55 protein-coding genes and 1 pseudogene (2 of these 56 cut by a window edge) are annotated in these 56275 nt (G+C 65.5%); 30 read left to right on the plus strand and 26 right to left on the minus strand.

Features of this window, described 5'->3' with window-relative positions; all coding sequences use genetic code 11:
- The 4 genes in view from ABIA30_RS10975 to ABIA30_RS10990 are tightly spaced (at most 51 nt apart) and all read right to left on the minus strand, a layout consistent with a single transcriptional unit that may run on beyond the window.
- Positions 1–329, minus strand: partial view of a bifunctional MaoC family dehydratase N-terminal/OB-fold nucleic acid binding domain-containing protein gene (locus tag ABIA30_RS10975; protein WP_370064991.1) — the 5' portion only. It extends 643 nt beyond the left edge of the window; the window shows 329 of its 972 coding nt (coding positions 1–329); its start codon is at positions 327–329; its stop codon lies beyond the left edge, outside the window.
- 11 nt (positions 330–340) lie between these two features.
- On the minus strand, positions 341–1504 hold the full coding sequence (gene fadE29, locus ABIA30_RS10980) for an acyl-CoA dehydrogenase FadE29 (protein WP_370064993.1): 1164 nt from the start codon (positions 1502–1504) through the stop codon (positions 341–343).
- A gap of 2 nt (positions 1505–1506) precedes the next feature.
- Positions 1507–2538, minus strand: a complete 1032-nt coding sequence (locus ABIA30_RS10985; protein WP_370064995.1) for an acyl-CoA dehydrogenase family protein — start codon at positions 2536–2538, stop codon at positions 1507–1509.
- Positions 2539–2589: 51 nt separating this feature from the next.
- Complete coding sequence (locus ABIA30_RS10990) at positions 2590–3858, minus strand: cytochrome P450 (protein ID WP_370064997.1); 1269 nt, start codon at positions 3856–3858, stop codon at positions 2590–2592.
- A gap of 157 nt (positions 3859–4015) precedes the next feature.
- Here ABIA30_RS10990 and ABIA30_RS10995 point away from each other — a divergent pair, with 157 nt between their 5' ends.
- From ABIA30_RS10995 to ABIA30_RS11010, 4 genes are all read left to right on the plus strand, one after another.
- Complete coding sequence (locus ABIA30_RS10995; RefSeq protein ID WP_370064999.1) at positions 4016–5167, plus strand: steroid 3-ketoacyl-CoA thiolase; 1152 nt, start codon at positions 4016–4018, stop codon at positions 5165–5167.
- Between the two features lie 11 nt (positions 5168–5178).
- Positions 5179–5565: a hypothetical protein gene (locus ABIA30_RS11000; RefSeq protein WP_370065001.1), complete on the plus strand. Its 387-nt coding sequence runs from the start codon at positions 5179–5181 to the stop codon at positions 5563–5565.
- Positions 5566–5575: 10 nt separating this feature from the next.
- On the plus strand, positions 5576–6055 hold the full coding sequence (locus ABIA30_RS11005) for a nitroreductase family deazaflavin-dependent oxidoreductase (RefSeq protein ID WP_370065003.1): 480 nt from the start codon (positions 5576–5578) through the stop codon (positions 6053–6055).
- 194 nt (positions 6056–6249) lie between these two features.
- A complete protein-coding gene (locus ABIA30_RS11010; RefSeq protein ID WP_370065005.1) occupies positions 6250–7590 on the plus strand; it encodes a histidine phosphatase family protein in 1341 nt (446 codons plus the stop codon).
- A gap of 76 nt (positions 7591–7666) precedes the next feature.
- Here the strand turns inward: ABIA30_RS11010 and ABIA30_RS11015 are convergent, their stop codons facing one another.
- Positions 7667–8572 (minus strand): SDR family oxidoreductase, encoded by a 906-nt coding sequence (locus ABIA30_RS11015; protein ID WP_370065007.1) that lies wholly within the window; start codon positions 8570–8572, stop codon positions 7667–7669.
- A 19-nt stretch (positions 8573–8591) separates the two neighbouring features.
- Positions 8592–9356 carry an SDR family oxidoreductase gene (locus ABIA30_RS11020; protein WP_370065009.1) on the minus strand — a complete coding sequence of 255 codons (765 nt, stop codon included), beginning with the start codon at positions 9354–9356 and terminating at the stop codon, positions 8592–8594.
- Positions 9357–9413: 57 nt separating this feature from the next.
- Between ABIA30_RS11020 and echA20 the strand changes: the two genes are divergently transcribed.
- The 6 genes from echA20 to ABIA30_RS11050 all read left to right on the plus strand — a co-directional run bounded on the left by echA20 (position 9414) and on the right by ABIA30_RS11050 (position 16387).
- The gene (gene echA20, locus ABIA30_RS11025; protein WP_370065011.1) at positions 9414–10169 is read left to right on the plus strand and encodes a (7aS)-7a-methyl-1,5-dioxo-2,3,5,6,7,7a-hexahydro-1H-indene-carboxyl-CoA hydrolase; all 756 of its coding nucleotides are present in this window, start codon (positions 9414–9416) and stop codon (positions 10167–10169) included.
- Positions 10170–10209: 40 nt separating this feature from the next.
- The gene (gene ipdA, locus ABIA30_RS11030) at positions 10210–11100 is read left to right on the plus strand and encodes a cholesterol ring-cleaving hydrolase subunit IpdA (protein ID WP_370065013.1); all 891 of its coding nucleotides are present in this window, start codon (positions 10210–10212) and stop codon (positions 11098–11100) included.
- The gene (gene ipdB / locus ABIA30_RS11035; RefSeq protein ID WP_370065015.1) at positions 11097–11876 is read left to right on the plus strand and encodes a cholesterol ring-cleaving hydrolase subunit IpdB; all 780 of its coding nucleotides are present in this window, start codon (positions 11097–11099) and stop codon (positions 11874–11876) included. Before ipdA ends, ipdB begins: the two co-directional genes overlap by 4 nt.
- Entirely contained in the window at positions 11876–12946 is a 1071-nt protein-coding gene (locus ABIA30_RS11040; RefSeq protein WP_370065017.1) for an NAD(P)H-dependent flavin oxidoreductase, read from the plus strand. Before ipdB ends, ABIA30_RS11040 begins: the two co-directional genes overlap by 1 nt.
- Positions 12947–13830: 884 nt before the next feature.
- Positions 13831–14658, plus strand: a complete 828-nt coding sequence (locus ABIA30_RS11045; protein ID WP_370065019.1) for a lysophospholipid acyltransferase family protein — start codon at positions 13831–13833, stop codon at positions 14656–14658.
- Between the two features lie 4 nt (positions 14659–14662).
- A complete protein-coding gene (locus ABIA30_RS11050) occupies positions 14663–16387 on the plus strand; it encodes a GMC oxidoreductase (protein ID WP_370065021.1) in 1725 nt (574 codons plus the stop codon).
- Here the strand turns inward: ABIA30_RS11050 and ABIA30_RS11055 are convergent.
- Positions 16384–17565, minus strand: a complete 1182-nt coding sequence (locus ABIA30_RS11055; RefSeq protein ID WP_370065023.1) for an NAD-dependent formate dehydrogenase — start codon at positions 17563–17565, stop codon at positions 16384–16386. The genes ABIA30_RS11050 and ABIA30_RS11055 overlap by 4 nt on opposite strands.
- A 285-nt stretch (positions 17566–17850) precedes the next feature.
- Here ABIA30_RS11055 and ABIA30_RS11060 point away from each other — a divergent pair, with 285 nt between their 5' ends.
- Positions 17851–18852, plus strand: a complete 1002-nt coding sequence (locus ABIA30_RS11060) for an FUSC family protein (protein WP_370065025.1) — start codon at positions 17851–17853, stop codon at positions 18850–18852.
- On the opposite strand, the gene ABIA30_RS11065 is transcribed toward ABIA30_RS11060, so the two are convergent.
- Entirely contained in the window at positions 18841–19263 is a 423-nt protein-coding gene (locus ABIA30_RS11065) for a VOC family protein (RefSeq protein ID WP_370065027.1), read from the minus strand. The genes ABIA30_RS11060 and ABIA30_RS11065 overlap by 12 nt on opposite strands.
- A complete protein-coding gene (locus ABIA30_RS11070; protein ID WP_370065029.1) occupies positions 19263–21572 on the minus strand; it encodes an FdhF/YdeP family oxidoreductase in 2310 nt (769 codons plus the stop codon). The genes ABIA30_RS11065 and ABIA30_RS11070 overlap by 1 nt, the downstream gene beginning before the upstream one ends.
- A 92-nt stretch (positions 21573–21664) precedes the next feature.
- Here ABIA30_RS11070 and ABIA30_RS11075 point away from each other — a divergent pair, with 92 nt between their 5' ends.
- The gene (locus tag ABIA30_RS11075; protein ID WP_370065031.1) at positions 21665–22567 is read left to right on the plus strand and encodes a LysR family transcriptional regulator; all 903 of its coding nucleotides are present in this window, start codon (positions 21665–21667) and stop codon (positions 22565–22567) included.
- Here the strand turns inward: ABIA30_RS11075 and ABIA30_RS11080 are convergent.
- Positions 22564–23526, minus strand: a complete 963-nt coding sequence (locus ABIA30_RS11080) for a cation diffusion facilitator family transporter (RefSeq protein ID WP_370065033.1) — start codon at positions 23524–23526, stop codon at positions 22564–22566. The genes ABIA30_RS11075 and ABIA30_RS11080 overlap by 4 nt on opposite strands.
- Positions 23527–23690: 164 nt before the next feature.
- Here ABIA30_RS11080 and ABIA30_RS11085 point away from each other — a divergent pair, with 164 nt between their 5' ends.
- Positions 23691–23990 (plus strand): hypothetical protein, encoded by a 300-nt coding sequence (locus ABIA30_RS11085; RefSeq protein WP_370065035.1) that lies wholly within the window; start codon positions 23691–23693, stop codon positions 23988–23990.
- A gap of 42 nt (positions 23991–24032) precedes the next feature.
- Here the strand turns inward: ABIA30_RS11085 and ABIA30_RS11090 are convergent, their stop codons facing one another.
- Positions 24033–25187, minus strand: a complete 1155-nt coding sequence (locus tag ABIA30_RS11090) for an acetyl-CoA C-acetyltransferase (protein ID WP_370065037.1) — start codon at positions 25185–25187, stop codon at positions 24033–24035.
- Positions 25188–25212: 25 nt separating this feature from the next.
- Complete coding sequence (locus tag ABIA30_RS11095) at positions 25213–25833, minus strand: TetR/AcrR family transcriptional regulator (protein WP_370065523.1); 621 nt, start codon at positions 25831–25833, stop codon at positions 25213–25215.
- Between the two features lie 231 nt (positions 25834–26064).
- Here ABIA30_RS11095 and ABIA30_RS11100 point away from each other — a divergent pair, with 231 nt between their 5' ends.
- Positions 26065–27327: a CaiB/BaiF CoA-transferase family protein gene (locus ABIA30_RS11100; protein ID WP_238396415.1), complete on the plus strand. Its 1263-nt coding sequence runs from the start codon at positions 26065–26067 to the stop codon at positions 27325–27327.
- A gap of 136 nt (positions 27328–27463) precedes the next feature.
- Here the strand turns inward: ABIA30_RS11100 and ipdF are convergent, their stop codons facing one another.
- Positions 27464–28252, minus strand: coding sequence for a (5R,7aS)-5-hydroxy-7a-methyl-1-oxo-2,3,5,6,7,7a-hexahydro-1H-indene-carboxyl-CoA reductase (gene ipdF, locus ABIA30_RS11105; protein WP_370065039.1), 789 nt, complete (start codon positions 28250–28252; stop codon positions 27464–27466).
- Complete coding sequence (ipdE1, locus tag ABIA30_RS11110) at positions 28252–29400, minus strand: acyl-CoA dehydrogenase IpdE1 (protein WP_370065041.1); 1149 nt, start codon at positions 29398–29400, stop codon at positions 28252–28254. Before ipdE1 ends, ipdF begins: the two co-directional genes overlap by 1 nt.
- A gap of 102 nt (positions 29401–29502) precedes the next feature.
- Here ipdE1 and ABIA30_RS11115 point away from each other — a divergent pair.
- The 6 genes and pseudogenes from ABIA30_RS11115 to ABIA30_RS11140 form a co-directional block, all read left to right on the plus strand.
- Positions 29503–29619 (plus strand): annotated as a pseudogene (locus tag ABIA30_RS11115) (hypothetical protein); the annotation flags it as partial.
- A gap of 8 nt (positions 29620–29627) precedes the next feature.
- Positions 29628–30752, plus strand: a complete 1125-nt coding sequence (locus tag ABIA30_RS11120; RefSeq protein ID WP_370065043.1) for an acyl-CoA dehydrogenase family protein — start codon at positions 29628–29630, stop codon at positions 30750–30752.
- Between the two features lie 14 nt (positions 30753–30766).
- Positions 30767–31732, plus strand: a complete 966-nt coding sequence (locus ABIA30_RS11125) for an acyl-CoA dehydrogenase family protein (RefSeq protein ID WP_370065044.1) — start codon at positions 30767–30769, stop codon at positions 31730–31732.
- Positions 31733–31734: 2 nt separating this feature from the next.
- Positions 31735–32670: an acyl-CoA dehydrogenase family protein gene (locus tag ABIA30_RS11130; RefSeq protein WP_370065045.1), complete on the plus strand. Its 936-nt coding sequence runs from the start codon at positions 31735–31737 to the stop codon at positions 32668–32670.
- Between the two features lie 2 nt (positions 32671–32672).
- Entirely contained in the window at positions 32673–33836 is a 1164-nt protein-coding gene (locus ABIA30_RS11135; protein ID WP_370065046.1) for a pyridoxal phosphate-dependent aminotransferase, read from the plus strand.
- Positions 33837–33973: 137 nt separating this feature from the next.
- The gene (locus ABIA30_RS11140) at positions 33974–34783 is read left to right on the plus strand and encodes an Abi-alpha family protein (RefSeq protein ID WP_370065047.1); all 810 of its coding nucleotides are present in this window, start codon (positions 33974–33976) and stop codon (positions 34781–34783) included.
- 24 nt (positions 34784–34807) lie between these two features.
- On the opposite strand, the gene ABIA30_RS11145 is transcribed toward ABIA30_RS11140, so the two are convergent.
- Together ABIA30_RS11145 and ABIA30_RS11150 are read right to left on the minus strand one after the other, a co-directional pair.
- Positions 34808–36433: a DHA2 family efflux MFS transporter permease subunit gene (locus ABIA30_RS11145; RefSeq protein WP_370065048.1), complete on the minus strand. Its 1626-nt coding sequence runs from the start codon at positions 36431–36433 to the stop codon at positions 34808–34810.
- An 84-nt stretch (positions 36434–36517) separates the two neighbouring features.
- Positions 36518–36958 (minus strand): nitroreductase/quinone reductase family protein, encoded by a 441-nt coding sequence (locus ABIA30_RS11150; protein ID WP_370065050.1) that lies wholly within the window; start codon positions 36956–36958, stop codon positions 36518–36520.
- 140 nt (positions 36959–37098) lie between these two features.
- Between ABIA30_RS11150 and ABIA30_RS11155 the strand changes: the two genes are divergently transcribed.
- On the plus strand, positions 37099–37599 hold the full coding sequence (locus ABIA30_RS11155; protein ID WP_370065052.1) for a MarR family winged helix-turn-helix transcriptional regulator: 501 nt from the start codon (positions 37099–37101) through the stop codon (positions 37597–37599).
- A 3-nt stretch (positions 37600–37602) separates the two neighbouring features.
- Here the strand turns inward: ABIA30_RS11155 and hsaB are convergent, their stop codons facing one another.
- The 4 genes from hsaB to hsaA are packed head-to-tail and all read right to left on the minus strand — an operon-like array spanning position 37603 to position 41288.
- Positions 37603–38172 carry a 3-hydroxy-9,10-secoandrosta-1,3,5(10)-triene-9,17-dione monooxygenase reductase subunit gene (gene hsaB, locus ABIA30_RS11160; RefSeq protein WP_370065054.1) on the minus strand — a complete coding sequence of 190 codons (570 nt, stop codon included), beginning with the start codon at positions 38170–38172 and terminating at the stop codon, positions 37603–37605.
- A 24-nt stretch (positions 38173–38196) separates the two neighbouring features.
- Positions 38197–39099 (minus strand): iron-dependent extradiol dioxygenase HsaC, encoded by a 903-nt coding sequence (hsaC, locus tag ABIA30_RS11165; RefSeq protein ID WP_370065056.1) that lies wholly within the window; start codon positions 39097–39099, stop codon positions 38197–38199.
- Positions 39100–39123: 24 nt separating this feature from the next.
- Complete coding sequence (gene hsaD, locus ABIA30_RS11170; RefSeq protein WP_370065059.1) at positions 39124–40098, minus strand: 4,5:9,10-diseco-3-hydroxy-5,9,17-trioxoandrosta-1(10),2-diene-4-oate hydrolase; 975 nt, start codon at positions 40096–40098, stop codon at positions 39124–39126.
- Positions 40098–41288: a 3-hydroxy-9,10-secoandrosta-1,3,5(10)-triene-9,17-dione monooxygenase oxygenase subunit gene (gene hsaA, locus ABIA30_RS11175; RefSeq protein ID WP_370065061.1), complete on the minus strand. Its 1191-nt coding sequence runs from the start codon at positions 41286–41288 to the stop codon at positions 40098–40100. The genes hsaD and hsaA overlap by 1 nt, the downstream gene beginning before the upstream one ends.
- A gap of 157 nt (positions 41289–41445) precedes the next feature.
- Between hsaA and ABIA30_RS11180 the strand changes: the two genes are divergently transcribed.
- Positions 41446–42528, plus strand: coding sequence for a 2Fe-2S iron-sulfur cluster-binding protein (locus tag ABIA30_RS11180; protein WP_370065063.1), 1083 nt, complete (start codon positions 41446–41448; stop codon positions 42526–42528).
- A gap of 20 nt (positions 42529–42548) precedes the next feature.
- The gene (locus tag ABIA30_RS11185) at positions 42549–43118 is read left to right on the plus strand and encodes a hypothetical protein (protein WP_370065065.1); all 570 of its coding nucleotides are present in this window, start codon (positions 42549–42551) and stop codon (positions 43116–43118) included.
- 4 nt (positions 43119–43122) lie between these two features.
- Here ABIA30_RS11185 and ABIA30_RS11190 read toward each other — a convergent pair whose 3' ends face one another.
- Positions 43123–43578, minus strand: coding sequence for a hypothetical protein (locus ABIA30_RS11190; RefSeq protein WP_370065067.1), 456 nt, complete (start codon positions 43576–43578; stop codon positions 43123–43125).
- An 84-nt stretch (positions 43579–43662) separates the two neighbouring features.
- Here ABIA30_RS11190 and ABIA30_RS11195 point away from each other — a divergent pair, with 84 nt between their 5' ends.
- Positions 43663–44280, plus strand: coding sequence for a TetR/AcrR family transcriptional regulator (locus ABIA30_RS11195; RefSeq protein ID WP_370065069.1), 618 nt, complete (start codon positions 43663–43665; stop codon positions 44278–44280).
- Between the two features lie 3 nt (positions 44281–44283).
- Here ABIA30_RS11195 and ABIA30_RS11200 read toward each other — a convergent pair whose 3' ends face one another.
- Positions 44284–45288 carry a bile acid:sodium symporter family protein gene (locus ABIA30_RS11200; RefSeq protein ID WP_370065071.1) on the minus strand — a complete coding sequence of 335 codons (1005 nt, stop codon included), beginning with the start codon at positions 45286–45288 and terminating at the stop codon, positions 44284–44286.
- A gap of 71 nt (positions 45289–45359) precedes the next feature.
- Between ABIA30_RS11200 and ABIA30_RS11205 the strand changes: the two genes are divergently transcribed.
- Positions 45360–46214 (plus strand): LysR family transcriptional regulator, encoded by an 855-nt coding sequence (locus ABIA30_RS11205; RefSeq protein WP_370065073.1) that lies wholly within the window; start codon positions 45360–45362, stop codon positions 46212–46214.
- 32 nt (positions 46215–46246) lie between these two features.
- Here ABIA30_RS11205 and ABIA30_RS11210 read toward each other — a convergent pair whose 3' ends face one another.
- Positions 46247–46939 (minus strand): response regulator, encoded by a 693-nt coding sequence (locus ABIA30_RS11210; RefSeq protein ID WP_370065075.1) that lies wholly within the window; start codon positions 46937–46939, stop codon positions 46247–46249.
- A complete protein-coding gene (locus ABIA30_RS11215; protein ID WP_370065077.1) occupies positions 46936–48495 on the minus strand; it encodes an ATP-binding protein in 1560 nt (519 codons plus the stop codon). The genes ABIA30_RS11210 and ABIA30_RS11215 overlap by 4 nt, the downstream gene beginning before the upstream one ends.
- A 215-nt stretch (positions 48496–48710) precedes the next feature.
- Between ABIA30_RS11215 and ABIA30_RS11220 the strand changes: the two genes are divergently transcribed.
- On the plus strand, positions 48711–50027 hold the full coding sequence (locus ABIA30_RS11220) for a cation:dicarboxylate symporter family transporter (RefSeq protein WP_370065525.1): 1317 nt from the start codon (positions 48711–48713) through the stop codon (positions 50025–50027).
- A gap of 11 nt (positions 50028–50038) precedes the next feature.
- On the opposite strand, the gene ABIA30_RS11225 is transcribed toward ABIA30_RS11220, so the two are convergent.
- The gene (locus ABIA30_RS11225; protein WP_370065079.1) at positions 50039–52180 is read right to left on the minus strand and encodes an acyl-CoA dehydrogenase family protein; all 2142 of its coding nucleotides are present in this window, start codon (positions 52178–52180) and stop codon (positions 50039–50041) included.
- A gap of 258 nt (positions 52181–52438) precedes the next feature.
- Between ABIA30_RS11225 and kstR the strand changes: the two genes are divergently transcribed.
- Together kstR and otsB are read left to right on the plus strand one after the other, a co-directional pair.
- A complete protein-coding gene (kstR, locus tag ABIA30_RS11230) occupies positions 52439–53044 on the plus strand; it encodes a cholesterol catabolism transcriptional regulator KstR (RefSeq protein ID WP_370065528.1) in 606 nt (201 codons plus the stop codon).
- Between the two features lie 3 nt (positions 53045–53047).
- Positions 53048–53791, plus strand: coding sequence for a trehalose-phosphatase (otsB, locus tag ABIA30_RS11235; protein WP_370065081.1), 744 nt, complete (start codon positions 53048–53050; stop codon positions 53789–53791).
- 56 nt (positions 53792–53847) lie between these two features.
- Here otsB and ABIA30_RS11240 read toward each other — a convergent pair whose 3' ends face one another.
- Positions 53848–54942: a LacI family DNA-binding transcriptional regulator gene (locus ABIA30_RS11240; RefSeq protein ID WP_370065083.1), complete on the minus strand. Its 1095-nt coding sequence runs from the start codon at positions 54940–54942 to the stop codon at positions 53848–53850.
- Positions 54943–55040: 98 nt separating this feature from the next.
- Between ABIA30_RS11240 and ABIA30_RS11245 the strand changes: the two genes are divergently transcribed.
- A complete protein-coding gene (locus tag ABIA30_RS11245; protein ID WP_370065085.1) occupies positions 55041–55952 on the plus strand; it encodes a metal ABC transporter solute-binding protein, Zn/Mn family in 912 nt (303 codons plus the stop codon).
- Between the two features lie 9 nt (positions 55953–55961).
- Positions 55962–56275: the 5' portion of a metal ABC transporter ATP-binding protein gene (locus ABIA30_RS11250; protein ID WP_370065087.1), read on the plus strand. The gene runs 484 nt beyond the window's last position; 314 of the gene's 798 nt are visible here — the first part of the coding sequence; it begins with the start codon at positions 55962–55964; its stop codon lies off the right edge, out of view.

The following is a 56275-nucleotide window of genomic DNA, read 5'->3' on the forward strand; positions in this document are numbered from 1 at the left end:
CGGTGGTAGGTCTGGTCGCAGTTGGTGGCGACCACGCCGACATAACCGGCATCGTCGAACAACTTCATGGCACGGGCCAGCGGATCGTCCTCTGAGCGCGAACGCCCCAGGCCCATCATGGTCCAGACCTGGATCATCGCGGGCGGCGCGACGATGCCGTCATGGCCGGCCGCCTTGGCGGCTTCCTCGTCGACGTAGATCGGGTTCTTGTCCCCGATCGCGTCCGTCCAGTGATGAATCATGGTCTGGTTCACCGGATCCCGGCTCACCGCCGGCTTGCTGCGTCCGGCGGCGATGATCTCGTCGATGCCCGCCTGAAGATTGCTCATCTCGACCTTTCTTACCGCGGAACCCGCGGCACCTTGAGGCCGGACGCCGCGATCATCTCGCGCATGACCTCGTTTACCCCGCCGCCGAAGGTGATGACCAGGTTGCGCTTGGCCATCGTGTCCAGCCACTGCAACAGCTGCGCGGTGTGCTTGTCGGCCGGGTTGCCGAAGCGGCCCACGACTTCCTCCGCCAGTCGGCTGACTTCCTGAATGCGTTCGGTGGAAAAGACTTTGGTTGCTGCAGCGTCGGCGACGGCGATGTTCTCGCCGGATGATGCGACCTGCCAGTTGAGCAGTTCGTTGAGCCGCCAGATCGACTTGATCTGACTGAGCAGCCGCTTGGCCTCCGGATCATCGAGCGGCACAACACCATTCGAGCCCGGCTCGGACGCCCAGGTGCGTACCTGTTCGTAGATGCCGGCCACTCGACCCGCGGGACCCAGGCCGACTCGCTCGTGGTTGAGCTGGGTGGTGATCAGCTTCCAGCCACCGTTCTCCTCGCCGACGAGCATGTCGGCGGGCACCCGCACGTCGTTGTAGTACGTCGCGTTGGTGTGGTGGGCGCCGTCGGACAGGATGATCGGGGTCCACGAGTAGCCCGGGTCCTTGGTGTCGACGATCAGGATCGAGATGCCCTTGTGCTTCACCGCAGTGGGGTCGGTACGGCAGGCCAACCAGACGTAGTCGGCGTCGTGCGCACCGGTGGTCCACATCTTCTGGCCGTTCACGATGTACTCGTCACCGTGGCGCACCGCGGTGGTGCGCAGTGAGGCCAAGTCGGTGCCGGCATCGGGCTCGGAGTAGCCGATCGCGAAATGCACGTCACCGGAAAGGATTCCGGGCAGGAACTTCTTCTTCTGCTCCTCGGTACCCAGCAGCTGCAGGGTGGGGCCCACGGTCTGCAGCGTCACCATCGGCAACGGGATGTCGGCACGGTTGGCCTCGTTGATGAAGATCTGCTGCTCGATCGGGCCGAAGCCCAGGCCGCCGTACTCCTTGGGCCAGCCCACACCGAGCTTGCCGTCGCTGCCCATCCGCTTGATCACGGTGCGGTAGGCGTCGTTGTGCCGGTCGGACTCCATCGCCGCCGCCTCTTCGGGCGTGATCAGCGTCGAAAAATACTCGCGCAGTTCGAATTGCAGCTTGCGCTGTTCCGGGGTCAGTTCGATGTACATGCTTATTTCCCGTCGCTTTGCTCGCCCAGTCCGGCACCCACCAAGTCCAGACGATGCGACGGACCACCGAGCAACCGGTTCAGGTCCTTGATCGAGGAGTAGTAGCGGTCCATCGGGTAGGTGATATCCATACCCATGCCGCCGTGCAGGTGATGGCACAGCCGCATGGCCGGCGGAGCCTGCGAGGTCAGCCAGTAGCCCAGAATGGCCAGATCCTCGGCGGCGTCGAGTCCCTCGGACAGTCGCCACACCACTGAAGTGGACACCAGATCGATTGTCCGCGAGGCGATGTAGACCTCGGAGAGCTGCGCGGCCACGGTCTGGAAGGTGGACAGCGGCTTGCCGAACTGCTCACGGGTCGCGGTGTAATCGGCGGTCAGTCGCAGCGCCCCGGCCACCAGACCGGCACCGAACGCACCGATCATGGCCAATGCCAACTCGTTGACCCGGGCCACGGTGGCACCGGCGAGTACATCGTCGTCGGCCACCGCGACGTCGAAGAAGGTCACCACGTACTCGTCCGAGCCGTTGGCCGTCGGGGTCTTGGTGATGCTCACTCCGGCAGCCTTGGGCGACACGACGACCACCCCGTTGTCGGTGGTGACCAGCAGCCACTGCGCCGTTTCGGCATACGGCACACCGATTTTGGTGCCGTTGAGCTTGCCGCCGGCGAGGCTGGTCGAGGGGTTCTCCGTCAGCTGGTCGCCGGCCTCGTTCAGGGCAGCCGAGAGCACCGCGCCCTTGGCCACCCCGGCCAGGTAACGGTCCTGCTGCGCCTCGGAGGCCAGGTCCAGCAGCGGCACCAGGCCCAGACCGATGGTGGCCAGCGCAGCACCGATGGTGCCGCGTCGTCCGATCTCGGTCAGCGCGGTGGCCGCCTCCAGCAGCCCGAGCCCGTCGCCGCCGAGGCGGTCCGGTACAGCCAACGCCACGACGCCACCGGAAACCAGTGCGTCCCAGGTATTTTCCCGTTCCAGCACGGAGTTCACCACGTCGGCGACAGCCTGCTGTTCCGGGTTCGGTGTGAAATCCACCCGAATCCTCCTTGATTCGAACGAAGGGATTGAGCGCGGTCCGCGGTCAGCTCAGGCCTGAGTGGCCGGCTCGCCGGCCTGGACGGGGCACTTGCCGGTGTAGTCAACCTGCCAGTGCTTGATCCCGTTGAGCCAGCCCGACTTCAACCGCTCCGGCTCACCGATCGACTTCAGATCGGGCATGTGGTCGGCGACAGCGTTGAAGATCAAGTTGATGGTCATGCGCGCGAGGTTGGCGCCGATGCAGTAATGCGCACCGGTGCCGCCGAAGCCGACGTGCTGGTTCGGGCTGCGCAGGATGTCGAAGGTGTGCGGGTTCGGGAACGCATCCTCGTCGAAGTTGGCCGAACGGTAGGACATGACCACCCGCTGACCCTTCTTGATCTGCGCGTCACCGAGCTCGGTGTCCTCAAGCGCGGTGCGCTGGAACGCAGAAACCGGTGTGGCCCAACGGACGATCTCGTCGGCGGCGCTCTCCGGACGCTCCTTCTTGTACAGCTCCCACTGTTCGGGGTTCTGCGAGAAGGCGATCATGCCGTGGGTGATCGAGTTACGGGTGGTCTCGTTGCCGGCCACCGCGAGCATCACCACGAAGAAGCCGAACTCGTCGTCGGAGAGCTTCTCGCCGTCAAAGTCAGCCTCGATCAGCTGGGTGACGATGTCGTCGGTGGGGTTGGCCTTGCGCTCCTCTGCCATCTTCATGGCGTAAGTGATCAGCTCGAACGAGGACATCGCCGGATCGACATCGGCGTATTCAGGGTCCTCGCCGGCAGTCATCTCGTTGGACCAGCGGAAGATTTTGTCGCGATCCTCCTGCGGGACACCGAGCAGACCGGCAATAGCCTGTAGTGGGAGCTCGCAGGAGACCTGCTCGACGAAGTCACCGGAGCCAGACGCCGCGGCGGTCTCGGCAATCTTCTGGGCGCGCTCGGCCAGCTCGGCCTGCAGGCGACCGACGGCGCGCGGGGTGAAACCGCGCGAGATGATCTTGCGCAGTCGGGTGTGCTGCGGGGCGTCCATGTTGAGCAGCACGGCCTTCTGCAGGTCGACGGCGTCGCGGGTCATCTCCTGCGGCCATATCGGGATGGCGCCGTCGGGCGAACTGCCGAAGATGTCGTTGCGCTTGGAGACCTCTTTGACATCGTCGTACTTCGTGACGATCCAATAGCCCTTGTCACCGAAGCCACCGGTGCCTCCCGGCACGTCCACCCAGTGCACCGGTTCGGACTTGCGCAGCTCGGCAAGTTCCTCGACGGGCAGCCGCTCGAGGTTGAGGTTGGCGTCCAGCAAGTCGAATTCGGACGAGATCGGGCAAGGCATAAGTTCTCCTCGGGGAATGCAGCGCCGCAGAACGAGGGTCCTGAGACAAATCCTTCTAGTTCCTATTGCGACCATTGAAACATGCCTTCACCGCAGATAAAAGGCACCTCAAGATCCTTGCTTGTCAGACTAATGAAACGTGTTCTAGCCTGACCTCATGGGTAATCCTGTCATCGTCGAAGCCACCCGCAGCCCGATCGGAAAGCGCAATGGCTGGTTGTCCGGCTTGCACGCCACCGAACTGCTGGGTGCCACCCAGAAGGCCCTCGTCGAGAAGGCCGGCATCGACGCCGGTGACGTCGAGCAGCTCATCGGCGGCTGCGTCACCCAGTACGGCGAGCAGGGCAATAACATCACCCGCCAGTCCTGGCTGGTGGCCGGGCTGCCCGAGCATGTCGGCGCCACCACCATCGACTGCCAGTGCGGCAGCGCCCAGCAGGCCAATCACCTGATCGCCGGGCTGATCGCCACCGGCGCCATCGACATCGGCATCGCCTGCGGTATCGAGGCCATGAGCCGAGTCCCCCTGGGCGCCAACGGCGGTGGCGCACGTGCCGCGTCGTGGGACATCGACCTGCCCAACCAGTTCGAGGCCGCCGAGCGCATCGCCAAGCGCCGTGGCATCACCCGCGCCGACGTCGACGCACTGGGCTTCGCCTCGCAGGCCAAGGCCAAGCAGGCCTGGGCCGAGGGCCGGTTCGACCGAGAGATCTCGCCGATCCAGGCTCCGGTCATCGACGAGAACAAGCAGCCGACGGCCGAGCTGAACCTGGTCAGCCGCGACCAGGGTCTGCGCGACACCACGCTGGAAGGTCTCGCCACGCTCAAGCCAGTGATGGAAGGCGGCATTCACACGGCCGGCACCTCGTCGCAGATCTCCGACGGCGCCGCCGCGGTGCTGTGGATGGACGAGGACAAGGCCAAGGCGCTCGGCTTCAAGCCCCGCGCCCGGATCATTGCGCAGGCCAACGTCGGCGCCGAGACCTACTACCACCTCGACGGCCCGGTGCAGTCCACCGCCAAGGTGCTGGAGAAGGCTCGCATGTCCATGGCCGACATCGACCTGGTCGAGATCAACGAGGCCTTCGCCTCCGTGGTCCTGTCCTGGGCCCAGGTGCACAAGGCCGACATGGACCGGGTCAACGTCAACGGCGGCGCCATCGCCCTGGGTCACCCCGTCGGTTCCACCGGTTCGCGCCTGATCACCACTGCCCTGCACGAGCTCGAGCGCACCGGCAAGTCGACCGCGCTGATCACCATGTGTGCCGGCGGGGCGCTGTCGACCGGCACCATCATCGAACGCATCTAAGGACTTTCGCTGTGTCTTTTTCAGATGCCGAACGTATCGCCGCCGCCCAGTCCTACATCGATTCACTGTCCACTCACCGGGCCGCCGACATCCCGTTCACGCCGGACTGTCAGCGCATCGAAGTCGGTATCAAGACCGGGCGCAATGCCGATCACCTGCGCCGGAGCCTGGAACGCGGGCCACAGTTCAAGATCATCGAAGGCACCACGGCGCCGGAATTCACCGTCGAGGGCGACAACGTCCGGGCCAAGTTCGACGTGTTGACCAAGCCGCGACTCTTCGGCCGAAGGGTGTGCTCACACGTGGACGAGATCTTCGTGATCCCGGCGGAAGATTCCAGCGGGTCCCCCAAGATCCACCACATCAATGCCAAGATCGTGCCGTTCATCCGCCGATAAGGATTTCCCAGTGGCCAATCAGCCTCGCGCACTCAGTCCCAAGCAGATCGAGTCGCTCAATTCCGACGGCGTCGGCACCGCGATCAAGTGGATGTCGCGCGCGCAGACCTGGATCTTCAAGAAGTCCGGCGGCCGCCTCGGCGACAAGTTCCTGCGGGGCGCCGAAGTCGGCATCCTGACCACGACCGGCCGCAAGACCGGCGAAAAGCGGGACAGCCCACTGTTGTTCCTGCAGGAGGGTTCGCGCATCGTGCTGGTCGCTTCGCAGGGCGGCCGGGCCACCAACCCGATGTGGTACCTGAACCTGCAGGCCGACCCCGCAGTGTCATTCCAGACCAAGCGCGACGTCCTGCAACTCGTCGCGCGAGACGCCACGGCTGCCGAACGTGACGAGTACTGGCCGAAGCTCGACGCCATGTACCCCGATTTCGTCAACTACCGGTCCTACACCGACCGGGAAATCCCGATCGTCATCTGCGATCCAGCCTGACCTTTGCGGTTCGGCCAGTATATTGACGCCGTTCACTAGACAGATCTTTCAATCTGTACATAGTGTGACTCCACGCACACGAACCGTAGCGGGTACACCCACCTTGCCGCGGGTTACAGATGGAGTCGCCTATGCCACGCAATTCCGCCAGTTCGCAAGCACCAAGTGCACGTCTGAGACGGCCACTCAAGGCCATGGCAATCATGTTGACCGCCATGGCAATGTTCGTCGCGTCGGCGTTCACCGCCTGGGCCGCCACCGACATCACCATTACTTTCGTCCGGCACGGTGAGTCGTACGGCAACACGTCATGCTGCATCAACACCCAGATCCCCGGCCCGGATCTGACCCCCAACGGCCAGTCGCAGGCCACCGCCATCGGAACAGCACTGGCCAATGACGGCATCCACTACACCAGCATCTACGACTCGAACATGGTCCGGACCCAGCAGACCGCGGCACCGTTCGCGGGCGACACCGGTCTGACCCCGACCACACTGAACGGCCTGCATGAGGTGCAGGCCGGCTTCCTGGAAGGCGCACCGCAGAACTCCGGCATCGAACGCATCTTCTACGCGCTGATCCCGGTGGCGTGGAGTCTGGGCCTGTATTCGGTGCCGATGCTCGGTTCTGCCGACGCCACCGGATCCAACTTCGAGTCCCGGTTCAGCGGCGCCGTCGACACCATCTACAAAAATGGCGGCGCCGATCCGGTGGCCTTCTCCCACGGCCTGGCGATCATGGCGTGGACCCTGATGAACGTGAAGAACCCGGACCTGAGCCTGATGCTGAAGCATCCGCTGAGCAACACCGATACCGTCACCGTCACCGGAAACCCCACCGACGGCTGGACGCTGGTCAGCTGGGGCGGCCAGGCGGTCACTCAGAACCCGGCACTGCTGACCAAGTTGATGGTCAACGTCCGCGATCTGATCGCCACCCCGCAGATGGCACTGTTCAATTTCACCCAGGCCCTGCGCACGTTGAACATCTCGACCATCGCCAAGGCCATCGGCAGCGGCGTGTTCAACACGGTCAAGGCAGTGGTCAACTTCCCGATCAACGTGGTCAAGAGCGTGGTCAACTCCATCACGACCGGCACGCTGATCAAGGCGGCCGCACCGCCGGCCGGCGTTTCCGTCCCGCCGTCGGGCTCGACCCTGGGCATCGCCGGCAGTCCGATCGCCGCGTCGTCCGGGACCGTCGCGGCCGCGGCGACCAAGACAGCAGTCAAATCCACCGCCGGCTCAAATCCGGTGTCGGCGGCCGCCACCAAGCCGACCCACGCCAGTGACTCGAACCCGACTGCGGCATCGCAGAAGTCGGGTGCCGATGAGTCTCCGACGGCAGTCAGCGCGAAGACCGACAAGTCCGACGACGCCACCGGTTCCGACACCAAAACGGACACGCCGAAGAAGAAGTCGGGCAGCAAGAAGAGCGGCAGCAACGGCGCGGCCAGCGCCAGTGCCGCATCGGGTACCTCCAGCTCGGGTAAATCCGGCAGCCCGAGCGGGCACCACGGGGGCAGCAAGTAGGCCCACCGGGTGAAAGCAAGGTTCCCCCAGAACGAATCTCGTTCTGGGGGAACCTTTTTTGTAGTGCGCCGACGGCTTACGCGCCGTAGACCGGAACCGGGGGGCGCTCCTGCTTGAGCAGATCGGCCACCACCGGACCCAGCTCGGCCGGATCCCACTTGGCAGCCTTGTCGATCTGCGGTCCGTGCGCCCAGCCCTCGGCGAGGCGGATCTTGCCGCCTTCGATCTCGAACATCTTGCCGGTGACATCACGCGACTCGACGCTGCCCAGCCAGACCACCAACGGCGAGATGTTCTCGGCTGCCATGGTGTCGAAGGCGGCGTCCTGAGTGGCCATCATGTCGGCGAAGACGGTCTCGGTCATGCGGGTGCGGGCCGACGGCGCGATGGCGTTGACGGTGACGCCGTAGCGACCCATCTCGGCGGCGGCCACCAGCGTGAGCGCAGCGATGCCGGCCTTGGAGGCGCTGTAGGTGGCCTGGCCGACGCTGCCCTGCAAGCCGGCACCCGAGCTGGTGTTGATGATGCGGGCGTCCACTGTGTCACCGGCCTTGGCCTTGGCCCGCCAGTACGCGGCGGCGTGCTTCATGGTGGCGAAGTGCCCCTTGAGGTGCACCGCGGTGACCGCGTCGAATTCCTCTTCGGTGGCGTTGGCGAACATGCGGTCACGCACGATGCCGGCGTTGTTCACCAACACGTCGAGCGTGCCGAAGGCGTCGACGGCCTGTTGGATCAAGGCCTCTGCCTGCGCCCAGTCAGCGACATTCGAACCATTGGCAACGGCCTCGCCACCGGCGGCGACGATCTCGTCGACCACATTCTGCGCGGCGCTGCCGCCACCGGCCGGTGAGCCGTCGAGGCCGACCCCGATGTCGTTGACCACGACCCGGGCCCCCTCGGCGGCGAACGCAAGCGCGTGCTCACGTCCGATTCCGCCGCCGGCACCCGTCACGATGACCACCCGGCCGTCGAGCAAACCCATTGTTGTGTCTCCTTTTTCGTTATTTGTTCGCGCTGGAGGCGTCGAGGTAATGCGGCGGCTCGCCGCCGCCATGCACTTCGAGGGCCGCACCACTGATGTACGACGCGGCCTCAGAGGCCAAAAACGCTGCTGCCCAACCGATATCGGCGGGCTTGGCCAGACGCCCGAGTGGCACCGTGGCGGCTACGGCTGCGACGGATTCGGCGTCACCGTAGAACAGTTCGGATTGTTCGGTCTCGACCATGCCGACCACGACCGAGTTCACCCGGACCTTGGGCGACCATTCCACCGCCAGGGTGGTGGTCAGGCTGTCGATGCCGGCCTTCGCCGCACCGTAGGCACCGGTACCCGGGGTGGGTCGGTGGGCGCTGACGCTGGAGATGTTGACGATCACGCCGCCGGAATCCTGCTGCTGCATCACCGCGTTGGCATGCGTCGAAACCAGCAGCGGCGCAATCAGGTTGAGCTCGATGATCTTGGTGCTGAACTTGGCCGAGGCATCAGCGGCCAGCGCGAACGGCGAGCCGCCGGCGTTGTTGACCACGACATCCAGCCGGCCGTGCTTGGCGACGATGGCGTCGATCATCGCCTTGACCGCGGCGTCGTCGCGGACGTCGCAGGCGTGGAACTCGTAGGGCAGCCCCTCGACCTCGCGCCGCGCGCAGGTGATGACGGTCGCGCCCTGCTCGGCGAACACCGCGCTGATGCCCGCTCCGACGCCACGTACGCCGCCGGTGACCAGCACCACCCGACCGGCCAATTGCAGATTGATTCCAGCAGTCACTGTGCTAGCGTACCAAGCAAGTGCTTGCTTAGGTACCCGTCCCCCAGGAAGTGACTGATGACCATCACCACCAAGACAGTCGAACCGGGCATCGTCTCGGTCACCGTGAACTACCCGCCGGTCAACGCCATCCCGTCGGCAGGTTGGTTCGAGCTGGCCGACCAGATCACTGCGGCCGGGCGCGACAAGAGCACCCACGTGGTGATCCTGCGCGCCGAGGGACGTGGCTTCAATGCCGGTGTCGACATCAAGGAAATGCAGAACACCGAGGGCTTCGGCGCGCTGATCGACGCCAACCGCGGCTGCTACGAGGCGTTCCGCGCGGTGTACGAATGCCAGGTCCCGGTCATCGCGGCGGTCAACGGCTTCTGCGTCGGTGGCGGCATCGGCCTGGTCGGCAACTCGGACGTCATCGTGGCTTCCGACGATGCCAAGTTCGGTCTGCCCGAGGTCGAACGTGGCGCCCTGGGCGCGGCGACGCACCTGTCCCGCCTGGTCCCGCAGCACATGATGCGCCGGCTGTTCTTCACCGCCGCCACCGTGCCCGCAACGACGCTGCAGCACTTCGGTTCCGTACACGAGGTCGTGCCGCGCGAAGAGCTCGACGAGGCCGCACTGCGCGTCGCGCGCGACATCGCCAGCAAGGACACCCGCGTTATCCGCGCCGCCAAGGAGGCGCTGAACTTCATCGACGTGCAGCCCGTCAACGCGCGCTACCGCATGGAGCAGGGCTTCACCTTCGAACTGAACCTGTCCGGCGTGTCCGACGAGCACCGCGACGAATTCGCGGGGACCAATAAGGGAGCCAAATAAAAATGATTCGGCGGGCACGAGCGCAGCGAGCGGGGAAGAAATGACCGACAAGACAACAACTCTCGAAGCGGCGGTCGCCGAGATCGAAAGCGGCATGACCATCGGCATCGGCGGCTGGGGTTCCCGCCGCAAGCCGATGGCGTTCATCCGCGCACTGCTGCGCACTGACGTCACCGACCTGACGGTCGTGACCTACGGCGGCCCGGACCTCGGATTGCTGTGTGCCGCAGGCAAGGTCAAGCGCGTCTACTACGGCTTCGTGTCGCTGGACTCGCCGCCGTTCTACGACCCGTGGTTCGCCAAGGCCCGCACCTCCGGCGCGATCGAGGCCCGCGAGATGGATGAGGGCATGCTGCGCTGCGGACTTCAGGCTGCCGCGCAACGCCTTCCGTTCCTGCCGATCCGCGCCGGCCTGGGCAGCGACGTCCGCGCGTTCTGGGGCGACGAGCTCAAGACCGTCAAGTCCCCCTACCCGACCGGTGATGGCTACGAGGAGCTCGTCGCCATGCCGGCGCTGAACCTCGACGCCGCGTTCGTGCACATGAACCTCGGTGATGTGAAGGGCAATGCCGCCTACACCGGCATCGACCCCTACTTCGACGACCTGTTCCTGATGTCGGCCAAGCGCCGGCACCTGTCGGTCGAGAAGATCGTCTCCACCGAAGAACTCGTGAAATCGGTTGTGCCGCAGCAGCAGGTCATCAACCGCATGATGGTCGACACCGTCGTCGAGGCACCTAACGGCGCCCATTTCACCACCAACGAGCCCGACTACCGGCGCGACGAGAAGTTCCAGCGCCACTACGCGGAAGCTGCCGGCTCGGAGGAGACCTGGGCCGAGTTCGTCAAGACCTATCTGTCCGGAACCGAAGCCGATTACCAGGCCGCGGTCCGCAAGTTCGCCGAGGCCCAGAAGGAGGCAGCCAAGTGAGTAACGAGGCGAACGGAGCGACGGGAAATGGTTCAGCAACCCGCGGTGACATCTGCGCCGTCGCCTGTGCCGAATTATTCCGTGACGCAGGCGAAATCATGGCCAGCCCCATGACCACCATCGTCCAGGTGGGTGCCCGGCTGGCCCGGCTGACCTTCTCTCCCGACATCGTGCTGACCGACGGCGAGGCCCGAATTCTGGCCGACACCCCGGCGATCGGCGCGCCCTTCGCCGTCGAGGGCTGGATGCCGTTCAACCGAGTCTTCGAGACGCTGGCGTGGGGCCGTCGCCATGTGGTCATGGGCGCGAATCAGGTTGACCGCTATGGCAACCAGAACCTGTCGGCCTTCGGCCCGCTGCAGCACCCGACCCGGCAGATGTTCGGCGTCCGCGGCGCCCCCGGCAACAGCATCAACCACGCCACCAGCTACTTCGTGGGCAACCACTCCACGCGCGTGTTCACCGAATCGGTCGACATCGTCTCCGGAATCGGTTGGGACAAGGTTGATCCCGAGAACCCCGCGTTCCGGTTCGCCAACGTCTATCGCGTGGTGTCCAACCTGGGTGTGTTCGACTTCAACGGCCCCGAGCACCAGATGCGCGCAGTGTCGCTGCACACGGGCGTCACTGCCGAGCAGGTCGCCGAGAACACCTCCTTCGAGGTGCACGGCCTGGACAGCGCGCAGGAGACTCGCCTGCCCACCGCCGAGGAACTGCAGCTGCTGCGCGAGGTCATCGACCCGAAGTCGTTCCGCGACAAGGAAGTCAAGCTCTGATGAGCAAGCTGAAGACCCCGCTGACCGAACTGGTCGGCATCGAGTACCCGGTCGTGCAGACCGGCATGGGCTGGGTCGCCGGCGCCCGACTGGTCGCGGCCACCTCCAATGCCGGCGGCCTCGGCATCCTGGCGTCAGCCACCATGACGCTCGACGAGCTGCAGACCGCCGTCACCAAGGTCAAGGCGGCCACCGATAAGCCGTTCGGCATCAACATGCGTGCCGACGCCGGCGACGCGGACGCCCGCTGCGACCTCCTGATCCGCGAAGGAGTCAAAGTCGCCTCCTTCGCCCTTGCTCCCAAGCCCGAACTGATCGCCAAGCTGAAAGACGCTGGAGTCGTGGTGATTCCGTCAGTCGGACTGGCCAAGCACGCCAAGAAGGTGGCTAGCTGGGGTGCCGACGCGGTGATCGTGCAGGGCGGTGAAGGCGGTGGCCACACCGGTCCGATCGCCACCACACTGCTGCTGCCGTCGGTGCTGGACGCGGTGAAAGACACCGGTATGCCGGTGATCGCCGCGGGCGGCTTCTTCGACGGCCGTGGCCTGGCCGCGGCGCTGTCCTACGGCGCCGCCGGTGTCGCGATGGGCACGCGCTTTCTGCTGACATCGGACTCGACGGTGCCCGATGCGGTCAAGCAGCGGTACCTGGACGCCGCGCTGGACGGCACCGTGGTGTCGACCCGGGTCGACGGCATGCCGCACCGGGTACTGCGCACAGGTCTGGTGGAAAAGCTCGAAAGCGGTTCCCCAGTAAGGGGTTTCGCTGCCGCCGTCGGCAACGCACAGAAGTTCAAGAAGATGTCCGGGATGAGCTGGGCATCGATGGTCAAGGACGGCCTGGCCATGCGACACGGCAAGGACCTCACCTGGTCACAGGTGGTCATGGCGGCCAACACGCCGATGCTGCTGAAGGCCGGTCTGGTCGAAGGCAACACCGACGCCGGTGTGCTGGCTTCGGGCCAGGTGGCAGGCATCATCGACAGCCTGCCGTCCTGCGCGGAACTGGTGCCGCAGATCGTCGCCGAGGCGATCGAGCACCTGCAGGCCGCCACCAGCTACATCCAGTAGCCACCAGTCTCCCCGCGGGCGGCGATATGCCCTCGGCCGCCCGCGGGTGATACCTCTTCGACAAGTAACCGTAAAACTGCCCCTTTTCGATCGAAAAGGGGCAGTTTTGCGTCTGCTCACGTGTGCTACCGGCCAGTTGTTTCCCTGATACAGCCGACCTCAGATTCTTGGTCGCCTGGGTACATCGTGATCCCGTTCCGGTCTCCGTAGCGTTCTGCCCACGCCAGGGACCTGGTACTTCACAAATCACCCAAAGGGGACATCATGCTCTACCTCCAGATGCTGCTGCTGTTCGTCATCGGCACCTTCCCGGTCCTGATCGCCGCCTGCGGCGGAGTGGTGCGGACGGTCGCGAACCGCCGCCCCGCAGTCGCCTGACCTCTCTGGCACCCGGATACCCGCGAGTTTGTCCGCTCGCTACAGCGAAGCGCCAATTCTTCGTCGCCTGAGCACGTCGTGATGCGTTTTCGGTCTCCGTAACGTACTGACCAGGCCAAAGACCACCGAACTTCACAAATCACCCGAAGGGGACATCATGCTCTACCTCCAGATGCTGCTGCTGTTCGTCATCGGCACCTTCCCGGTCCTGATCGCCGCCTGCGGCGCAGTGGTGCGGACGGTCGCGAGCCGCCGGCCGGCCATCGCCTGATTCCCCTGCCACAAGTCCCCGCGCACTAGCGTCCTTGTCCTTCTGGACAGGGACGCTTCTGCGTGTGGCGGCAATTCGGTCCGATCGTCCTTTGGCCTCTGAACACAGTTGATCCGTCAAATTTCGGCCGCTGGAGATGTCGGCACCGGCGGTCGACCTCCGTAGCGTCATTCGCGAACGCAGCGGCAAGGCCCTTACCAGCTGCGACATCTCCCGACTCAGCCAACGAGGACCTATGACATCGACAACGACGACGCCCATCTCCGCGCCGCCAGCCCCGAACCCGACCTTCATGCGGTACGTGCAGAATCCGGTCTGGAATTTCCTGTGCGACCACTACTTCCGTCTGGAAATCGACGGTTGGCACCGAGTTCCCGACGAGCCGTCGCTGCTGATCGGTATCCACTCCGGCGGCTCGCTGACCATGGATGCCTGGACCCTGGTGCACTCCTGGTACCGGCATTTCGACGGGCAACGGACATTGCACGGCACCGCGCACGACGTGCTGATGGGTGCGCCCGGGCTCGGCGACTACTTCCGGGCCGTCGGGGTGATCCCGGCATCGCGCGACGGTGTCACCAACGCGCTGGCCGCCGGTCACGACGTGGTGGTGTGGCCCGGCGGTGAGCAGGATGCCATGCGCAGCTGGCGCGACCGTGATCAGGCGGTGCTGGCCGGCCGCAAAGGCTTTGTGAAGCAAGCGATCCGGTCCGGTGTGCCGATCGTCCCGGTGGCGACCGTAGGCGGTCACGACACTGTCTTCGTGCTGTCAGAGGGGAAGTTCATCGCCAAGTGGACCGGGCTGGGTAAGCGGCTGCGCGGCGCCAACGCGCCCATCATCGCCGGCTTCCCGTTCCCGCTCGCAGTCGAAATCCTCCCGATGCATCTGCCGCTGCCGGCGAAGATCCGCACCGAATTGCTCGACCCGATCCACGTGGACACCGACCCAGAGCGCGCCGGTGACGCGGCCTATGTCGACAAGATCTACGACGAGGTCCAGTTCGCCATCCAGTCCGGCATGGACCGCCTGGCCAAGCGCCGCAGCTTCCCGGTGCTGGGGTAATCCGATGAGCGACATCCACTATGACGTCGTTGTCATCGGATCGGGCTTCGGCGGGTCCGTCTCGGCACTGCGCCTGACCGAAAAAGGCTATCGGGTGGGCGTTCTGGAAGCCGGCCGACGATTCGAGGACGACGAGTTCGCGAAGACAAACTGGGAAGTGCGCAAGGCGTTCTGGGCACCGAAGCTGGGCTGCACCGGGATTCAGCGGATCCACGTGCTGCCCGATGTGGTGATCCTGGCCGGCGCCGGTGTCGGCGGTGGGTCACTGGTGTATGCGAACACCCTGTACGAGCCGAAATCCGATGCGTTCTATCGTGATCCGCACTGGGCCCACATCACCGACTGGAAGTCCGAGCTGTCCCCGTTCTATCAGCAGGCCAAGCGGATGCTCGGCGTGGTGACCAACCCGACCATGACGCCGTCGGACCGGGTGCTGCTCAAGGTGGCCGATCAGATGGGCGTGAGCAACAGTTTCGGTATGACGCCGGTCGGAGTGTTCTTCGGCGAGCCGGGTGTGCAAGCCGAGGACCCGTTCTTCGGCGGGGCGGGCCCGTGCCGCCGCGGTTGCCTGCAATGCGGCGAGTGCATGACCGGCTGCCGACACAACGCCAAGAACACGTTGATGAAAAACTACCTGTACCTCGCCGAACAGGCCGGGGCACAAGTACATCCACTGACCACCGTCACTACCGTCCGCCCACTGCGTGCCGGCGGGTACGCGGTAGACACCGTGCGCACCGGCGCGTGGCGGGCCAAACGCAGCGCCCGGACGTTCACCGCCGACGAGGTGATCTTCGCCGCGGGCACCTGGGGCACCCAACAGCTGCTGCACCGCATGAAAGCCCAAGCGTCGCTGCCTGGATTGTCCGACCGGCTGGGCGAGCTCACCCGTACCAACTCCGAAGCGCTCTGCACCGCCAGCGTCAAACTCAGCAAGCGAGACGGCGCCGAATTCCAGCGGGGCGTGGCAATCACGTCATCGATCCACCCCGATGACAAGACCCATATCGAACCCGTCCGGTACGGCAAGGGATCCAATGCGATGGCCCTGCTGACCACGGTGATGACCGACGGCGGCGGCCGCGTGCCGCGCTGGCTCAAATGGCTTGGCCAACTGCTGCGCCATCCCGGCCAGGCCGCGTCTTTGTATGTGGGACTGAAGGATTGGTCGCAACGGACGGTGATCGCACTGGTCATGCAGACCGAGGACAACTCACTGACCCTCTTCCCGAAGCGCGGTCGGTTCGGGAAGCTGCGATTGTCGTCGAAGCAGGGCCACGGCACGCCGAACCCGACCTGGATCCCCGCGGCCAACGAAACGGTGCGCCGCGTGGCCGACGAGATCGACGGTGCGCCCTACAGCAGCATCGGCGAGATTCTGGACATCCCGATGACAGCGCACTTCCTCGGCGGCTGTGTCATCGGTGATTCCGCGGCCAGTGGCGTGATCGACCCGTATCACCGGGTATTCGGCTACTCCGGGTTGCACATCCTCGACGGCTCGACGATTTCGGCGAACCTTGGGGTGAACCCGTCACTGACCATCACCGCGCAGGCCGAGCGGGCTACGTCGTTGTGGCCCAACAAAGGTGAGGCCGATGCCCGTCCCCCACTGGGCACCGAATACCGACGACTCGAGCCGATTGCGCCGCGCCACCCGGCAGTGCCGGCCACCGCGCCGGCCGCGCTGCGGCTGACGCCGGTGACCGGCACTCGGAACATCACCTAGGCACTGCCCGGGCTGGCCGAGCCGTCGGCGGTGTAGGATTTCGCCCCGGTGCCGGCCAGCGCGCCACCCTCGACAATCAGGTACTCGTCCCGGATCGGTGTCCTGGCGAAGAAGCTCTCCAGGATCTCGCGGGTTCCGGCGGCGTAGCGGGCCTGTGCCGACAGCGAAGTCCCGGAGATGTGTGGCGTCATCGCCTCGTGTGGCATGGTGCGCCACGGGTGATCGGGGGCCGGGGGCTGCGGGTACCAGACGTCACCGGCATATCCGGCGAGCTGGCCGGACTCCAGCGCTGTCACGATGTCTTCCTGCACGGTGATCTCGGCGCGGGCGGTGTTGACGATGTAGGAGCCGCGGCGCATCGAGTTGATCAGGTTGGCGTCGAACAGGTGGTAGGTCTGCGGGTGCAGCGGGGCGTGGATGTCGACCACGTCCACCGAGCTGACCAGCGACTGGACGTTCGGGTGGTAGGTGAGGCCCAGTTCTTTCTCCAGATCCGCCGGGAGCCGACGGGTGTCGAAGTAGTGCAGGTTCACCTCGAACGGTGCGAGGCGGCGCAGCACGGCCTGGCCGATCCGGCCGGCGGCGATAACACCCACATCGAAGCCTTCGAGGTCGTACGAGCGTTCGGCGCAGTCGGCGATGTTCCAGCCGCCGTCGGTGACCCACTGGTGTGACGGTAGGTAGTTGCGTACCAGCGCCAGAATCTGCATGACGGCGTGCTCGGCGACGCTGATGCTGTTGCAGTAGGTCACCTCGGCGACGGTGATGCCGGCCTTGATGGCGGCATCGAGGTCGACGTGGTCCGAGCCGATACCCGCGGTGAGCGCCAGCTTCAGCCTGGGCGCCTTCGCAATTCGCTCGGCATTCAAATAGGCCGGCCAAAATGGCTGCGAGATAACCACATCCGCGTCATGGAGCTCTCGCTCGAACACCGAATCCGGGCCGTCCTTGTCGGAGGTGACGATCAGCTCGTGGCCCTGGGACTCCAGGTAGCGGCGCAGCCCGAGTTCGCCGGAGACGCAGCCGAGCAGCTGTCCCGGGGTGAAGTCGATGGCCGACGGGGTGGGCAACGTCTGCCCGTCGGGGTATCCCTGCAAGGTCGGGATGGAGTCACGGGCGTAGACCGGCGGATAGCCGGTTACCGGGTCGGGGTACAGCACGCACAAGATCTTGGCCATCGTTACTCCTCATCAATGAACGAGTGGAATTTCGTACAGTTCCAGCCTGTTCCTGGCATCCCCACGACGTCCAAGACGCAATTCCGACCAGCCGATAGGACACGCCGATCACGCTGTGCACCCTGCGCTGATAGACGCGGCCGATCGGCCGCTCGGAAACTCCGCTTTGACCGCAGACCCGGTTGCGCGGCAGCATCGAGCGGTAACCGGCCGACGGGCGGGCCGGTCCGCGTGTCGCATGACTGATGTTGTCGGCCAGATAGTTTGATCGATCGGAGTGACCACATGCGCGCCGCCGACCTGTACGTGCGGGTGCGCACCGCGATGACGCCTCCGCCGGGCGAGCATCGGCCGGCACTGCGCGTGGCCCTGGGGCTGGCTGTCCCCGGCGTGGCGCTGCTGGTGGCCGGGCGTCCCGATCTGATCATCTACGCGGTATTCGGCGCCATCACCGGGATGTACGGCCGGGCCGAGCCCCGGAACCGGCGGCTCGTGCACCAGAGTCAGGCGGCAGCAATCTTGACCCTCGGCGTGACGATCGGTGTCGCACTGGCGAATTCACAACTCATGCCCGCGACGCTGGTCCTCGCTGCGGCGCTCTTCGCGACACTCGGCTCAGTGGCGACGGACTACCTCGCGCTCAAACCCGAGGGGCCCTTCTACGGCGTGTTCGCCCTGGGAGCCGTCGGCACGGTGCCGGCCGGCCAGGTATCGCCATGGTCGGCGATATCGATCTGTGCGGCAACGGCTTTGCTGTCCATCGTGCTCGGCGCCCTGGACGCGCCGCGGGCATCGCAGCCCATAGCCGCGGCAATGCCCAGACACGATGTGCTGATCCACGCGACCCGCTACGCACTTGCCATCGCTGTCGCGGGCACGGCCGGACTGTTCCTCGGGGTCGACCACGCCAACTGGGCAATGGCCGCCGCTGCCGGTCCGTTGGCTGCCGTCGACACCAGCGGTCGCATCCGGCGCGGCATTCATCGCCTAGGTGGCACCTTCATCGGTCTCGGAGTTGCTGCGGCACTGCTCATTCCGCAGCCGAACGCGTATCTGTTGGCCATCGCTGTGATGGCGTTGCTGTTCCCGACAGAGCTGTTCATGGCCCACCATCATGCGGTGGCGTTGGGCTTCTTCACGCCGCTGATCATGCTGATGACCGATCTGACCCGGCCCACCGCACCGCTCGCGCTGTTGACCGATCGCGGCATCGACACGATCATCGGCGTCGGGGCCGCCATTGCCGTCGCGCTACTGATGCCGGGCCGCGCCGAATCAACCGCGTAGCCGGTCCGCGATGGCTTCACGGGGCAGCTCACCCGGACTCGGATGGGTGATGATGATCCGCTCAAAATCCGGTCCACAGGCGTCCACCAAGGTAAGGCCGGTCGTCGAGTCCGTGTGCAGGTAGGTCGCCGGGTCGTATGCCCGCAGGCGCTCGGTCACCTGCTGCAGGTCGAATTCACTGTCGGTCGACCACACCAGATGCTGAACCCCCAACACCCCGAAACCCCGCGACACGAACGGTTCCCTGACCTGCAGATAGATCTGGAAACCTTTGGTGGTCAACAGCAATGCCATATCTTCGGTCTGAACCGTCACCCGGCAGGAGAAGATGTCGCGGTAGAACTCGACGGACCGATTCAGGTCGGTGACGCGCACGACACACGACGCGACGGTCACATTGATCTCGCCCATCAGACGGCCCGCGAAGCAGACAGGGCCACAGTGACTTTGACATTCTTCATGATCGGTTGATCGCTCTGCGTGCTGAAGTCTCCGATGGCACACAAGACGTTCATCTCGGGCATGTACCCGGCCGCGTTGCCGCGGGGGATGCCGTAGGGAACGGCTTTGTACCGGTGCAAGGAACGGACGCTACCGTCGCGCGCGGTGGCGACGATGTCGACGTCATCGAACTCTTTGATGTCGCGGTCCGCCATGTCGTGGGCATTCATGAAGATCAGCGTGCGCAGATTCTTGATGCCACGGTAGCGGTCGTTATCGGAGTAGACGGTGGTGTTCCACTGATCGTGGGAGCGCAGCGTCGCCAGGATCAGGGTGCCGGCGGCGACATTGTCATCGGGCAGCTGGGCCGCTGAGAACTCGGCACGGCCGGACGGGGTCAGGAAGATCAGCTCCCGTGCCGGTTGCTTGATCCGGAAACCCAGAGGCAACCGAACCCGCCGGTTGAAGTCCTCAAAGCCGTTGAGCACCTTGGCCATGGTGTCGCGGATCCGGTCGTAGTCCTCGACGTACCAGCTCCACGGCGTACCGCTGGCGGGCAGCGCGGCCGCCGCGATCCCCGCGATGATCGCCGGCTCGGACAGCAGGTGCGGTGAGGCCGGCTTCTTCATCCCGACCGACAGATGCACCATGCTCATCGAATCTTCGACCGACGTCGACTGAATGCCGGCCTTCTGCTGGTCCTTCTCGGTACGGCCCAGGCAGGGCAGGATCACGGCGCGACGCCCGTGGATCACGTGACTGCGGTTCAGCTTGGTGCTGACCTGCACAGTGAGGTCGCACTTCTGCAGGCCCGCGAACGTGTACGCGGTGTCCGGTGCTGCGCTGGCGAAGTTCCCACCCATTCCGATGAAGACCTTGACCTCACCGCGGTGCATGCCCTCGATGGTGTTGACGGTGTCGAGACCGTGTTCTCGCGGCGGGTCGATGCCGCATACGTCCGCGAGACGGTCGAGGAACGCGGGGGCAGGCCGATGATCGATACCGCAGGTGCGGTTACCCTGCACATTGCTGTGACCGCGCACCGGTGACGGGCCTGCGCCCTCACGACCCAGGTTGCCGCGCAGCAGAAGCAGATTGACGATCTCGCGCACGCTGTCCACGCCGTGTTCGTGCTGGGTGACACCGAGACACCAGCTGATGATGCTGCGGTCGGAATCGCGGTAGATCTTGGCGGCCTTGCGGATATCGCTCTGCCGCACACCGGATTTGTATTCGATCTCGTCCCATGACGTGGCCTCGACGACGGCCCGGTAGGCGTCGAACCCCGCGGTGTAGCGCTCGATGAACTCCGCATCGAGCGCTTTGGGATCTGTCTCGGCCTGTTCCAGAACAATTTTGGCGATCCCGCGAATCAGTGCCATGTCCCCGCCGATGCGGGGCTGCAGGTTCAGCGTGCTCGTCTTGGTGGACTTGAAGGTCGCCATCCGCAGGAAGTCGTGCGGGATGATGGTTTTGGTGGCACCGGCTTCCACCAGCGGGTTGATGTGCACTATCTGCGCGCCGCGGCGGTAGGCCTCGGACAGTGCGGTGAGCATGCGCGGCGCGTTCGATGCGGCGTTGACGCCGATGACGAACAGCGCGTCCGCGGCCTCCCAGTCCTCGAGATCCACGGTGCCCTTGCCGGTACCGAGGGCGGCCTGCATGGCGCGGCCACTGGCCTCGTGGCACATGTTCGAACAGTCGGGCAGATTATTGGTGCCCAGTTCCCGGGCCATCAACTGGTACAGGAACGTGGCCTCGTTACCCAGCCGCCCCGAGGTGTAGTACGACGCCTGATTGGGGTCATCAAGATCGGCGAGTGCGCGGCCGATCAGATCGAAGGCATCTCGCCAGCTGATCGGCCGGTAATGGTCGGACTCGGCGTCGTACACCATCGGCTCGGTGAGCCGGCCCTGATCCTCGAGCGCGAAGTCACTCCACGTCGCAAGTTCCGAAACAGTGTGTTGGGCAAAGAATTCCGGACCGCAGCGCTTGTGCGTCATTTCCCAGGAGACGTGTTTGATGCCGTTCTCGCAGATGTCGAGCTTGAGGCCCTTCATGTCGTCGGGCCAGGCACAGCCCGGGCAGTCGAACCCGCCGTCCTCGTGGTTCATCTTCATGATCGCCCGCGGCCCGCCGATGGGTTCATGCTCGCGGGCCAGGAACTTGGTGACGCTGATGGCCGCTCCCCAGCCCGCGGCGGGGTGATGGTACGGATGAAACTCTGGTTCGCCTTGGCCCTCGGCGTCGGTACGCTGCTCGGTGCTTCGGTCGGTCATTGGTCAAGTCTGCTCGGCCAGTGACGCCTGAGTCCAAGGGCAATTTCCGTGAGGCTGATAGGCGGTGCCTATCACTCGTGGTCGAATAGTTCATGCTGTTCCGTCAGCTCGAATATTTCGTCGCGCTCGCCCGCGAGAAGCACTTCGCCCGCGCCGCCGCGGCCTGTTACGTGTCCCAGCCGGCGCTGTCCGAAGCCATCCGCAAGCTCGAGAACGAACTCAAGGTTCCGCTGGTGCGACGCGGGCAGAGCTTCGAAGGCCTCACCCCTGAAGGCGAACGGCTGGTGCTGTGGGCACGCCGGATCCTCGCCGATCACGAAGCCCTCATCCACGAGGTCACCGCACTGCAGACCGGCCTGACCGGCGAGCTACGACTCGGCGTCATCCCGGCCGCATCGAGTACCGTGGCGCTGCTGACAGATCCGTTCTGTGCCGAACACCCTTTGGTACGAGTGCAATTGGAGAGCAGTCTGCGCTCGGCGACAATCGTGGAACGCATCCGGCGATTCGAGCTCGACGCGGGCATCATCTATCCCGACGGACAAAACACGACCGACCTGCTCGTCACCCCGCTCTACCAGGAGCGGCAGGTGCTCATCGCCGGCGGCGAGTTGCTGACCAGCCACCCCGATCCGATCACCTGGGCCGACGCGCTCGAACTGCCGCTCTGCCTGCTGAACACGGGCATGCGCGGCCGGCAGCTCCTCAATGACGCTCTGGCCGGCCGCGGCCTCACCGCGACACCACGGTTGGAGTCGGATTCGGTGGTGTCACTGCTGGCGCATGTCAGTACCGGGCGGTGGGCCAGCATCGTCCCGCAGACCTGGCTACAGACGTTGCGGCCACCGGTCGGGGTGCGCGTGGTGCCATTGGACGACCCGTCGGTGGCTGCCACGGTCGCGCTGGTCACCGGCGCGACCGAGCCCGGCTCCGTCCTGGCCCGTGCGTTGGTGAAGACCGCGCAAACTGTCCGCGTCGCCGTAGACCCGAGTTAGCGGTACCACTCGGGAAGGTCGCCGGGGACCAGTGCCGTGGTGTCACCCGGTCGAGTCAGGGTCAGCACCGCGCGCACGATCTCGGGACGGGCCTGTAGCGCGTCGGCGACGACGTTGAGCCGCGCGGCAACGTTGGATTCGGCTGCGTCACCGACCAAGTCGACCGCGGCGACCAGATAGATCCGGTCCGCACCGACCCACTCCATGTGCAGATAGCTGACTCGTTCGACGTCATCGTGCTCGAGCAGCGCACGCAGCGCGTTGTTGCGGGCGAGTGGGGTGACCGCTTCACCGGTGAGAAAGTCCATGTTGCGCCCGATGAGAAACAGTGCGACGCAGCCGAGCAGCAGACCGACCAGGATCGAACCGACGGCGTCCCAGACAGCCTTCCCCGTGAGCTGATGGGCCAGGATGCCGCAGGCCGCGATCACCAGGCCGATCAGGGCCGACAGATCCTCGGCGAAGACCGCGCGCAGCATCGGATTCGACGTCACCCGGATGTAGCGCAACGGATGGATCCGTCGCCGCACCGCGCCTGAGCGGGTCTGCGAAAACGCCTGCAGGAACGAGGATCCCTCCAACACGAACGACACCGCCAGCACCGCATAGGCCCAGGCGTATGACGTCACCTCGGCTTCGGCGCGCAGCGACTGGATTCCGTGCCAGATCGACACCACTGCGCCGACGGTGAACAGTCCGAACGCCGCGAACATCGACCAGATGTAGCTTGCCCTGCCGTAGCCGAGTCGGTGTTCGGCGTCGGCCGGCTTGTTCGACTTACGGGTGCCGATCAACAAGAAGACCTCGTTGCCGGTGTCCGCCCAGGAGTGGGCGGACTCGGCCAGCATCGACGCGCTCCCGGTGGCCGCGGCGGCCAGGGACTTGGCGATTGCGATCAGCGCGTTGGCGCCGAGTGCGACGACGACGGTCAGAAAGCTCTCGTCGCGCGAATCGCTCATGCCCTGAAGACTAGGGCTCTGCGCAGATGTCGTCTGGCTGTACCAACCGGACCCGGCCGCGGCGGAGCACTCAGCAGCCACCACCGCGCGGGCCGGGAAGGTTCGGCACCGGCGCTCATGACGGGTGAGGAGCCACCTCGCTCGTCGTCGGCAGCGTGGTGACGATGACGGTGGTCGTGGTGGTCGACGGCGACGTCGAGGCGGGCAACGACGGGCCGACCGGAACTCCCGGGATGATCAGCGTCGAGGTCGAACTCGAGGAAGAGGACGTCGAAGTCGAGACGGTGCCGGATGTGCCCGTCGTACTCCCCGACCCATCGCGTCCGCTCGAACAGGCGCTTGAACCGATGACCGAAACTGCTGCCGCCGCAGCAACGGCGATGGACTTCAACATCCATGCTGAATGCCCGAATATCGGACCGCTAAACAGCCCATCCCCACGAGTAGACGCGAAATCCCCCTAAAACCCGCAAATTAGGGGGATTTCACGTCTACTCGCTGAACAACTACAGGCGCTCGATGATGGTGACGTTGGCGGTACCGCCGCCCTCGCACATGGTCAGCAGGCCGTAGCGGCCGTTGATGCGTTCCAGCTCGTTGAGCAGGGTGGCGAACAGCTTGGCGCCGGTGGCACCGAGCGGGTGGCCCAGCGCGATGCCGCCGCCGTTCGGGTTCACCTTCGCCAGGTCGACGCCCAGCTCCTTGGCCCAGGCTAGCGCGACGGACGCGAACGCCTCGTTGATCTCGATGACGTCGATGTCGTCCATGGTCAGGCCGGTCTTCTCCAGCGCGTACTTGGTCGCCGGGATCGGGCCGGTCAGCATCTTCACCGGGTCGTCACCGCGGCAGCTGATGTGGTGGATGCGGGCCCGCGGCTTGAGGCCGTGAGCCTTGACCGCCGCTTCAGAGGCCAGCAGCGTCGCCGACGCGCCATCAGAAATCTGGCTGGCCAGCGCGGCGGTCAGCCGACCGCCTTCGACCAGCACCTTGAGCGACGCCAGCTTCTCCAGAGTGCTCTCCCGCGGGCCCTCGTCGACCTTGAAGCCGTCGACCGGGACGATCTCGTTGTCGAACCGGCCCTCACGGATCGCAGCGAACGCCCGCTGGTGGCTGTTGTAGGCGAACAGCTCCATGTCCTCGCGGGAGATGTCCCACTGCTCGGCGATCATCTCGGCGCCGCGGAACTGCGAAATCTCTTGGTCGCCATAGCGTTCCACCCAGCGCTTCGACTCGCTGGTCGGCGAGGTGAACCCGAACTGCTCGCCGACGATCATGGCCGAGCTGATCGGGATCTGGCTCATGTTCTGAATGCCGGCGGCCAGGATCAGATCCGCGGTGCCGGACATGATGGCTTGCGCGCCAAAGGAAATGGCCTGCTGCGAGGAACCGCACTGCCGGTCGACGGTGGTGCCGGGAACGCCCTCGTCGTAACCCGCGGCCAGCCAGGTCAGCCGGCCGATGTTGCCGGCCTGCCCACCGATGGCGTCGACACAACCGACGATGACGTCGTCGAACGCAGCGGGGTCGACGTCGTTACGGGCGAAGATGCCGCGGTACGCCTCCACACCGAGATCGATCGGGTGGTAGCCGGCGAGGGCGCCACCCTTCTTGCCGACGGCGGTGCGCACGGCATCGATGACATACGCCTCAGATGCAGCCATTTCTCAACTCCTTTGTTTCAGAAATCTATTTATTCACAATGTTTTTGGCGGGATCGGCGATTCCCCCGAGCACAATGGCCAGGTATTGCTCGCCGACCTCGCGCGCGCTCAACGGTCCGCCTGGCTGATACCAACGAACAGATACCCAGGTGGTGTCGCGGATGAATCGGTAGACCAGATCGAAGTCCAGGTCGGGGCGGAAGACTCCTTGCGCCACACCCTCGTTGAGGATGTCGACCCACATCTTGCGTTGCTCGCGATTGCGCTCATCGACGAAATCGAACTGCGGCAGAATGCCCAGCCGCTTCGCCTCGTCCTGGTAGATGACAACCTGGGCATGCCGGTGCTCAATGGCGTCGAAGGAGGCCATGAAAAGGCCCTTGAGCCGCTCCATCGGATCGGACTCGGTTTCGATGATCTGCCGGTACTTGTCGAACAGCCAGTCAAGGAAATCACGCATGATCTCCTCCACCATTTGTTCCTTCGATTTGAAGTGGTGGTAGAGACTGCCGGAGAGGATTCCCGCGGAGTCTGCGATGTCGCGGACCGTGGTTGCCTTCAGCCCGCGCTCAGCGAACATCGCCGCGGCGAGCTCAAGGAGCTCGTCACGCCTGCTCACGGCCTGAGTGGGCGATTGAGACGCCATCGACACAGCATAGCAACCAAGCGCTTGCTAGGGTAGGTCGGGCCGGTGTTGACTTGGCCACTACATACACAAAGATCGAGTGCTCACCTGGGTCGCGCACGTTGAGGCGATCGCGGCCCTGAGGGCGGGCGAGGTCACGCGCGCGGTTCTCGACCGCGACCGATAGATGGGGTGCGCAAAGCGTCGGGCGCTTCGATTCGAGCCCTATGATTGCGCGCAGCACGATGTGAAATGGATGAGTATCAGGAGATCATGAGCACGACACAGCTTGCCCTGGAGGGTATCCGGGTCATCGACATGACCCGCGTCTTCGCCGGCCCGATCAGCGCGCAGATACTGGGCGACCTCGGCGCTGACGTCATCAAGGTGGAGCGTCCGGGCAGCGGTGACGAAGGGCGCGGTTACGGTCTTGCCTCGGTCGAGGGCAAGGATGGCAAGGACCTTCGCCAGTCCGGCTTCTTCACCGCGTCGAACCGCAACAAGCGGTCGATCACGGTCAACCACTCCAAGCCGGAGGGGCAGGACATCCTGCGTGCCCTAGTCAAGACCGCGGACATCCTAATCGAGAATTACAAGGTCGGCGACCTCAAGCGGTTCGGGCTGGACTACGAGAGCCTGAAGGCGATCAATCCCCGCCTCATCTATTGCTCGATCACCGGCTTTGGCCAGACCGGGCCGATGGCGGCGCGCGCGGGCTACGACGGGTTGTTCCAGGCGAGCGGCGGCATGATGGCCGTGACCGGAATCCCCGAAGGCCAGCCCGGCGCGGGTCCGGTGAAGGCCGGTCCCAGCCTGGTCGATTTCGTGACCGGGCACAACAGCGCCATCGCGATCCTCGCCGCGCTGAACCATCGCAACAGCACGGGCGAGGGCCAGCACATCGACATGGCGCTGCTTGACAGTTCCGTGGCGATGATCTGCCACATCATGCAGGACTATCTGATCAACGGCGTCCAGGCGGAGCGTCTGGGCAATGGCGGCAACGGCGGCGGACCCGCCGACCTCATCCATGCGCGCGACGGCATGACGTACATTACGGCCGGCAGCGACGCCCACTGGCGGCGCATGTCGGAGTTGATGGGCCGGCCCGAGCTCTACGCCGACCCGCGCTTCGACACCAACGCCAAGCGGGCCAAGATCAATCGCGCGGAGTTGATCGACATCATCAACGTGTGGAGCCGGCAGTTCACGACGGAGGAGCTTCAGGCGAAGTTCGACAGCGTGGGCATCCCGGCCGCGCGCTATAACGATCTAGCGGAGGTCTGGGATGATCCGCAGGTGCAGCACCGGGGCCTGCGCGCCACGACTCCGCACATGTGGGCCGCCGCCGGATCGGTCGACCTGATCGGCAGCCCGCTGGCGGGCATGGGCGCGACGCCTGCGACGATCCGCCGCCCGCCGCCGCTGATCGGCGAGCACAGCGCAGAGATACTGGGCGAACTGGGCTATGACGCGGCGCGGATCGCGAGCTTGCAAGAGCAGGCGATCATCTGATCGAGAGGGTCCGCCACCAGGTCAGGCTCGCGAGATCGCGAGCCAGCCACACATGAAAATGCCCGCCTAATTGCGACAACGCTGTCGCAATTAGGCGGGCAAGTGCATATATCCGAACCTCGCGGCCGGATGAAAACTACGCCCGCTGGCTCGACACCGAAATGATCTCACCGGTCAGGTAACTGGAGTAGTCACTGGCCAAATACGCGATGGTGGTGGCGATTTCCCACGGCTCGGCGGCACGGCCGAATGCCTCGTCGGAGGACAGCCGGTCCAGCAGCGCGGCATCGGCCGACTTCTCCAGGAACTTGTGCCGCGCGATGCTCGGGGACACCGCGTTGATCCGCACCCCGTACTCGACGGCTTCGATTGCGCTGCAACGGGTCAGGGCCATCACCCCGGCCTTGGCGGCGGCGTAGTGCGACTGCGAGTGCTGGGCGCGCCAGCCCAGGACACTGGCGTTGTTGACGATCACACCACCGTGCTCAGCACCGCGGAAGTACCGCAGCGCCGCCCGGGTCGCGCGCATCACCGAGTTCAGCGTGACGTTCAGGACACGGTCCCACTCATCGTCGGTCATATCGACCAACGGGGTCTCGCCACCGAGGCCGGCGTTGTTCACCAAAACGTCCAAGCGGCCCATCTTTTCGACGGCCGAGGTGATCAGGGCGTCGACCGCGGAAGTCGAGGTGACGTCGCAGACCACGGCCTCGACGCGGCCCAAGCTGAGCTCGGCCAGCTGATCGCGGGTCTCGTTCAGGCGCCGCTCGTGGTAGTCGGACACCACGACGTCGGCGCCCTCCATCAGCGCCCGACGGGCGGTGGACGAGCCGATGCCGGTGCCGGCTGCGGCGGTGACCAGGACGACCTTGCCCTTCAGCAGGCCGTGGCCCTCAACCTCGGTGGGAGCAACTGAAAGATCCATCAGCCCTTGGCCTCTCGGGGTAGGCCGAGCACGCGCTCGGCGATGATGTTGCGCTGAATTTCGTTCGAACCGCCGTAGATGGTGTCCGAACGCGAGAACAGGAACAGCCGCTGCCACTCGTCGAACTCGCCGCCGGGCAGCGTCAGCCCCGCCATGCCCTGAACCTCCATGGCGATCTCGCCGAGTTCACGATGCCAGTTGGCCCACAACAGCTTTGACACGTTGTCCTGGCCGGGCTGCTCGACGTCCATCGTCGCCATGGCGTAGGACCGCATGGCCTGCAGGCCGGTCCAGGACTCGGTCAGCTTGTGCCGGATCAGCGGATCGTCGAGGGCTCCGCTGCGCTTGGCCACGTCGATCAGGCCTTCAAGCTCACGCTTGTAGCGGATCTGCTGGCCCAGCGTGGAGACGCCGCGCTCGAAGGTCAGGGTGGCCATCGCCACGCCCCAGCCCTGCCCGGGCTCACCGACGACCAGCGACGCCTCGGTGCGGGCGTCGTCGAAGAACACCTCGTTGAACTCGGAGTCGCCGGTCAGCTGGACGATCGGACGGATTTCGACGCCCGGCTGGTCCAGCGGCACCAACAAGTAGGAAAGGCCATGGTGACGCTTGGAGCCCTTTTCGCTGCGGGCCACCACGAAGCACCACTGCGCCCAGTGCGCCAGCGAGGTCCACACCTTCTGGCCGTTGATCACCCATTCGTCGCCGACCAGCTCAGCCGACGTCGAGACGTTGGCCAGGTCGCTACCTGCGCCGGGCTCCGAGTAGCCCTGGGCCCACAGCTCGGTGACGTTCAGGATGTTCGGCAGGAAGCGCTTCTTCTGCTCTTCGGTGCCGTACGCGATGAGCGTCGGCCCCAGCAGTTCCTCACCGAGGTGGTTGACCTTGTCCGGAGCGTCCGCCTTGGCGTACTCCTCATAGAAGGCGACGCGGTGCGCGACCGACAGGCCACGGCCGCCATGCTCCTCCGGCCAACCCAGGCAGGTCAGCCCTGCCGCAGCCAGATGCTGGTTCCACGCGCGTCGTTCCTCGTACGCCTCGTGCTCACGGCCGGGGCCACCCAGGCCCTTGAGAGCTGCGAATTCACCGACGAGATTGTCTGCGAGCCATTGCCGGACCTCAGCCCGGAACGTCTGGACCTCTATCACCCCTGTAGGCTAACCTACCAAGCACTTGCTTTGTTAGAGGGAGTTCCGATGAGTGGGTCCGACGGCACCCAGCAGCCCGGTCGGCAGACCCCACCGCAGACCTACACCAAAGAACATCTGGCGAACTTCAAGACCCCGCGATCGGTGCCGTTCCTGGACGCCCCGCCGCGCAACCCTGGAGGAAAAGTGGTCAAACCTTCGCTTCGAGAGATGAGATGAGTCGATAGATGGACCTGACATTCGACGACGAGACAGAAGAATTCCGGGCCGAGGTCCGCGACTTCTTGGCGGCCAACAAGGACAAGTTCCCTACCAAGTCCTACGACATCCGCGAAGGCTTCGAGCAGCACCGGGTTTGGGACAAGGTGCTGTTCGACGCCGGCCTGTCGGTCATCGCGTGGCCCAAGGAGTACGGCGGCCGCGACGCCACCATGCTGCAGTGGGTGGTGTACGAGGAGGAGTACTTCAAGTCCGGCGCACCGGGCCGGGCCTCCGCCAACGGGACCGCGATGCTGGCCCCGACACTGTTCGCCCACGGCACGCCGGAGCAGATGCAGCGCGTGCTGCCGAAAATGGCCTCCGGCGAAGAGATCTGGGCCCAGGCCTGGTCCGAGCCTGAGTCCGGCAGCGACCTGGCCTCGCTGCGCTCGACCGCGACCAAGGTCGAGGGCGGTTGGAAGCTCAACGGCCAGAAGATCTGGAGCTCGCGCGCCCCGTTCGGCGAGCGCGGCTTCGGCCTGTTCCGCTCCGACCCGGAAGCCCAGCGGCACAAGGGCCTGACCTACTTCATGTTCGATCTGAAGGCCGAGGGCATCACGGTCCGCCCCATCGCCCAGCTGGGCGGCGAGACCGGTTTCGGTGAGATCTTCCTCGACGACGTGTTCGTCCCCGACGAGGACGTCATCGGCCAGGTGCACAACGGCTGGACTGCCGCCATGAGCACCTCCAGCAACGAGCGCGGCATGTCGCTGCGCAGCCCGGCCCGCTTCGTCGCCCCGGCAGAACGCCTTGTCGCGCAATGGAAGGTCGACCAGAACCCGGCCTACGCCGAGCGCGTCGCCGATGCCTGGATCAAGGCCCAGGCCTACCGCCTGCACACCTTCGGCACCGTCACGCGGCTGGCCAACGGCGGCGAACTGGGCGCCGAGTCCTCGGTGACCAAGGTGTTCTGGTCCGACCTTGACGTCGCCCTGCACCAGACCGCGCTGGACCTGCGCGGCGCCGACGCCGAGCTGTACGACCACTGGACCGAAGGATTGCTGTTCGCCCTGGGCGGCCCGATCTACGCCGGTACCAACGAAATTCAGCGCAACATCATCGCCGAGCGCCTGCTGGGCCTGCCCCGCAAATAAGAGAGATTCTTGACGTGTTCTTTGAATTGGACGATTCGCAGCGCGATTTCGCTGCGAGCATCGATGCCGCGTTGGGTGCCGCCGATGTCCCCGCCGCGGTGCGCGCATGGGGTGGGGTCGAAAAGGCGGCCGACGCCGCGCCCGGCCGCAAGGTCTGGTCCACCCTGGCCGACCTGGGCGTCACCGCACTGAACGTGCCGGAAGAATTCGACGGCATCGGCGCACACCCGGTGGATCTGGTTGTCGCCCTTGAGCGTCTGGGCTACTGGGCCGTGCCCGGTCCGGTCACCGAATCCATCGCCGTGGCACCGGTACTGCTGGCGGCAGACGCGCGTTCGGAGGGACTGGCCTCGGGCGAGCTCATCGCCACCGTGGCCCAGCCGCCGCTGACCCCGCGGGCCGTCGACGCCGACACCGCCGGGCTGATCCTGCTGGCCGGTGACGGGCAGGTGCAGGACGCCACCATCGGCACTGAGCACCAATCGGTCGACCCGGCCCGTCACCTGTTCGACGTGACCGCCACCGGTGCGGCCCAATCCGCCGATACCGCAAAGGCTTTCGAATTCGGTGCGCTGGCCACCGCCGCACAGCTGGTCGGCGCCGGCCAGGCGATGCTCGACATGGCTGTCGAGTACGCCAAGCAGCGCACCCAGTTCGGCACGGTGATCGGTTCGTACCAGGCGATCAAACACAAGCTGGCCGACGTGCACATCGCCGTCGAGCTGGCCCGTCCGCTGGTCTACGGCGCCGCCCTGGCACTGGCCGACGGCTCGCCGACGCTGGCCCGCGACGTCAGCGCCGCAAAGGTGGCCGCCAACGAGGCCGCGCTGCTGGCCGCTCGCTCGTCGCTGCAGACCCACGGCGCCATCGGTTTCACGCAGGAACACGACCTGTCCCTGCTGCTGCTGCGCACCCAGGCGCTGCGCTCGGCGTGGGGCGATTCGACGTGGCACCGGACCCGCGTGCTGGAAGGACTGTGATTGTGAGCGAAGAACGGGAGATGCTGCGCGCCACCGTCGCGGCACTGGTCGACAAGCACGCCGGCCCCGAGGCAGTGCGGGCCGCCATCGAGTCCGAGCACGGCTACGACACGAACCTGTGGCAGCTGCTGTGCGAACAGGTCGGCGCCGCGGCGCTGATCGTGCCCGACGAACTGGGCGGAGCCGGCGGTGAATTAGCCGATGCCGCAGTGGTTCTGGAAGAGCTGGCCAAAAATCTGGTGCCAACGCCGCTGTTCGGCACCACCCTGGCAGAAGTAGCCCTGCTGGCCGTCGGCAACCACGAGCCGCTCGAAGGCCTGGCCGAGGGCACATCCATCGGCACAGTTGTTTTCGATGCGGGCTACGCCCTCAACGGCGACATCGCCGACGTGGTGATCGCCGCCCAGGACGGCCAGCTGAGCCGCTGGACGGATGTCACCTCGACGCCGGCCACCACGATGGACCCCACCCGTCGACTGGCCGCCGTCACTGCGGGCGCCACCGAAAACCTCGGTGCCGACCCCGGATTGGCCGACACCGCGGCAATCCTGATGGCCGTCGAGCAGGTCGGCGCGGCCAGCCGCTGCCTGGACCTGACCGTGGCCTACACCAAGGACCGGGTGCAGTTCGGCCGGCCGATCGGCAGCTTCCAAGCGCTCAAGCACCGGATGTCCGATCTATACGTGAAGGTCTCCGCCGCGCGCTCGATCGTCAACGACGCCATCGCCGATCCGACTCCCACGAACGCTTCACTGGCCCGCTTCATCGCCACCGAGGCGTTCAATGCCGTTGCCGCCGAGGCAATCCAGATGCATGGCGGTATCGCCATCACCTGGGAAAGCGACATCCAGTTCTACTTCAAGCGGGCGCACGGCAGCGCCCAGCTGCTCGGGCCGGCGCGGGAGCACCTGCGCCGCCTCGAAGCCGAAGTGCTCTGAGAATGGTTGCGCTGCGGGCGGGCATCCCACCGTTCTATGTGATGGACGTGTGGCTGGCCGCGGCGCAGCGGCAACGCACCCACGGTGACCTGGTGAACCTGTCGGCGGGCCAGCCTGCCGCGCAGGCACCGGCACCGATCCGGGCCGCCGCGGCTCAAGCGCTGGCCAACGACAACCTTGGATACACCGTCGCCCTGGGCATTCCGGAACTACGCGAGGCGATAGCCGCGTCGTACCTGGACCGCTACGGCATCGAGGTGGAACCTGACGCGGTCGTCGTGACCACCGGTTCGACCGGCGGATTCCTGTTGACATTCCTGTCCTGCTTCGATGCCGGCGATCGGGTCGCAGTGGTCAGCCCCGGGTACCCCTGCTACCGAAACATCTTGTCTGCCTTGGGCTGCGAGGTTGTCGAGGTGCCCTGCGGGCCGGAAACCCGTTTTCACCCAACTATTTCCATGCTGGAGCAACTGGACCCACCGATAAAGGGTCTGATCATCGCCAGCCCGAACAATCCGACCGGCACGGTACTGCCGGCCGAGGACCTGGCCGCGATTGTCACGTGGTGTGACGCCAACGACGTACAGCTGGTCAGCGACGAGCTGTACCACGGCTTGGTCTATGAAGGCGCACCGGCGACCAGCTGCGCCTGGGAGAGCTCACGCAACGCCATCGTGGTGAACAGCTTCTCCAAGTACTTCGCGATGACCGGCTGGCGACTGGGCTGGCTGCTGGTACCCGAGCCGCTGCGCCGCGCGGTGGACCGCCTGACCGGGAACTTCTCCATCTGCCCGCCCACGCTGCCCCAGTACGCGGCCGTCGCGGCATTCACAGCCGAATCGATCGCCGAAGCCGATGGTTTGGTCGAGCACTACGCGGTGAACCGGGCACTGCTGCTGGAGGGGCTCGCGCAGATCGGGCTGCACAAACTGGCGCCGGCCGACGGCGCGTTCTACGTGTACGCCGACATCTCCGACTACTCCACCGACTCGCTGGCATTCTGCGAGAAACTGCTCGCCGACACCGGTCTGGCCGTTGCCCCGGGTGTGGATTTCGACACACAGTACGGAGAATCATTCGTCCGGCTGTCGTTCGCCGGCCCACGGTCCGACATAGAGGAAGCACTGCGCAGGCTGGGTCCCTGGCTGGCAAGGTTCTCCGGCTGACGGCCGTCAACACCCGCACGGTCCACCCTCGCCGCTGCAACCGCATGCCGGTTTTGCCATTCGACCAGGTACGGTCCCCATAACCAAGCGCCCTCGGCCGGTCGCCGAGAGTGCCACACGAGAGGGATCGAGCGACGATGTCGCAGGAGATATCGAACACCGGAGAACCGGATGTGACCGATGATGCGCCGGTCAACCGCGAACCGCGTGAGCGTCGTGGGTTCAGGCTGAGCACCCCGATCGGTGACTTCGCCATCGCCGTCAGCACGCCGAAGCGCCGTCCGGCGATCCCCAAGCGATTCGATCCGTTCGGCGTCGCCGATCGCGCCCTTGGTGCGGCTACGGCGGGGCTCAAGCTGGCGTTGTGGAGCGGTGAGCAGTTGGCGGCCCTCGGCAAGACCAGCCTGGTCGCGTTGGAGAACGCCACTCCCCGCGAGTTGGCCCCCAGCACGCCAGAGCCCCCGGTGCAGGAAACGCTCAACACCAAGCTGGGCAAGCTGCTCGACAAAGCACTGGATCAGAGCACCGCCGAAAGCCAGAACGAGTTCTATCATCGGCTGCTCGATCAGCTGGTCGCCGACGAAGCGCGGATCGTCGGCGCGCTGTCCGACGGCGGATCCTCACCGCTGGTGAACGTGTACACCCGTCGGGGCCAGCTGGTGCTGACCAACGCCTGCCTGGTGGGCCGTACCGCCAACGTGGCCCTGCCGAAGATGGTCCCGCAATACGTCGGGCACCTACTGGACCTCGGGCTGGTCGAAACCGGTCCAGAGGATCCCACCCAGGACGTCGACTACGAAATCCTCACGGCCGAGCCGATCGTGCTGGACGCGACCAAACGCGCGACCCGTGGACCGTTGCCGGCCCGGGTGGAGAAGCTGACCTTGAGCCTGTCCGACCTGGGTCGCGGATTGTGGGCCGCCGCGATCGCGCAGGAAGAGTCCTAGCGGGCGCTTGCGCCGTTCTCTGCTTTACAGTGCCGTCCGCTCGCCGGTATCGACTACGGGAGTTGGGTCGGGTGACGCGGCGGGCTGACTCCGGATGAAGGCAGTGGCGATGAGTCCCAGGACGATGACGCCTGCGGCGATGTAACCGACCACGCTCACGCTGTGCGTCATCGCGTCGCGCGCGGCGCCGGCGACGAACTGCGTATGTGGCCCGGCGGCAAGGCCTTCGATTGCCGCGCCCGCGCTGTCGGTGACGGCGTGGGTGAGGCCATCGGCTTGCCGCGGCGGCGTGCCTGCAGTGGTGAGCGCGGTTTTCAGCGTGGCGCCCAGCGTGCTGAAGAACGTGGTGGTCAGCACCGCGATGCCGAGTGCCGATCCGAGTTGGCGGAAGGCGCTCTGGATGCCGGAAGCCTGTCCGGAGTTCTGCTCGGGGACATCGTTGAGAACAACATTGGTGACCTGCGCGGTCGCGAAGCCCACTCCGATCCCGTAGAAGAACAGCACCCCTGCCAGGTGCCACCAGGGAGCGTGTACGTCGGCGACGAAGGCCAGACCGCCAAGTCCGAATGCTTCGAGGAGCAGGCCCATCCGGACCAGATCCAGCGGGGACGCCTTGGCGGCGAGCGCGAAGCTGGCGCCGCTGGCGACGAAGCTGCCGATGGCGATGGGCACGAGGGCCAATCCCGCTTGCACTGCGCTGTAACCGAGGGTGAACTGCAGCCACAGCGGTAGCACCGCCACGATGCCGAACTCGCCGACGCCGATGATGAGAGTGGCGATATTGCCGTTGCGGAACGACCCGATCGAGAGCAGTCGAATGTCCATCAGCGCGCGATCGGGGTCGGGGCCGCGGGTCAGCAGAGTTTGCCGGACGGCGAAACCCACCAGTGCCGTAGCCGCCAGGACCAACGCCACCGCGACAGGTGACGGGCCGCCTGACCAGGTGTGCCCGAGCAGCGTCAATGGTTCTTCGACGGTCAGCCAGCCGTAGGTACGGCCCTCGATCAGACCGAAGGCCAGAAGTCCCAGCCCCACCACCGAGAGCAGCGCGCCGAGTACGTCGACGCGCCCGGGGATTTTTGGTGAGCGGTCCAGGAAGATCATCGAGGCGGCGAAGATGAGGATGGCCAGCGGAATGTTGATGCCGAAGGCCCAGCGCCAGGACACGTGTTCGGAAAGCCAGCCGCCCAGCAGGGGTCCAACCGCGGCAGCGGCACCGATGGTCGATCCCCAGACCGCGAATGCCTGGCCGCGGGCCTTTCCGGTGAACGACGCGTTCAGTAGCGACAGCGAAGTGGGCAGGATCATCGCCGCGCCCATGCCTTGCGCGAAGCGCGCCACGATCAGCAGGCCGCCGGTCGACGCCAGCCCCGCCAGCAGACTCGGCGCCCCGAAGATCACCACGCCTGTCAAGAAGACTCGGCGCGCACCGACGATGTCCGCAACCCGGCCGACCAGCAGGAGCAGGGCCGCCAACACAATCGCGTAGGACTCCTGAATCCATTGCGACTGAACAGAATTCACCTTCAAATCGTCGATTATCGACGGCACGATCACGTTCACGATGGTGGTGTCGACCACGATCAGCGCGACCCCGAGGGCGATGGCGATCAGGCCCAGCCACCGCCGGGTGTTCAACGAAAAGCTCACAGATAACCTAGTTTCCGGGTTGGTTTCGCGGCGAAAGATCTTTGTACGATCTACCCGCTTGGCAACGAGTTGACCTTCGAGCCCTCAGTCCTCGGCTCGAAGTAACTCGAAGAGTGGAATCGCCCGTGCCGTTTTCGCCTGGTACTCGGCGTATATCGGTTCCACTGCCGTGACTTTCGGAAACGTTGCATCTCGCTCCACGCGCGACAGTTCGCGCACCAGCACGTCGTAGGACTCGTTGCCGAGATCAACGCGCGCCCGTGGGTTGGCTCGAAGATTGTGCGCCCAGGCCGGATCGATATCAGCGCCGGCGAGGGAGCCGACCAAGATGATGACCCCGTCGATCGTCAAGTAGGACAACGGCACCAGTCGAGGCAGACCGGTCTTGGCGCCTCGAGTGGTGAGCAGCAACAGGTCTTGGCCTTCGAACGGGCCGCTCACCTTGCCGCCATTGGCGCGGAACTCGTCGATAACAGTCTGGTTGAACGCCCGCATGGTCGCGGCGTCGGGGATCTGGTCGGTCATGAAAACTCCTGGATAGACCTGCGGGCAGCCGTTGAATAAGGTACCAATATCAAGTATCTTCATATTGAAGCTAGATAGCTGATGGTGGGTTGTCAAGATCAGGCGGCGAACACCGCGTCCACGAAGAAGGTAGGTCTGCGATGCAGCAGGAGAATTCGGACGCCGCCGGGCAGCGCGCCCGCCTGATGGAAGAACTGCGAATCTACGGTTCCATCTTCAACCAGTTCAGTCGCCTGTTCGGCAGCTGGCTCGGTTTGCACTCAACCGATTCGGAAGCGTTGATGGAAATCGTGTACGCGGAGGAGCACAGCTCCCCACTCTCGCCGGCGCGTCTAGCGAGTCGCATCGGCCTGTCCTCAGGTGCCACAACATCGCTGCTCAACCGCCTTGAGGAAGCCGGACACATCATCCGAAGCCGGGAAAGCACGGATCGACGAGTTGTGACGCTGCGCAGCAGCCCTATTGTGCACGGTCGCGCCGAGGAGTTCTTCACGACGCTGGGACTGCAATTCGACACCGTGATGTCGCGCTATGCCCCCGAACTATTGAACAGTTTCGAAGCCCTGCTCATCGACTTGCGTGCCACGATGGGCAGTCACCTCGCCGAGCGCGAGGGCGAGCCTCGGCATCCGCGAGATTAGGCCCTACAGCCAGGTGTCTTCAGTGGTCGTCGTCAGGAAGGCATCCAGGTCTGCGCGCCACTGGGCGGGGGTGTTCTTGTCCGGCTCGATACCGGTGTACTCGCCGCGGTAGAACAACAGCGGCCGCGGTTTGATCGCATGCGGCTCCGACATGGACTGCACGCCACCGAACACCACGAAGTGGTCACCGCCGTCGTGGACGGAATGCACCGTGCAGTCGATGTGCGCCAGCCCGCCATCGATCACCGGTGAGCCCAGTTCCGAAGGACGCCAATCGATTCCGGCGAACTTGTCCTCGGCGCGCGAGCCGAACTGCGCCGAGACGTGTTGCTGGTTCTCGTGCAGCATGTTGACGCAGAACTTGCCGCTGGCCTCGATGGCCTTCCAGGCCCGGGACTGCTTGGTCGGGCAGAACAGCACCAGCGGCGGGTCGAGCGACAACGCCGCGAACGACTGACAGGCGAAGCCGATCGGCACATCCTCGTGCACCGTGGTGATGACGGTGATGCCAGTACAGAACTGCCCCAGCACATTTCGGAATACGCGCGGGTCGATCTGCGGAGTTTCGGTCACGGCAGGCTCCTCACCCGAATGAGGTTACTTGAACCCAACGCTGAAGTCGTGGCCCCAGAGGCTGATCCCGACGCTCTCCCGTGCGATCCAGCTCTCGTCCTCGACTTCGAGCCCCTCGCAACCGAATTCCATGTCGAACCCGCCCGGGGTCTTCATGTAGAAGGACAGCATCTTGTCGTTGATGTGCCTGCCCAAGGTGGCCGACATCTTGACCTTCTTGCGGTTGGCGCGGTCCAGGCACAGGCCGACGTCGTCGGCGTTCCCCACCTCGACCATCAGGTGGACAATGCCGGTCGGGTTGGGCATCGGCATGAACGCCAGCGCGTGGTGGCGCGGGTTGCAGCCGTAGAAGCGCAGCCACACCGGCTCGCCGTCGGCCGGACGGCCCGCGATCTGCGGAGGCAACCGCATCGAGTCACGCAGCCGGAAGCCCAGCACGTCCTGGTAAAAGGCTTGTGCCGCAGCGTCATCGTCACAGGTGAGCACGACATGGCCCAGTCCCTGCTCGGCGGTGACGAACTTGTGGCCGTAGGGGCTGACGAACCGGCGCCCCAGGTACTGGATGCCGTAGAACACCTCGAGGGTGTTGCCGGCTGGATCGTTGAACCGGATCAGGCCCTCGACCTTGCGGTCGGCCAGCTCATCCTTGGTGCCCTCGGTGAACTCGACACCTGCTTTGGACAACGTCTCGCGCACCTGAGCCAGGGCCGGCGCGTCAGCGACCTCCCAGCCCGAAACCAGCAGCCGGTCCTTCTCACCGGGCACGATCACCAGGCGGGCCGCGACATCGTCCATCCGAAGGTAGAGCGCGTCGGGGTTGGTGCCCTCGCCCTCCATCATGCCGAGCACCTTGAGCCCGAACTCACGCCAGGCCGCCATGTCGGTGGCCTCGATGCGCATGTAGCCGAGCGCCTTGATCGTCGTCATCGCATATCTCCTAATAGCCGACGCTTAACCGCGCAGGAAATCAATGGTGAGTTTGTTGAACTCGTCGAACTTCTCCAGCTGCGCCCAGTGCCCGCATTGACCGAACACATGCAGCTGCACTCGCGGAATCTGCTTGAGTGCCACCAGCGCACCGTCGATCGGGTTGACGCGGTCCTCGCGACCCCAGATCAACAGCACCGGCTGACGCAGCTTGTAGACATCTCGCCACATCATTCCGAGCTCGAAGTCCGCACCCGCGAACGACTTCCCCATCGCTCGCGCCGCGGCCAGGGACTCGGGCCGGCTGGCGATCTGGAAGCGTTCCTCGATCAATTCCGGAGTGACCAGGCTCTGGTCGAACACCATGATGCGGAGGAATTTCTCCATGTTCTCGCGCGTCGGCTCGCCGGTGAAACGGCCGAGCAGCTTGACACCCTCGGTGGGGTCCGGCGCGAACAGGTTGACGCTCAGGCCACCCGGGCCCATCAGCACCAACTTGCCCGCCCGCTTCGGGTTGTCCAGCGCGAACCGCACTGCGGTGCCGCCGCCGAGCGAATTGCCCACCAGCGCAGCACGTTCGATACCGAGATGGTCGAAAAGACCCAACAGGGCATTGGCGCTGTACCGGTTGTACTGCTCATGCTCGGTGTGCTTGTCGGAGTGGCCGTAGCCCGGCTGGTCGACGGCGAGCACATGGAAGTGCTCCGCCAGCACCGCGATGTTCTTCGAGAAGTTCGACCAGCTCGACGCACCCGGTCCGCCGCCGTGCAACAGCACGATCGTCTCAGCGGCCGGGTCGCCGGCTTCGTGGTAGTGCAGGCGCATACCTTCATGCGCATCACCCGTCGCTACGCTCGCCCCAGCGACATTTCCCGTCGCTACGCTCGCCCCAGCGACATTTCCCGTCGCTACGCTCGCCCCAGCGACATTTCCCGTCGCTACGCTCGCCCCAGAGACCTGCGCGTACCGCGAGGTCGACTCGAAAGTGACCTCTGGCATCAGACCATCGTGTCTGCCGGCGGCAGACCGAATTCGTTGTTGCCGAAGATCAGGTAGGCGCGCTCGGGCTCGTTGGCGGCGTGCACCCGACCTGCATGTGCGTCGCGCCAGAAGCGTTGCAGCGGAGTGCCATTCGCCAGCGCGGTGGCACCGGCAGCCTCGAACAGGCGGTCGATGGACGCGATGGCGCGGCCCGTGGCGCGCACCTGGTCACGACGGGCCCGGGCCCGGAGCTCGAACGGAATCTCCTTGCCCGCCAACAGCAGTGCATACTCGTCGGCGATGTTGCCGGACAGCTGACGCCACGCGGCGTCGATGTCGCTGGCAGCCTCGGCGATCCGGACCTTGGCGAACGGATCATCCTTGGACTTCTCGCCGGCGAACGCGGCACGCACCCGCTTGCCCTGGTGCTCGACGTGCGCCTCGTAGGCGCCGTAAGCCATACCGACGATCGGTGCCGAGATGGTGCTGGGATGCACAGTGCCCCAGGGCATCTTGTAAACCGGGGCGGTGTTGGTCTGGTAGCCACCGGCGGTGCCGTCGTTCATCGACTTGTAGGACAGGAAGCGGTGCCGGGGCACGAACACGTCCTTGACCACGACGGTGTTCGAACCGGTGCCGCGCAGGCCCACCACGTTCCAGACGTCGTCGATGGTGTACTCGGTTCGCGGGATCAGGAAGCTGCCGAAGTCGACCGGCCGGCCGTCCTTGATCACGGGTCCGCCGAGGAAGGCCCAGGTGGCATGCTCTGAACCGGACGACCAGTTCCAGGCGCCGTTGACGATGTAGCCGTCACCGGTCTCGGTCACCACGCCGGCGCCCATGGGGGCGTAGGACGAAGAGATCCGCACCGACGCGTCCTCGCCCCAGACGTCTTCCTGGGCCTGCTGATCGAACAGGGCCAGGTGCCAGTTGTGCACGCCGATGATCGAGGCGACCCATCCGGTCGAGCCGCAGGCGCTGGCCAGCCGGCGGACGGCTTCGTAGAAGTACGACGGGTCGCACTGAAGGCCACCCCACTGCTCGGGCTGCAGCAACTTGAAGAAGCCGATCTCATTGAGCGTGTCGATAGACTCCTGCGGGACCTGGCGAAGGTCCTCGGTCGCCTGGGCGCGCTCACGCAGCACCGGCAGCAGCTCGTCGATACCGGCCAGCACGGCCTGCACGTCGCGTTGTTCAATGGACGTCACGGATTGCCTCCCAGAAGTGGTCGTCTAGACAGAGATTAGAACACGTTACGATTTGTGTCGAGCAGGGTATTCCTGCAGCAGGTAGACCTGGCAAAGCGGGTTTTTGTAACCTGTTCTAGTTCCGGTTTCAGGCCGCAAAAATAGAAGGGTGTTAGTTGTGACTGACGAGCCGCTCCGGCTGAGCCGGGATCCAGCCCTGGGCAGCCACGTACTCGAACTGGTGGTGGCCGACGTCGTCGCTGAGACCGCCGACGCTCGAGTGTTGGTGTTCACGACCCCCGATGGCAGCGACATCCCGCCGGAGCGTCTGAAGTACTCCCCCGGCCAATTCCTCACCCTGCGCGTCCCCAGTACCCGCACCGGGTCGGTGGCCCGCTGCTACTCGCTGTGCAGCTCCCCGTTCGCCGATGAGGCACTGACCGTGGCGGTCAAGCGCACCGCGAACGGCTACGCATCGAACTGGTTGTGCGACAACGCGCACGCCGGGATGCGGATGCATGTGCTGGCACCGTCCGGGAACTTCGTGCCCAAGAACCTGGACGCCGACTTTCTCCTGCTGGCGGGCGGCAGCGGCATCACCCCGATGTTGTCGATCTGCAAGTCCGCCCTGTCGGAGGGCACCGGCAAGGTGACGCTGTTCTACGCCAACCGGGACGAGAACTCGGTGATCTTCGGCAAAGCGTTGCGCGAATTGACCTCGTTGTACCCAGACCGGCTGTCCGTCGTGCACTGGCTGGAGTCGGTGCAGGGTCTACCCAGCGTGACCACGTTGGCCACCGCGCTGGCCCCCTACGCCGCACGGGAGGCCTTCATCTGCGGCCCCGCGCCATTCATGGCCGCCACTGAGGAAGCGCTGGCCAAGTCCGGGGCGGCCAAGGAAAAAATCCACCTCGAAGTGTTCCAGTCACTGGACTCCGACCCGTTCGCGGCGGTCGTCCTGGCAGACGATGACAGCGACGAAGGTCCGGCAACGGCCGTCGTCACGCTCGACGGCGAAACGCACGAGTTGAGTTGGCCACGTCAGGCAGTGCTGCTCGACGTGTTGCTCAACAAAGGTTTGGAGGCTCCATTCTCCTGTCGCGAAGGGCACTGCGGCGCGTGCGCGGTGCTCATGAAAAGCGGCGATGTACAGATGGCCATCAACGACGTGCTGGAGCCGTCCGACCTGGAGGAAGGCCTGGTCCTTGCGTGCCAGGCGGTGCCGAAGACGGATTCCGTCGAAGTCACCTACGACGAGTAGCGAACGGATATTTTCTGACGATGACCCGGCTTACTGCAGCAAGCGTGGCGGCTCTGGCCGCGACTGCCCTGATCTCGCCCGCAACGGCTGGCGCCGCGAGCACTTCGGCCGACTCGTTCGTTCCGGTGGACGGGGTGACCAAGATCCAGATGCACGTCACCGCCAACTGCTCGGGGACGACCTGCACCTTCAACACGGCGGCCAATCTGCTGACTCCCGACGGTCCGCTGCCGTTGCCCGGTGACACCTGGGCCCGGCAGAACATCACCTTGCGCAGTTCTGATCGCCTGGTCTACCAGGATGTCGCGTACAGCGCGCCGTCCGGATACCCGGCCCAGCACCGTGGCTCCAACTACGACAACGTGCTGTCGCGCCAGCTCAAGTCCGAGAACAGCTCGCAGCTCTCGATCACCTACTTCGGCGGCGGATCGTTCGAACGGTTCCAGGTCGACGGCGTCTCCGAACCGCTCGACGCGGGTACCGGCCAACCGCGGACCCAGTCGAATTTCATTGCCTGCTCGGACATTCAGGTGGCGTACGCCGGGGTCAACCTCACTACGCCTACCGCTTGCGCGACAACGACGTTCTGATCGGTCAGCTCACAGACGCCAGCTCCCGAACCAGCTTGCGCCACCGGCGATGGCGGTAGCGGAAGATGCCGCGCGCGACCAGTGCCACGACTCCGCTCAGCCATCCGGCATCGATCTCGATGGTGTCGCGGTACCGGCAGCGACCCGGCCCGACGGGTTCGACATGCAGGGTGTGGTTCCACGAGTCGATCACCCCGCCGTGCTCGTGAGTGCGGATGGTGTGGGCGAAGGCGTCGACGGACAGCACCTCGATGGTGTGTCGGTAGGCCGGAATCAGATGAAATGCCAACAGCCAGCCGGTCCCCCGCTCCCCGGCCCGCAGCGGTTCGGTGCGCCCGGACAGGATGGGAACCGCGAACAGGCCACGGCACACATAGAGGAAGGTGGCAGGTTGTTGCATCGCGTGCCAGACCTGGTCGACGCAGGCCAGCAGTTCGGATTCGGTATGCACGGTCTTCACGGTGGCACTCCTTTTCAGTTAGGGTCACCTAATTCTCGATAGGGGCAGGCGGGTTGACTACTCGCCTTTCCGCTGGAGGTGACAATGGCCCCATCAGACCGGTTCCGTGCCCGCAAGCAGCCCAAACAGCAGCGTTCGACGCAGACCCGCACGCGGATACTGGCGGCGGCTGCTCATGTTTTCTCGGCGTACGGTTACCGGGCGGGCACCACGAATCGCATCGCTGCCGCGGCGGATATTTCGATCGGCTCGTTGTATCAGTACTTCCCGAACAAAGACGCGATCCTGGCCGCGCTCATCGACGCACACATCGACGCGGGCGCGGCGCTGCTGGCCGAACGCGCGGCCACCGGGTTGCCGGAGTCGTTGGAAGACCGGTTACGGCTGTTCACCCGCGCGACCATCGACAACCACCGCGACGATCCATCCCTGCACCGAGTGCTGTTCGAGGAGGCGCCGCGGTCACCGGCACTGCTGGCGCGCCTGCACGACGCCGAGGAATGGGCGGTGCGGGCAGCGCACGATCTGCTGTCGCAGCATCCCGAAGTTTGCGTGCCGGACCTCAAGTTCGCGGCCCGGATGACAGTCGCGACGATCGAATCGCTCACCCACCGGCTGATTGCCTGCGAGCGGCCGGCCGACACACGGCAGTTGGAGGATTCGATAGTGGCGATGCTCACCGGATATCTGCGGAACGCCTGACGGTCAGCCTTTGGCGGCAACCATGTCGAGTTCTGACTCCAGAGCCTCGGCCTGTCTGCCCCAGCGCCCCGACAGCCACGCACAGGTGATCAGCTGAATCTGGTGAAAGATCATCAGCGGCAACACAATCAGGCCCACCGGGTGTCCGGCGAACAACACGGTGGCCATGGGCAGTCCGGTGGCCAAGCTCTTCTTCGACCCGCAGAAGATGATGACGATTCGGTCGGCGCGGTCGAATTTCAGCAGCCTCGCGACACCGGACGTCGCTGCGAGCACCACCGCCAACAGCACCACGCTGACTGCCACGACGGCCAGCACGTTGGTGACCTTCATGCCGGTCCAAATGTGTTCGGACATACCGGCGCTGAATGCGGCGTAGACGACCAGATAGACCGAACCGCGGTCGACGACCTTGGTCAATGTGGTGTGCGACAGCACCCGGTGCAGCTTGGATCGCAGCAGCTGGCCGGCCACGAACGGCAACAACAACTGCACGACGATCTCCAGGATCGATTTCGCCGAAACCGTTGCGCCACCGGAGGTTTGCATCAGGAGTGTCACCAACAGCGGAGTGACGAAGATGCCCAGTAAGTTTGACGCCGATGCACTCACCACCGCGGCCGCGACATTGCCGCGAGCGATCGAGGTGAACGCGATCGACGACTGCACCGTGGACGGCAACAGGCACAGATACAGCATGCCGATGTAGAGCTCGCCGGTCAGCACCGAAGGAACCAGCACCTTCATCGCCAGACCGAGCAGCGGGAACAGCACGTAGGTGGCGGCCAGCACGGTGGTGTGCAGCCGCCAGTGTTTCAGGCCTTCGAGTGCCTCTCGCGGCTCCAGTCGGGTGCCGTACAGCAGGAACAGCACCGCGATCGCGACCTTGGTGGCCGACTCCACGACACCGGTCGCCTCGCCACGGGCCGGTATGAGCACGCCGATCGCCATCGCAGCGAACAGCCCGAGGAGGAAGCCGTCGATGCGGAGCTTGGCGAGGAGGTTCACCGGGCAAACGTACTGCGGAGGTCACTCATAGCGAAAGCCGATGTATCCGATATATCTGAACGTATATCGTGATGAATATGTTGGACCCCGAGCTGCTGCGGACCTTCCTCGCGGTCGAGCGGGCCGGCGGGTTCACCGCGGCCGGGCGACTGCTGGGGCTACGGCAGTCGACGGTCAGCGGACACATCACTCGCCTCGAACAGGCCGTCGGGCGCGAGCTGTTCCGCCGCGATACCCGCAACCTGGCGCTGACCGCCGACGGGGCAGCCATGGTCGGGTTCGCCCACAACATCCTGGACGCCCAGGCCCAGGCGGATCGCTACTTCTCAGAGAGCACGGTGACCGGTCTCATCCGACTCGGCGCGTCCGACGATCTGGTCGGTCGCATGCTCTCCGACGTGCTGGTGGAGTTCCGGCGCTCCTATCCCGGAGTGGACCTCGAACTCGTCGTGGGCCTCAGCGAGAATCTCAAAACCCGAATGGCCGCAGGCGAATTAGACCTCATGGTCGCCAAACGGTTACCTGGAGAGAAACACGGAGAACTATTGTGGCGAGACCGGTTGGTCTGGGCGGGACGACCCGGCCTGACCCATATCGCCGACCCGATCCCGATCGTCACGTATCCACCGCCCAGCCTGACCCGGCACGTCGCGTTACGCGAACTGGAGCGCGAACGGCGGACCTGGCGGATCGCCTGCGTCAGCGACAGCCTGCTCGGCCTGCAGGCCGCGGCACTGGCCGGTCTCGGCATCGTTGCGCACTCCGAAACCCTACTGCCCCAAGGCCTTGCGCCCATCGCCGGCAACCAGCTCCCAGACCTGGGTCACCTTGAGTTCGTACTGCTGCACCGGCACAGCACGCTGTCCGACGCCGAGTCCGCACTGCGCGACGCGATCATCGCCGGTGTGCACCGGATGTACGGCTGAACCGATCGGTCCGTCCGTGAGCGACCACCGCGTCAGGTCGACAACACATAGCGCACCTGCGGGCGGCCGGCCTTGCCGTACTCGGTCTCACGACGGACTACGCCGTCATCGGCCACCCGCTCCAGATAGCGCCACGCCGTCACCCGTGAGATGCCCAGGCGTTCAGCGGCTTCGGATGCGTTGAGCCCGGCCGGCACCTCGCGCAGCGCCCCGATCACCAGATCCAGCGTGTCGGTCGAGATGCCCTTGGGAGCGAACGGCCGTTGGTCGGCCGAACGCAGCGCGTTCATCGCCCGGTCGATCTCATGCTGACCCGCAGCGACCCCACCCGACTTCAGCGCATCGCGGTACTGCCGATAACGCTCGAGCTTGTCCCGGAACGCCGCGAAGGTGAACGGCTTGAGCAGATACATCGCTATGCCGTGCGCCACCGCCGAACGCACCACGGCCAGGTCCCGTTCCGAACTGATCGCGATGATTTCCGGGGCCGGACGGATCCCGCCCAGCGCCGAGGCCACGTCGATTCCACTGGCATCCGGAAGTCCGATATCCAGCAGTACCAATTCGATCGGGGTGCCATCGCCGGCGGCCGCAGCGGCGGCACGTATCGCGGCGTTCCCGGTGTTCACCACGGCGTGGACGACGAATCCCGGTATCCGTTCAACGTATTGACGATGAGCCTCGGCGATCAACGGTTCATCCTCGACGATCAACACCCGGATCATCGGTGCGGACCCGCTCCGGCGGTACCCCCGCGGGACGGCACCGTCACGGTGATCACCGATCCGTAGGTGTTCTCCGACGTGATCGTGCCGCCATGGGAGGCGATCACCTGCCACACCAACGCCAGTCCGAGCCCGCGCGAATCGCCCTTCGTCGAATAGCCGCGCGTGCGGGCCTGCTCGAATGCGTCGGTGGACATACCCGGACCGCTGTCGGCGACGACGATGGTCAACTCCTCCGGTTCACCACGCACGGTGATTTCCACCCATCCTGGCGGATCGGCGCCGGCGGCGTCGATCGCATTGTCCACGAGATTGCCCATCAGCGTGATCAATTCGCCTTGACCCAACGTGAGGCTCGCCGGATCGTCGAGTAGCGAGTCCTCGGTGACGGACAGCTCGACCCCGTGATCGCGGGCCTGGCTGATCTTGCCGAGCAGCAGGGCGGCCAGCGCGGGCTCTGCCACCGTCGACATCAACCTGTCGATGAGTTGTTGTGACACAGCCAGTTCCGCGGTGGCGAACCGCACCGCGTCCTCAGCACGGCCGAGTTCGACCATGGTGATCACCGTGTGCAGCCGATTGTCGGCCTCATGGGCCCTGGCCCGTAGCGATTCCGCGAACTGTGTCACCGAACTCAGTTCACCCGAAACCCGTTGCAGATCAGTGCGATCCCGCAGGGTCATCACGGTGCCGATGCTGCGCTGCTCCCACTGCACGGGTTGTTGATTGACGAGCAGCACCCGGTCCACGGTGACATGCGTTTCGTCGGTGAGGACGCCGTCGCCCGCACTCCCGAGCGAGCCGGGCAACTGTGCGCGGGTAAGAGCGCCCTGCGGAAGTGAAAGCAACCGCCGCGCTTCGTCATTGACCACTTCGACCCTGCCGCTGTTGTCGAATACCAGCAGCCCCTCGCCGACGGCGTGCAAGACCGCTTCGCGCTGCTCGTAGATCGACCTCAAATCCGGAAAGGACAATCCCAACGTGCGCCGACGCAGGCGCCGTTCCAGCAGCACCGAACCGATCAGCGCCAACAGCAACGCAACTCCGATCGCAGCGGCGATCGCAGGCAGGGTCGCGAGCACACTGCGCCAGGTGCGCTCGCGGGTCACGCCTGCCGAGACCAGACCGACGATGCGCCCGTCGGCGGCGTGCACCGGAGCCACCGCACGGATCGATGGGCCGAGGGTGCCCGCGTAGGTCTCGGTGAAGGTCTCACCGGCCAGCGCGCGGTCGATGTTGCCGGTGAACTGGCCGCCGATCCGGGTGACGTCGGTGTGGGTGAACCGGGTGCGGTCCGGCGCCATCACGACCACGAAATCGACACCGGTGGCCTGGCGGACGGCCTCGGTTTGCGGCTGCAGGACGGCTGCCGGGTTCGGCGAGGCGATCGCCTGGGCTGTCGAATTCATCTTCGCGACGGATTCGGTGACGGCGACGACCTTCTGCCGGGTGAGCTCGTCCGCGGCGCGGCGCGCGTCGAGGATCGCGAAGGCGCCGGCGCTCACGATCAGCAGCAGGAGGAGCGCCAGTTGCCAGCCGAAGAGTTCGCGCGCCACGCTCCGCGCCGCGCTCCGCTCCCTGAGCCGCACCTCGCGTCACCGCCTTCCGTGAACAAAATGAACTTATTGGTGACTCCCGTCACGTCACACCCGAGCATTGCAAACATTCCCGACGTGCGATGCCGGACACAAGGAGCCACACCATGAACTTCCGCAGACCGATCAAGGCCCCCCACCCGACCGAGGTGCGCCCGCACCCCACCGAGATCCCCATGCCCAAGCGGCGCGACCGCACGCACTGGCTCTACGTCGGCGTCATCGTCGCGGTGCTGGCCGGCATCGTGGTCGGCCTGATCGCACCCGAAGTCGGATCGGCTCTCGGAGTGCTCGGCACCATGTTCGTCAGCCTGATCAAGATGATGATCACCCCGGTGATCTTCTGCACGATCGTGCTGGGCATCGGCTCGGTCCGCAAGGCCGCGTCCGTCGGCAAGGTCGGCGGCCTGGCCCTGGGCTACTTCCTGGCGATGTCGACCGTGGCGCTGGGCATCGGTCTGCTGGTGGGCAATCTGATCAGACCCGGAACCGGACTGCACCTGGCAGCCGATCCAGCGGCGGGCGCGAAGCTGGCCGAAAAGGCACACGCCGCCGGCGGCACCATGGACTTCATCCAGCACATCGTGCCGACCTCGCTGTTCAGCTCGCTCACCGAAGGCAACGTGCTGCAGACGTTGTTCGTGGCACTGCTGGTCGGCTTCGGCGTGCAAGCCATGGGCCCCTCCGGTGAGGGCATTCTGCGTGGAGTCGCCTCGGTGCAAAAGCTGGTGTTCCGCATCCTGGCCGGCATCCTGTGGCTGGCGCCACTCGGTGCGTTCGGCGCCATCGCAAAGGTGGTGGGCGACACCGGCTTCGACGCCGTCATCCAGCTGGCCGTTCTGATGAGCGCCTTCTACCTGACCTGCGTGCTGTTCGTGTTCGGCGTGCTCGGCTCGATCCTGCGGTTGGTCGCCGGGGTGTCGATCTTCAAGTTGGTGCGCTATCTGGCCCGCGAGTACCTACTGATCTTCGCGACCTCGTCTTCGGAATCGGCGCTACCCCGGCTGATCGCCAAACTGGAGCATGCCGGCGTGCAGCCCACGACCGTGGGAATCGTTGTGCCGACCGGTTATTCGTTCAACCTCGACGGGACCGCGATCTACCTGACGATGGCCTCGCTGTTCATCGCTGACGCGATGGGCGACCCGCTGTCGATGACCGAACAGTTGTCCCTGCTGGTCTTCATGATCATCGCCTCCAAGGGCGCTGCGGGTGTCAGCGGTGCGGGCCTGGCCACCCTGGCCGGCGGCCTGCAGAGTCACCGCCCGGAGCTGCTCGACGGCATCGGATTGATCGTCGGCATCGACCGCTTCATGTCGGAGGCCCGCGCGGTCACCAATTTCTCGGGCAACGCCGTTGCGACCGTGCTGATCGCGGCCTGGACCAAGACCCTCGACAGCGCCGTCATGCACGCCACGCTCGACGGCCGTGCACAGTCAGCCTCCGAAAATGTTCCGGTCGACGACCGGAAGCGCGAGTCGGTCGCGGTCTGATTCCTGAAGCGTCAGCGCGGCAGGCCCAACAGCCGTTCGCCCGCGACGGTCAGCAGAATCTGCTCGGTGCCACCGGCGATCGACAGGCAGCGGGTGTTCAGGAAGTACTGGACGTCCGGTGAGAGCTCGATACCCGAACCGTCGTGGGCGTCCATGATGCTCTCGGCCAGGGTCTGCCGGTACCGCACACCGATCAGTTTGCGCACACTCGACGGCGCGCCCGGATCGTGTCCACCGACGGCCATCTGGGCGATCAACTGATCCAGCAACGAACCGACCTGGGCCGCAATGATCAGTGCGCCAAGGCCTTCCGATTCAGCGGCGTCGAGTTCACGGTCCCCGATCACGTCCAGCAGGTGCTCCATGCCCTTGTCCAACGCGCCACCGGCCGCCATCGCCACCCGCTCGTTGGCCAGCGTGGTGCGGGCCAACGGCCAGCCGCCGTCGATCTGGCCGATGACACAGTCGTCCGGCACGAACAGGTCGTCCAGGAACACCTCGTTGAACAGTGCCTCGCCGGTGATCTCCCGCAGCGGACGGATGTCGATGCCGGGCGAGCTCATGTCGACCACGAAGTAGGTGATGCCCTTGTGCTTGGGCGCATCCGGGTTGGTGCGAGCCAGGCAGATGCCCCAGTTCGCGCGGTGCGCATTGGAACTCCACACCTTTTGGCCGGTCAGCTGCCAACCCGATTTCCCGTTGCTCCCCGCGTCCGCACCGTCTACGCGAACTGCCTTGGTACGCAAAGCGGCAAGGTCGGACCCGGCGCCGGGCTCGCTGAACAGCTGGCACCAGAACACCTCGCCGGTCAGGGTGCCCGGGATGAAGCGCTCGATCTGCTCGGGAGTGCCGGCCTGCAGGATGGTCGGCGCGGCCCACCAGCCGATCGAAATGTCCGGGCGCACAACGCCGGCCTTGCTCAGCTCGTCGTCGATCACCAGCTGTTCGCCCGGAGAGGCGGCGCGGCCGAACGGCGCCGGCCAGTGGGGGGCCATGAGGCCCGCGGCGGCCAACGCCGCCTGATGCTGCTCGGTGGGCAGCGCGGCGATTTCCGCTACCGCAGCGGCGATCTCGGGTCGGGCAGCCTCACCGTCACCGGTGTCGACGTGCAGCTGACGGCGCACACCGTCTCGGGTGAGCGAAGCCACCCGACGCAGCCACTTGCCGCGACCACCGAGGATCTGCGAGATCGCATACGCCCGGCGCAGGTACAGGTGGGCGTCATGCTCCCAGGTGAAGCCGATCCCGCCGAGCACCTGAATGCAGTCGCGCGCATTGCGTTTCGCGGCGTCGATGCCCGCTGCCGCGGCAACGGCCGCGGCGATGGACAGCTGCTCTTCGTCGTCACCCGCGGCCGCCTCGGCCACGTCGGATGCGGCCACCGCGATCTGCTGCGAACGCAGCAACATCTCCGAGCACATGTGCTTGACGGCCTGGAAGCTACCGATCGGCTTGCCGAATTGCTCACGGACCTTGGCATATTCGGCCGCGGTCTCCAGTGTCCAGCGCGCCAGACCCGCGGCTTCTGCCGCGAGCACGGTCACCGCCAGGTTGACTACGCGCTGGTATGGCAGGTCAATTGCCTTGGCGGGAGCGGCATTCAGTTCCACGCGGGCGAGCGGACGGGAGAAGTCGGTGGCGGCCAACGGTGTCACCGTGACACCTGCGGCGCCGCCGTCCACCAGCAGCCACCTGTCGCCGGCCGGCAGTACCAGCAGGCCGTCGGGCAGGGCGCCCAGCACGAACTTGGCGGTACCGGTCGCGCTCTGTCCATCGAAGGCGATGTCGGAATCCAGCGCCAGCCCGGCGGTGCGCTCACCCGAGGCCAGCGCATCCAACGATTCGGCTTCTGCAATGACCAGAGTTGCCAGCGCGGTCGTAGCCACCGGGCCGGGCACCAGGGCAGCGGCGGCTTCGTCGACCATCACGCACAGATCGCCGATCGAGCCGCCGGCGCCGCCGAGGTCCTCGGAGACCGCGACGCCGAAGGTCCCTAGTTCTGCCAGGCTGCCGTACGGGCCCCGCCACGAATCCGGGTCAGTGCCCTCGGCGGCGCGCACCGAACTGATCGAACCAGACCCGACGGCCCAGCTCCGGACCATTTCACGGACGGCGGCCTGCTCCGAGTCGACGCTTGTGGAAGTGATGGACACCGTGCACTCCTTGGCTTAGGGCGAGAAGAACACGCTTCCCACTAGAACGTGTTCTAATAGGCAGAGCATTCAGCCGTCAAGTCGTTCGCTATCACAGCAGGACATGCGGGTGTCCCCGAGCGCCTGGAGGTGGGTAATTTCCGATCAATTTGCGTATCGTTTTCATCCAGTGCGCTACCGGAAGGAGCTGACCGCAGCGTGCCGACGCCAGCAGAACTCAAATCCGATTCCGACACCCGCCCCCGTGAGGTCATGAACGTGGCAGCCCTCGCCGAGTCCGAACTCGGCTCCGAAGCCCAGCGCGAGCGCCGCAAGCGCATCCTGGACGCTACCCTGGCCATCGCGTCAAAGGGTGGTTACGAGGCCGTTCAGATGCGCGCCGTCGCCGAGCGTGCCGACGTCGCCGTCGGCACCCTGTACCGGTACTTCCCGTCCAAGGTGCACCTGCTGGTGTCGGCCCTGGGCCGCGAATTCGAACGCATCGACGCCAAGACCGATCGTGCTGCGTTGACCGGCGGCACGCCCTATCAGCGGCTCCAGTTCATGGTCAGCAAGCTGAATCGCTCCATGCAGCGCAACCCGTTGCTGACCGAGGCCATGACGCGGGCTTTCGTGTTCGCCGACGCGTCGGCGGCGGGCGAGGTCGATCACGTCGGCAAGCTGATGGACTCGATGTTCGCCCGCGCGATGAGCGACGGCGAGCCGACCGAGGACCAGTACCACATCGCCCGTGTCATCTCCGACGTGTGGTTGTCGAATCTGCTGGCCTGGCTGACCCGGCGCGCGTCGGCCACCGACGTCAGCAAGCGACTGGACCTGGCGGTGCGTCTGCTGATCGGCGAGGACGAGCAGCCTAATATCTGACCGGTGCTCCCGGCAGACCTCATCACGGCGCTCGACGCCGTCTCATCCACGCCACGACTGTTGGTGACCTCGGATTTCGACGGCACCCTGGCACCGATCGTCAACAATCCGGCCGACGCCCGCGCGCTGCCCGCCGCGGCCTCAGCCCTGATCACGCTGGCGGATCTCGCCGACACCGAGGTGGCACTGATATCCGGCCGCGCCCTGAATGTGCTCAAGGAACTGGCCGCCGTGCCCGCGAACGTTCATCTGGTCGGCAGTCATGGCGCCGAGTTCGAATCCGGTTTTTCCCAGCCCGTCGACGAAGCACTGCTGACCAGAATCGGGCTTTCGCTCGGCGAGATTGCATCCCGCTACCCGGGTGTGGCAGTAGAGACCAAACCTGCCAGCGTCGCGCTGCACGTACGCAATGCGTCGTCCGGCGACGGGACGGCGGCCCTGGCCGCGGCACAACTGGCCGCCGCCGACTGGAACGCCGAAATCACCTCGGGCAAGGAAGTTTTGGAGTTCGCGGTGATCACCACGAACAAGGGCTCGGCGATCGATGAGTTGCGGTCACGGGCCGCGGCGACGGCCGTGGTGTTCTTCGGCGACGACGTCACCGACGAGAAAGCCTTCGCACGCTTGGCCGACGGTGATGTGGGCGTCAAAGTCGGCCCCGGCCAATCTGCCGCACAGTATCGCGTCGATTCCCCCGACGATGTCGCCGAAGCGTTGGCGCACTTGGCGCGCCGCCGTCCGGCCTGATCATGATTTCGGCGTGGATAGTGGACGCAAATCGTCCCCAGCACGCTGAAATAGCGCTACGGCGCGGCGGCGGTGCGGCCGCGGATCAGCTCGGTGTCGAGCACCTCGACCACCGGGATCCCCGATCGCGGTGGGTTGTGCAGCAGATGGCCGGCCCGCCGCCCCTTTTCCAGGCTGGGCTGCGACACCGTGGTCAAGCCACGGGCCAGCGCTTCAGGCACCCCGTCGAACCCGGTGACCGTCATCTGGCCCGGCACATAGATACCGCGGGATCTCAGGTGATCCATGGCCGACAGCGCCAACACATCGGCGGTACACATCACCGCGGTGATCCGCGGATTGGCTTGCAGCGCAACCTCGGTCGCCGAGTGACCGGAGGCCGGACCGTGCTCGTAGGTCTCCACCACGGTCAGCGAGTTCGGCTTCAGCCCGGCCGCCTCCATCGCGTCACGCACCCCCAGAATGCGGTCGCGCTGAGCATGGAAATGCGGCGAGGCCAACCGCTCCTCATCGGCGATCGCCGACTCACCAGCGTGCGGCCAGTCCCGGCCGAGCCGCATGGTGAGCAGCGCGATCTCGCGATGGCCAAGTCCCACAACATATTCGGCGATTTCGCGCATCGCGGCCCGGTCGTCGATGCCCACCCTGGAGGCGCCTGCAAGGTCCATCGGCTGGTCGACCACCACAGTCGGCAATCCGCGCTGCGAGACCACCGACAGATATGGGTCGTCATCGGATGCGGCATACACCACGAAGCCGTCCACCCCGGCCGACAACACCGCGGCGCTGCCGTCCTCGACCGTGCGGTTGGGGCCGGCCGCCACCAGCAACAGGCCCTGCCCCGCCTCCTCGCAGGACTCGGCAAGTCCGGCAACGAAATCCAACGCCGCCGGATCACGGAACGAATAGTTCAGCGGTTCGGTGATGATCAGCCCCACGGCCCCGGCCTTGCGAGTGCGCAGCGAACGCGCCACCGGGTCCGGCCCGGGATAGCCCATCTGCTTTGCCGCAGCCAGCACCCGCTCACGCAGGTCGGCAGACAACTGGTCGGGCCGGTTGTAGGCGTTAGAGATCGTGGTGCGCGAGACCTTCAGCTCGGCAGCCAGTGAGGCCAGTGTGGCCCGACGCCTTGGCGCAGGACTCCTCGGCATCCTGTGACGCTAGCGCATCCGATTCGCGTCGCAAGGTTTGGCGCGTTACATTTATTGCAAACGATTTTCATTAGTATTAAGTTCTTGCGGGAGTGCCCATGAAACGGACCACGGTGGCGGTATTGACCGCGGCCACAGTGCTGACCGCAGCGGCCTGCGGTTCGCCGGACGGATCCGCGCCCACAAAGACCGCCGACGTCGTGGCCACCACCAACGTGTGGGGCAGCGTCGCCGGCGCCATCGCCGGCCAGCACGCCACCGTGAAATCCATCCTCACCAGCCCGGTCGACGACCCGCACTCCTATGAGGCGACCCCTGCCGACGCCGCGGCGATTTCCGACGCCGCCCTGGTGGTCTACAACGGCGGCGGCTACGACCACTGGGCCGACGACATCCTGGCCGGCCACAAGAACGTCACCACGGTGAACGCCTACAGCCTGCTGCCGGCGGCCGCACCCGGCGCCGAGCCGGCCAACGAGCACGTGTTCTACGACATGGACGTCGCCAAGGCCGCGGCCGGCAAGATCGCCGACGACCTGGCGAAGGCAGACCCGGCCAACGCCGGCTCCTACCAGGCCAACGCCGCCGACTTCGGTAAGCAGACCGACGCCATAGCGGCCACCGAGCGCGCCATCGGCCAGCGGCATCCGGGCCTCTCGGTCGTCGCGACCGAACCCGTTGCGCACTACCTGCTGGCCACCGCCGGCATCGCCGACGCCACCCCGCACGGATTCGCCGAGGCCTCCGAAGCGGGCCACGACCCGTCCCCCGCCGACCTGGCCGCGGTTCTCGACCTGATCAACGGCCACAAGGTTGCCGCATTGGTGCTGAACAAGCAGACCGAAACAGCGGTCACCAAGCAGCTGCGGGACGCCGCAGGCAAGGCCTCGCTGCCCGTCGTCGAGGTCACCGAGACCCTCCCTGCCGGAGTTGACTATCTGACCTGGCAGCGCCAGACCGCGGAAGCTTTCAGCCACCAGTTGGATAACGCACCTGCCCCGGCCCGATAATCGGTAGCCGTGCCCACCGATTCCATCGCCGAGCTGACCGGCGCGCGGTTGGCGTTCGGCGATCGGGTGCTGTGGGACGGCCTCGATCTGACCGTGCGCCCAGGCGAATTCATCGCCGTGCTCGGTCCCAACGGCACCGGTAAGACCTCGCTGCTCAAGGTGCTGTTGCGGCAGCAGCCGCTCAGTGCCGGCACGCTGCGCACCCGCGGCCAGATCGGTTATGTGCCGCAACACCGTTCCCTGGACACCGGGCTGTCGCTGCGCGGCCGTGACCTGGTGGGCCTGGGGTTGGACGGAAACCGTTGGGGTTTCGCCGGACCGCG

This window comes from Mycobacterium sp. MAA66 (genome assembly GCF_041261665.1).
Taxonomy (GTDB): domain Bacteria; phylum Actinomycetota; class Actinomycetes; order Mycobacteriales; family Mycobacteriaceae; genus Mycobacterium.

Excerpts from the sequence above, each read along its gene's own strand:
- fadE29 (WP_370064993.1), bottom strand. The coding sequence starts at position 1,504 with ATGTACATCGAACTGACCCCGGAACAGCGCAAGCTGCAATTCGAACTG.
- ABIA30_RS10990 (WP_370064997.1), bottom strand. The coding sequence starts at position 3,858 with ATGCCTTGCCCGATCTCGTCCGAATTCGACTTGCTGGACGCCAACCTC.
- ABIA30_RS10995 (WP_370064999.1), top strand. The coding sequence starts at position 4,016 with ATGGGTAATCCTGTCATCGTCGAAGCCACCCGCAGCCCGATCGGAAAG.
- ABIA30_RS11010 (WP_370065005.1), top strand. The coding sequence starts at position 6,250 with ATGGCAATCATGTTGACCGCCATGGCAATGTTCGTCGCGTCGGCGTTC.
- ABIA30_RS11015 (WP_370065007.1), bottom strand. The coding sequence starts at position 8,572 with ATGGGTTTGCTCGACGGCCGGGTGGTCATCGTGACGGGTGCCGGCGGC.
- echA20 (WP_370065011.1), top strand. The coding sequence starts at position 9,414 with ATGACCATCACCACCAAGACAGTCGAACCGGGCATCGTCTCGGTCACC.
- ipdA (WP_370065013.1), top strand. The coding sequence starts at position 10,210 with ATGACCGACAAGACAACAACTCTCGAAGCGGCGGTCGCCGAGATCGAA.
- ABIA30_RS11040 (WP_370065017.1), top strand. The coding sequence starts at position 11,876 with ATGAGCAAGCTGAAGACCCCGCTGACCGAACTGGTCGGCATCGAGTAC.
- ABIA30_RS11045 (WP_370065019.1), top strand. The coding sequence starts at position 13,831 with ATGACATCGACAACGACGACGCCCATCTCCGCGCCGCCAGCCCCGAAC.
- ABIA30_RS11050 (WP_370065021.1), top strand. The coding sequence starts at position 14,663 with ATGAGCGACATCCACTATGACGTCGTTGTCATCGGATCGGGCTTCGGC.
- ABIA30_RS11055 (WP_370065023.1), bottom strand. The coding sequence starts at position 17,565 with ATGGCCAAGATCTTGTGCGTGCTGTACCCCGACCCGGTAACCGGCTAT.
- ABIA30_RS11060 (WP_370065025.1), top strand. The coding sequence starts at position 17,851 with ATGCGCGCCGCCGACCTGTACGTGCGGGTGCGCACCGCGATGACGCCT.
- ABIA30_RS11065 (WP_370065027.1), bottom strand. The coding sequence starts at position 19,263 with ATGGGCGAGATCAATGTGACCGTCGCGTCGTGTGTCGTGCGCGTCACC.
- ABIA30_RS11070 (WP_370065029.1), bottom strand. The coding sequence starts at position 21,572 with ATGACCGACCGAAGCACCGAGCAGCGTACCGACGCCGAGGGCCAAGGC.
- ABIA30_RS11075 (WP_370065031.1), top strand. The coding sequence starts at position 21,665 with ATGCTGTTCCGTCAGCTCGAATATTTCGTCGCGCTCGCCCGCGAGAAG.
- ABIA30_RS11080 (WP_370065033.1), bottom strand. The coding sequence starts at position 23,526 with ATGAGCGATTCGCGCGACGAGAGCTTTCTGACCGTCGTCGTCGCACTC.
- ABIA30_RS11085 (WP_370065035.1), top strand. The coding sequence starts at position 23,691 with ATGACGGTGGTCGTGGTGGTCGACGGCGACGTCGAGGCGGGCAACGAC.
- ABIA30_RS11090 (WP_370065037.1), bottom strand. The coding sequence starts at position 25,187 with ATGGCTGCATCTGAGGCGTATGTCATCGATGCCGTGCGCACCGCCGTC.
- ABIA30_RS11095 (WP_370065523.1), bottom strand. The coding sequence starts at position 25,833 with ATGGCGTCTCAATCGCCCACTCAGGCCGTGAGCAGGCGTGACGAGCTC.
- ABIA30_RS11100 (WP_238396415.1), top strand. The coding sequence starts at position 26,065 with ATGGATGAGTATCAGGAGATCATGAGCACGACACAGCTTGCCCTGGAG.
- ipdF (WP_370065039.1), bottom strand. The coding sequence starts at position 28,252 with ATGGATCTTTCAGTTGCTCCCACCGAGGTTGAGGGCCACGGCCTGCTG.
- ABIA30_RS11120 (WP_370065043.1), top strand. The coding sequence starts at position 29,628 with ATGGACCTGACATTCGACGACGAGACAGAAGAATTCCGGGCCGAGGTC.
- ABIA30_RS11135 (WP_370065046.1), top strand. The coding sequence starts at position 32,673 with ATGGTTGCGCTGCGGGCGGGCATCCCACCGTTCTATGTGATGGACGTG.
- ABIA30_RS11140 (WP_370065047.1), top strand. The coding sequence starts at position 33,974 with ATGTCGCAGGAGATATCGAACACCGGAGAACCGGATGTGACCGATGAT.
- ABIA30_RS11150 (WP_370065050.1), bottom strand. The coding sequence starts at position 36,958 with ATGACCGACCAGATCCCCGACGCCGCGACCATGCGGGCGTTCAACCAG.
- ABIA30_RS11155 (WP_370065052.1), top strand. The coding sequence starts at position 37,099 with ATGCAGCAGGAGAATTCGGACGCCGCCGGGCAGCGCGCCCGCCTGATG.
- hsaC (WP_370065056.1), bottom strand. The coding sequence starts at position 39,099 with ATGACGACGATCAAGGCGCTCGGCTACATGCGCATCGAGGCCACCGAC.
- hsaD (WP_370065059.1), bottom strand. The coding sequence starts at position 40,098 with ATGCCAGAGGTCACTTTCGAGTCGACCTCGCGGTACGCGCAGGTCTCT.
- ABIA30_RS11185 (WP_370065065.1), top strand. The coding sequence starts at position 42,549 with ATGACCCGGCTTACTGCAGCAAGCGTGGCGGCTCTGGCCGCGACTGCC.
- ABIA30_RS11195 (WP_370065069.1), top strand. The coding sequence starts at position 43,663 with ATGGCCCCATCAGACCGGTTCCGTGCCCGCAAGCAGCCCAAACAGCAG.
- ABIA30_RS11205 (WP_370065073.1), top strand. The coding sequence starts at position 45,360 with ATGAATATGTTGGACCCCGAGCTGCTGCGGACCTTCCTCGCGGTCGAG.
- ABIA30_RS11210 (WP_370065075.1), bottom strand. The coding sequence starts at position 46,939 with ATGATCCGGGTGTTGATCGTCGAGGATGAACCGTTGATCGCCGAGGCT.
- ABIA30_RS11220 (WP_370065525.1), top strand. The coding sequence starts at position 48,711 with ATGCCCAAGCGGCGCGACCGCACGCACTGGCTCTACGTCGGCGTCATC.
- ABIA30_RS11240 (WP_370065083.1), bottom strand. The coding sequence starts at position 54,942 with ATGCCGAGGAGTCCTGCGCCAAGGCGTCGGGCCACACTGGCCTCACTG.
- ABIA30_RS11245 (WP_370065085.1), top strand. The coding sequence starts at position 55,041 with ATGAAACGGACCACGGTGGCGGTATTGACCGCGGCCACAGTGCTGACC.